A 57,671-nucleotide genomic window follows, 5' to 3' on the forward strand; every position below is an offset into this window, starting at 1 on the left:
ATCCCGTTTATGTCACCGCTAACCGCGATTCGATTGCCGAAATTTATCGTGATGGTGTGCTGATTAACAGCCAACCCGTGCAGACGGGGATGCAGCAATTGGATACCACTGTTTTGCCCGGCGGCATTTACGGCGTTGAAGTGCGGCTGGTCGAAGATGGCCGTGAAATCAGCCGTACGGAAGAGACCATCTATAAACCCACCAGCTGGCGCAATCCCGATCGTCGCTGGCAGTACAATCTTTATGGCGGTGTAGAGAAGCAACTCGGTAATAACCGCTATAACCAGGCGGATGGCGATGCGGCCTTCGGTATCAGCACCAATTATCTGTTGCATCCAAAGGTGATTGTGGGCGGCGCAGCGCAACGTAATGCGGGCAGCAATCAGTTGGGTGTTTCAACTGATATCCAATCCAGCCAGAGTACGCGTTTGTACGGTAGCGCGGGTGTCAGTGACCAATGGGGTTCACGTTTTGATAGCCAGTTCAGCTGGCAGGTCCAACCGCAGACCAGTTTGCTGCTGAACCACAGTCAGAGCTGGTATCAGGATGAGAGCAGTCGCTGCTCGGTGAGTACGTGTAAGACCAACAAACAGCACAACAGCGGAGCGACGGTTAATCATCGTCTGGGGAACGGTGATTCACTGTCACTGCGTGGAACACACAACAGCCGTGAGAATGGCGTGGGCGTTGATGCCAACTGGCGCACGCGTCTTTCCGTGAAAGATACGCCGGTCTCGCTCACGTTGAACGTATTTGATCGTCCTTATGCTCAGAATGGCGCATCACGCAACCGCGGAGCCCATCTCAATCTGTCGTTCTCACTCGGCGAGAATAAACGCAACGTGACGGCTTCCTTAGGCAGCCGTAATGACAATCGCGGCGGACGTGAAATGTTTGCTTCAGCAGGAGTGGTGCAATCTTTCGAAAATGGCCCAATCGAGCGCCTTTCCGCTGGGGTAACCGGCGATCAATATGGTCTCGGCGGCAATCTTTATAGCGACTTCAAGCACCGTTATGCCAGCGGTTCGGTGTATGCCCAGCAATCCAGCGCATCACAATCGTTGAGTGGCGGCATCAATATGAACAACACGCTGGCGATTGGCGGTGGAAAAGTGTCTGCCAGCCACAGCCCAGAGAGCTGGGCAAGTCACACCGGCATGATTATTGATGTCGAAAGTGACGATCCTAACGTCAGATTAAAAGCCTGGGATAGCAATGGCACCAGCAGCACGCTACGCGCGGGACGCAATTTTGTGCCGGTGAATGCGTGGAAGTCTGGGCAACTGCAAATTGATTTTGTCGGTAATGATGGTCCGGCGCTAAAAATCTGGCCTGCAGAGCTGCCTTATCACTTAAATAAAGGCGGCGTGGCGTCTGGCAAAGTACGCGTGATGAAAACCGTTACGGTGATTGGGCGTGTTATCGACAACAAAGGCGAGCCGATGTCTGGCGCAAAACTGGTCAATCATGCGGGACATGGCATTGCGGAGAGTGACGGATTCTTCGTCACCGATATGCATGAACATACGCCTGAATTGACGATTCATTCGCGTGAAGGCAAGCAATGCAAAGTCATGCTGGATACGGCGAACGCGAAACGTGAAAACAGCACGTTAATGGTGGGCGATCTTGCTTGCCGCCCAAATGACCAGAGTTAACAGGAAAAGAGAAATGACTTTCAGCCGCACACAACCACTGCGTATTTATCTGCTGGACGATCATGCCATTTTTTTGCGTGGACTTAATGCGGTGTTAACGCAGGAACCCGCACTAAAAGTAATGGGCATTTTTAGTCACAGTCGGGATTTGTGGGCGTCGTTTGCCACGACAGAAGCAGATATGTTGATTATGGACCATGCTCTTGCGCCACAAGATACTAACGGCCTAAACCTCATCAGAGAAGTGCATCTGCGTAATCAAAGTATGCGCATACTGGTGGCGTCAAACTTTTACAACAGTGCGACGGTGGCGCAGGCTTTGCGTTACGGTGCCAGTGGATTTATCAGTAAAACGGCTTCAGAGGGTGAGTTGCTGAATGCGGTGCAGGTTGCCGGCAGCGGTAACATCTATCTTGAGCCGCTTATGGCAATGCAGCTGGCACAAATTCATGAACGCGTAGTGAAGGCGGATAGGGCACCAGGCCAAAAATTACAATCGTTGCCTTTATCGTCTCAGCTTTCAGTTTTGTCACCAAAAGTACAGGACGTGATGCACTGCTTGCTGGAAGGAATGACTGTGACAGAAATCGCGGAGAAATTTTCCCGCAGCATTAAGACCATCAGCGGTCAGAAACAAGCGGGGATGCGCAAGCTGGGTCTGAAAACAGATAATGAACTCTCGCACCTACGAGATTCGTTGCAGCGACAGCGCCGATAAGTAATTAACCCGACAAATCGCAGCCATAAAAAAACCCGCAAGTCAGTGACCGGCGGGCTCCACAATTTGGGGATTTCAAAGAAAAGCAGTGGCACTTATTCAGACTGCGACCCCAGAAGAAAGTTCTGGACAGCGCAAAAATATTTTATAAAGGCAAAAGCGGCCAGATTATCACGATCAGGGTACCGGCCAGCGTCAGCAAAACATTCGCGATCGCATACGTTCCTGCGTAGCCAAGGGCCGGAATGCTGCTGCGTGCGGTATCGCTGATGATCTCCATCGCTGGCGCACAGGTGCGCGCGCCCATGATGGCACCAAACAGTAGCGCGCGGTTCATGCGCAGCACATAAGCGCCGAACAGATAGCAAATCACCACTGGCAGCAAACTCACCAGTAGGCCACTTACCAGCATCAACGCACCGGCGCTGCCAAAACCGTGTTGCAAACCGCTGCCCGCGCTCAGGCCAACGCCCGCCATAAACACCATCAAACCAAACTCTTTCACCATCGTCAGCGCACCCTGCGGGATATAGCCAAAGGTGGGATGGTTGGCGCGCATAAAGCCGAGCATGATGCCCGCGAACAACAAACCGGCGGCGTTACCGATGCCAAAGCTGAAGTTGCTGAACTGGAAGGTGATCATGCCGATCATCAAGCCGACGATAAAGAAGGCGCAGAAGGCGAGCAGATCGGTGATTTGGCTGTGAATGGCGATAAAGCCAATGCGATCGGCCAGGCTTTTCACGCGACGTGCTTCACCGCTTACCTGCAGCACATCACCTTTGTTGAGCATAATGCTGTCATCGATTGGCATCTCGATCTGGCTGCGAATCACGCGGTTAAGGAAGCAGCCGTGATCGGTCAGTTTGAGATGGCTCAGGCGCTTGTTCACCGCGTTATGGTTTTTCACCACGATCTCTTCGGTGACGATGCGCATATCCAGCAGATCGCGATCGAATACCTCTTTGCCGTTACGGAAGCTAGGATCCAGGCGTGCATGCGCATCGGGATAACCCACCAGCGAGATATCGTCGCCCAGTTGCAGCATCGCGTCACCGTCCGGGCTGGCGAGAATACCGTTGCGGCGCAGACGTTCAATGTAGCAGCCGGTCTGGCGATGAATGCCCAGCTCGCGAAGGTTTTTGCCGCCGCTCCACTCCACCAGTTCCGGGCCGACGCGATAGGCGCGGATAACCGGCAGAAACACTTTGCGCTGGCTGTCGGCGTCAAGGCCGCGCTCACGTGCGATTTGCTGCGCGCAGGTTGGCAGATCCTGATGTTGCAGGCGCGGCAGATAACGCGCGCCAAAAATCAGGCTGACTAAACCCACCAGATAGGTGAGTGCATAACCGAGGCTGAGATTATCCTGCATCAAGGTGAGCTGATGGCTATCGCTGATGCTTTGCCGCAGCGTATCGCCAGCGCCCACCAGCACCGGCGTCGAGGTCATCGAACCAGCTAACATGCCCGCGGTTAAACCAATATCCCAGCCGAATACCTTGCCAAGCGTCAGCGCGATTAACAGCGCACTGACCACCATGACAATCGCCAGGAAGAAGTAATTTTTACCGTCGCGGAAAAATATCGAGAAAAAGTTAGGTCCGGCTTCCACGCCGACACAAAAAATAAACAACATAAAGCCAAGACTTAATGCGTCAGTATTAATGGCGAAGTGCTGTTGACCTAAAATCAACGAAACAACCAGCACGCCAATGGAATTACCGAGTTGGACCGAACCGAGGCGTAATTTACCTAAGCAGAGTCCGAGTGCTAAAACGACAAATAATAACAGAACGTCATTTCCGCTTAACAATTCTGCGACGTTAATGTTCACGGTTTAACTTCTTCTTAACCTTTAACACGTTGATGAAAGTGACTTTTTTCGCTATCTTGTGCCGAACGTTAAGGTTCCTGCAACAAAAGCGTTCAAGCCGAAATTTAAAGCGGCGTCATTCTAATCATAATTAACACCCTCAGCTATCGGCAGTTTTCATTCCTTTCGCCTCCAGCTGTTTCTTTTTATTTCCAGTCGTGCGCATCAGGGCAGAAAAAGTTTCATAATTGTTAACGTCAAAGTTGAGGATAATTATGTTGCAGCGCAATAATCGCTGGCCAGCATCGATTCTGGGCGTGATGCTTTATACGCTGGTGTTTATTTATGCACATCATTTCTGGGCCGCCGCCAGTGAACAAGCCGTGCGCGGACAGCCAGAATTACTGCTTTTTTTACTGCCGGGATGTTTGATGGCGCTACTGCAGGCGGAAAGTCCGCTGATCAGCACCTTGTGGGTGGCGCTGGGCGGTACGCTGCTGGGCATGATGTGGTTAATGCTGGCGGTGCCAATCACGCATAGCGGCTTGTTGATTGTGGCCTGGAGTTTAAGTGCGCTGTTCTGGGCGGGATGTGGAGCGCTGCTGGTGCGCTTGCTGCGGATTATGCTGGCGATGCGTGCCGAATAGCACCAGCCAAAACGGGCCCGCAGGCCCGTTCTCTTATGCTTCGATACCCAGGTTTTCTTTGGTCCAGGCCGCGAATTCGGTGTAACCACCAATGTGCTGATCGTCGAGGAAAATCTGCGGCACGGTTGTCACCGGCTTGCCGGCACGGGCTTCCAGATCGGCTTTAGTAATGCCGGTGGCCTGAATATCAACGTATTGATAGTTGAAATCGTCGCGCTCGCTGGTGAGCCTGGCGGCCAACTCTTTCGCACGTACGCAGTAAGGGCAGCTAGAACGGCCAAAAATCACTGCAATCATTGCTTCTCTCCTTCCGCTGCTGTTTTGTGACTAGAATCACATCACAGCGTGAATAATGCGTCACATCATGCCCGCCCATCCTGCTTAATGAAAGAAGAAGTTACCTGTTATTCTGATACCTGCTGCCTATGCAGATGCTAAAACTGATTGAACGCCAAGGGAACCTTCGCATGCGTGATCTCGCTAGATTACCGAAACCCGTGTTGCTGCTCGAAGTGCTCGGCGTGCTTGCCGTGATTGGGGCATTATTGCTGACCAACGATTGGGTGAGCGCGCCTGATCTCATCGCGAAAAAGCCGCTGGCGACGCTGCTGTTTTTTCTCGGCATCGCGCTGATGCTGCCTGCCGCATGGATGATGATGTGGCGCACGGCGAAGGCGATGGCTCCACAATTGTTCAATCATTCCAACAAAAAGAAGTAACCACCGGAGAGGATTTATGACGCCGACTATCGATTTACTGTGCAGCCACCGTTCCATTCGCGCTTTTACCGAACAGGGCATTGATGAGGCGCAACGCAGCGCCATTATTGCAGCGGCACAAGCGGCTTCGACCTCCAGCTTTTTGCAGTGCTCCTCGATTATTCGTATTACCGATCCCGCAAAGCGCGAGCAGCTGGTACAGCTGACCGGCGGCCAGCCTTGGGTCAGCGCGGCAGCGGAGTTTTGGGTGTTCTGCGCGGATTTCAATCGTCATCAGCAGATCTGCCCGGATGCGCAACTCGGGCGCGCTGAACAGCTGCTGCTCGGCTGCGTTGATACCGCGCTGATGGCGCAAAATGCCATGGTGGCGGCGGAATCGCTGGGCCTTGGCGGCGTATTCATTGGCGGGATTCGTAATAGCATCGCTGAAGTAACCGAGTTGCTGGAACTGCCGAAGTTTGTGCTGCCGCTGTTCGGCTTCTGCGTCGGTCATCCGGCTGATGCGCCGGACGTCAAGCCACGCATGCCGCAAGCGATGCTGGTGCATGAAAATAGCTATCAGCCCGTCGATAAAAAGGTGCTGGCACAGTACGATGAGCAAATTACTGCCTATTATCAGCAACGTGATAGCAACCAGCGTTCCGAAACCTGGAGCCAGCTGATTCAACGCCTGATTATTAAAGAAACGCGTCCCTTCATACTGGATTACCTGCATCAGCAGGGCTGGGCGACGCGCTAAGCACAAGGAACTTTGCAATGAAAATGGCCATTCTCACCCGCGATGGATCGATCTATTCGTGTAAGCGTCTGCGCGACGCTGCGGAGGAGCGTGGTCATCAGGTGCAGATCATCGATCCGCTCTCCTGCTACATGAACATCAATTCCGATTCACCGGCGGTGCACTATCGCGGCGAGACGCTGGGGCATTTTGATGCGGTGATCCCGCGCATCGGCACCGCCACCACCTTTTACGGCACCGCCGTGCTGCGCCAGTTTGAGGTGCGTGGCAGCTATCCGCTCAATGAATCAGTCGCCATTACCCGCGCGCGCGACAAGCTGCGCTCGCTGCAGCTGCTGGCGCGTGAGGGCATTGATATGCCGATCACCGGTTTTGCCTCCTCGCCGGATGATACCGATGACTTGATTGCGATGGTGGGCGGTGCGCCGCTGGTGGTGAAGCTGGTGGAAGGCACGCAGGGCATCGGTGTGGTGCTGGCGGAAACGCGCCAGGCGGCGGAGAGCGTGATCGACGCTTTTCGTGGCCTCAATGCGCATATTCTGGTGCAGGAGTTCATCAAGGAGGCGCAAGGGCGCGATATTCGCTGCCTGGTGATTGGCAATGAAGTGGTGGCAGCGATTGAGCGCGAGGCGAAAGAGGGCGATTTTCGCTCTAATCTGCATCGCGGCGGCAAAGCCCGCGCCGTGCACATCACCGATCAGGAGCGGGATGTCGCGGTAAAAGCCGCCAGCACGCTGGGGCTCGAGGTGGCGGGCGTGGATATCCTGCGCGCAAATCGTGGACCGCTGGTTATGGAGGTGAACGCCTCGCCCGGACTGGAAGGAATTGAGGGCATTACCGGATTAGATATCGCCACCATGATGATCGAGTGGATTGAGCAGCACGCTTGCCCCGGCTATCGTCCTAAAACCGGCGGCTAACCCGCGCTTTTCAGCGGTTTTCGTGGCATCCAGATCGGTTTTTCCGTAAGCTAAGGCGCTCATTTCTTCACCCCACAGGATATTACGATGGATTCACTGGTCGTTCCGGACATTGACGTGCTGCGTCGCTGGCTGGATCAACAAAATATCACCTGGTTTGAATGCGATGCCTGTCAGGCACTGCATCTGCCGCATATGCAGAATTTTGACGGGGTGTTTGATGCAAAAATTGACCTGGTGGATAACGTTATTCTCTTCTCTGCGCTGGCAGAAGTAAAACCGACGGCGCTGATTCCGCTGGTGGGCGATTTATCGCAGATCAACGCCAGCTCGCTCACCATTAAAGCCTTTGTTGATATTCAGGACGACAATCTGCCGAAGCTGATTGTCTGCCAGTCGATCAGTACCAGCGCCGGATTAACCTTCGGTCAGTTCTCCCACTTTATGAAGCAGAGTGAAGAGGGCGTTTCTATGGTGATCATGGAAGCCTTTGCTAACCACTTGCTGGTGGTCGAAGAAGAAGAGGAGCGACAACCCAGCTCCAGCAGCCACGCGATGCTGCACTGAGTTCCCCGCCTCGCTAACTGCCGCTTTTTGCGGCAGTTTTCATTTTTGCCCCACCACTTTTTATTCTGCACTTTGCCCTTTATTGCCAGATATTAGTCGTGCTTTATGCCACTAACGCCAAACCCCATAGCAGAAACATGCATAACGTATCGCGAAAAGGCGTTTTTTAAGCTGGGATCTGGTGCAGGTGGTGCGGGGGGGCTATTCTTGCGGGGCTGCTTGAGACGTGCAACCTCAGCGCAGGTATAGGTTTTTGCTATTAAACTCCCGCTGAATATTGATTCATTGTGTGCCTGTGATTTAACAGAAAACGCAACGTCCGGATCGCCGTGTATGCAGCGTTGTGATGACCCGCTCAGGAGGAAGTAAAACATGTTCAACCAACGTAAAAAATGGTTGTCAGGTGTGGTTGCTGGTGCATTGATGGCTGCGGCCGGCGGTGCGCAGGCCGAAGGTAGTACGGTTCATGTGTATAACTGGTCCGATTATATCGCGGCGGATACCGTGCCGAACTTCGAAAAGCAGACCGGCGATAAAGTGGTTTATGACGTCTTTGACTCCAACGAAGTGTTGGAAGGGAAACTGATGGCCGGTAGCACCGGTTATGACGTGGTGGTGCCGTCGTCGAGCTTCCTCGCGCGTCAGCTGCAATCGGGCGTGTTCCAGGAGCTGGATAAGAGCAAGCTGCCGAACTATAAAAACCTTGATCCCGATCTGATGGCGAAAGTCGCCCAGCACGATCCGGGTAACAAATACGCGATTCCTTATCTGTGGGGCACCACTGGCATCGGCTACAACGTCGATAAAGTGAAAGCCGCACTGGGCAAAGATGTGCCGCTGGATAGCTGGGATCTGGTGCTGAAACCAGAAAACCTGGAAAAACTCAAAGGCTGTGGCGTCTCCTTCCTCGATGCCCCGGAAGAGATCTTCGCTACCGTGCTGAACTACCTGGGTAAAGATCCAAACAGCTCTGACGCGAAAGATTACTCTGGCGCGGCGACCGATTTGCTGCTGAAACTGCGTCCAAACATCCGTTACTTCCACTCGTCGCAGTACATCAACGACCTGGCGAACGGCAACATCTGCGTGGCGATTGGCTGGTCGGGCGATATCCTGCAGGCGAAAGATCGTGCGGATAAAGCCAACAACGGCGTGCATCTGGGCTACATCGTGCCGAAGCAGGGCGCATTGGCGTTCTTCGACATGTTTGCGATTCCTAAAGACGCGAAAAATGTGGAAGGGGCGTATCAATTCCTCAACTACATGATGGATCCCAAAGTCATCGCTGATGTTTCCAACAACATGAACTATGCCAACGGTAACAAAGCCTCGCTGCCGCTGATCAATGCGGACGTGCGCAACAATCCGGGCATCTTCCCAACGCCGGATGCCATGGCCAAACTGTTTGTGCTCAAGGTCCAGGATCCGAAACTGGATCGTGTGCGTACCCGTGCATGGACTAAAGTAAAAAGTGGTAAGTAATTCGTTCTGAACGATTATTGCCTGAAGACGACAGCAGAGGCGCAGTGATGGCCTCTGTTGTGCCATTTTTAGCGGCTGGCTGTGCCGCGCGATTTTAGCGCCGGAGAAATGTTAGTGAACGACGCGATTCCCCGCCCCCCAAATAAAACGGCTAAGGCGATGACGCCGCTGCTGGAAATTCGCAATCTGACCAAATCTTTTGACGGGCAGCACGCCGTGGATGATGTCAGTCTGACCATTTATAAAGGTGAGATTTTTGCGCTGCTGGGCGCATCCGGCTGTGGCAAATCGACCTTGCTGCGCATGCTGGCGGGATTCGAACCGCCAACCAGCGGCCAGATTGTGCTTGATGGCCAGGATCTCTCCCATGTTCCGCCGTATCAGCGCCCCATCAACATGATGTTCCAGTCCTACGCGCTGTTCCCGCACATGACGGTGGAGCAGAACATTGCCTTTGGCTTGAAGCAGGACAAACTGCCGAAGGGCGAAATCTCTAGCCGCGTCGAAGAGATGCTGTCGCTGGTGCACATGCAGGAGTTCGCAAAGCGCAAGCCGCATCAGCTCTCTGGCGGTCAGCGTCAGCGTGTGGCGCTGGCGCGTAGCCTGGCGAAACGTCCTAAGCTGCTGCTGCTCGACGAACCGATGGGCGCGCTGGATAAAAAACTGCGTGACCGCATGCAGCATGAAGTGGTCGATATTCTCGAGCGTGTCGGCGCTACCTGCGTGATGGTAACGCACGATCAGGAAGAAGCGATGACCATGGCGGGCCGTATCGCCATCATGAACCGTGGCAAATTCGTGCAGATTGGTGAGCCGGAAGAGATCTACGAGCATCCAACCAGCCGCTACAGCGCTGAGTTCATCGGTTCGGTGAATGTGTTTGAAGGCTTGCTGCGCGAACGCGGTGAGGACGCGCTGATCATTGATGCGCCGGGCTTAGTGCATCCGCTGAAAGTGCAGACCGATGTTTCCGTGGTGGATAACGTGCCGGTGCACGTGGCGCTCCGTCCGGAAAAAGTGATGTTGTGCGAAGAAGTCCCAGCCGATGGCTGCAACTTTGCCGTGGGTGAAGTGGTTCACATCGCCTATCTCGGCGACCTGTCGATTTATCACGTGCGTCTGCGCAGCGGCCAGATGATCAGCGCACAGTTGCAAAACGCCCATCGCTACCGCAAAGGCGCGCCAACGTGGGGCGATGAAGTGCGTCTCTGCTGGGACGCCGACAGCTGTGTGGTTCTGACGGTTTAAGGGGGCGATATGAGCCAGATTTCTCAACGCAGCAAGCCCGAAGTGGTGGGCACGCCGCTGCAGCGCTGGGCAACGCGCATTAAGATGCAGCATGGCCGTAAGCTGGTGATTGCCTTGCCGTATCTGTGGCTGATCCTGCTGTTCCTGCTGCCGTTCCTGATCGTACTGAAAATCAGTTTCGCCGATATTGCGCGCGCCATTCCGCCGTACACCGATTTGGTCACCTGGGCCGATGGCGAGCTCAATCTGGTGCTCAACCTCGGAAACTACTTCACACTGACCGACGATCCGCTGTATGCCGACGCGTATCTGACGTCGCTGAAAGTGGCGGGCATCTCCACCATTATCTGCCTGATGATCGGATATCCGCTGGCGTGGGCGGTGGCGCACAGCAAGCCGTCAATGCGCACTATTCTGCTGCTGCTGGTGATCCTGCCGTCGTGGACCTCGTTTCTGGTGCGCGTATACGCGTGGATGGGCCTGCTCAACAACAACGGCATTCTTAACCGCTTCCTGATGTGGCTCGGCGTGATCGATCACCCGCTGGTGATCCTCTATACCAACACGGCGGTGTATATCGGTATCGTTTACTGCTATCTGCCGTTTATGGTGCTGCCAATTTATACCGCGCTGACGCGTATTGATTATTCGCTGGTGGAAGCCTCGCTGGATCTCGGCGCTCGTCCGTTGAAAACCTTCTTCAGCGTGATTGTGCCGCTGACCAAAGGCGGAATTATTGCCGGCTCGATGCTGGTGTTTATCCCGGCGGTCGGCGAGTACGTGATCCCGGAACTGCTCGGCGGTCCGGACAGCATCATGATTGGTCGTATTTTGTGGCAGGAGTTCTTTAACAACCGTGATTGGCCGGTAGCGTCCGCGCTGGCGGTGATCATCCTGTTGATTCTGATATTGCCGATTATCTGGTTCCACAAGCACCAGAACCGTGACGTGGGAGAGAAAGAATGAGCCAGTTACCGACCATTCGCTCTCCGTGGCGCACCGTGATTCTGGTGCTGTGCTTTATGTTCCTGTACGCGCCGATGCTGCTGCTGGTGGTTTACTCCTTCAACAGTTCGCCGCTGGTCACGGTGTGGGAGAACTTCTCGTTCCACTGGTACAAGGTGCTGTTCCAGGATCAGGCGATGCTGGATGCGGTGGGTCTCAGCCTGACCATCGCCGCGCTCTCAGCCACCATGGCAGTGGTGCTTGGCACCATGGCGGCGGTGGTGATTGTGCGCTTTGGTCGCTTCCGTGGGCATAACGGTTTCGCATTTATGCTGACGGCGCCGCTGGTAATGCCCGATGTGATCACCGGTTTATCGTTGCTGCTGCTGTTCGTGGCGATGGGTAATACCTTTGGCTGGCCGAGCGATCGCGGCATGCTGACCATCTGGCTGGCGCACGTGACCTTCTGTACCGCTTACGTGGCGGTGGTGATTAACTCGCGTCTGCGTGAGTTGGATCGCTCGATTGAAGAGGCGGCGATGGATCTCGGCGCAACGCCGGTGAAAGTGTTTTTCGTGATCACCGTACCGATGATCGCGCCCGCTATCGTTACCGGCTGGCTGCTGGCGTTTACCTTGTCGCTGGATGATTTGGTGATAGCCAGCTTCGTGACCGGCCCTGGCGCGACCACCTTGCCGATGGCGATTTTCGCTACCGTGCGTCGTGGCGTGAATCCGGAGATCAACGCCTTAGCCTCGCTGATACTGTTTGTCGTCGGTTTAGTCGGTTTTATCGCCTGGCGCTTTATGGCGCACGAAGAAAAGCAGCGTTTACGCGATATTCAGAAAGCAAAACGTGGCTGAACGCCGTAACATTAAGGTCGCCATTAATGGCGACCCTAAGTCGTAGGGTGCGCATTTATGCGCACCTCAGTTACGGAGCAATACCATGTCGGAAACCCTGAAAAACGGTTCAATGATTAACGCTACGCCGGTGCCGGTGATGGTCGCAGGCTGCGCCATCATCATTACGCGCTGCCTCAGCGTGTTGCTGCTGGCCAACGAACTGGGTTACGACGAACTTGCCAATTTAGTGCATCGCAGCGCGCAAGCCTGGGATTCCACGCTGATCTTTATCGCCAGCCAGCTGATTTTCCTGTTTGAACTGCGCTGCGCCTTTATTCTGATGCGCGGCAACAATCGTGGGCGCTGGGGCTATGTCGCGACGCAAATCATTGTGCTGATCTACATGTTGATGGCATCGGTGGGCTGGATCTACCCGGAAATTTTCAGCATCCCCGGCGAAAGTAATGCGCAAATTATTCATCACACGCTGCTGCAAAAGCTGCCGGATGTGCTGGTGCTAGCGCTGCTGTTTGTGCCCGCCAGCAGCCGCGCTTTTTTCCGCCACCGGTGATACAATCGCCCCCCATTTTTTCTCCCGATTCTGAATACAGGCATTTGCATGCATTGCGCGCTTTATGATGCCGGTCGCTGTCGTTCGTGCCAGTGGCTGGAAAAATCCTATCCGCAACAGCTCAACGACAAGCAGTCGCTGCTGGAACAACTGCTGGCTGAGAGGCCGGTAGGCGAATGGTTGCCGCCGGTGGAATCCGCGCAGCAAGGGTTTCGTAATAAAGCCAAAATGGTGGTGAGCGGTAGCGTGGAGCGGCCGATTTTCGGCATGGTGGCGCGCGACGGGGAACCGGTCGATCTCTGTGCCTGTCCGCTCTATCCCGACAGCTTCAGCGCGGTGTTCACGCTACTTAAACCCTTTATCGCCCGTGCGGGTTTAACGCCGTATAACGTGGCGCGCAAACGCGGTGAGCTGAAGTTCCTGTTGCTGACGGAGAGTACCCAGGGCGGCATGATGCTGCGTTTTGTGCTGCGATCCACCAGCAAGCTGCAGCAGCTGCGCGATGCCTTGCCGTGGCTGCAACAGCAGCTGCCGCAGCTGAAGGTGATCTCCGCCAATATTCAGCCGGTGCATATGGCGATTCTTGAAGGCGATGAAGAGATTGCGCTGACGCCGGATCAGTCGCTGGCGGAGCGTTTTAATCAGGTGCCGCTCTATATCCGCCCGCAAAGCTTCTTCCAGACCAACCCACAGGTTGCCGCCGATCTCTACGCCACCGCGCGTGATTGGGTCGCGCAGTTGCCGGTTAGCAGCATGTGGGATCTGTTTTGTGGCGTTGGGGGATTTGGTTTGCACTGCGCCACGCCGGAGATGCAGCTGACCGGCATCGAAATCAATGCTGAAGCCATCGCCTGTGCGCAGCAGTCGGCGCAGCAGCTTGGATTAGAAAAAGTGAGTTTTGCCGCGCTGGATTCCACGCAGTTCGCCACGTCGCGGGAAGCGGTGCCGCAGCTGGTGCTGGTGAATCCGCCGCGTCGCGGTATCGGCGCGGAGTTGTGTGCTTATCTCAGTGAGATGGCACCCGATTACATTCTCTATTCCAGCTGCAATCCCACCAGCATGGCGCAGGATATTGCGCGTCTGGCGGAGTATGACGTGAGCCGCGTGCAGCTGTTCGACATGTTCCCGCATACCGTGCATTTTGAAGTGCTGTGTTTGTTAAGCAAGAAGGGCGGAACAGCGTAGCGTTCACCGGAACGGAGGACGTGCAGAACCTGTCTGGCGCCCGCCACGCTATCCCATAATGCTTATTCCGGGAACCACTTCTGATTGATTTGCTGCCAGGTGCCGTTGGCTTTCAACGCCACTAACGCGCTGTTCAGCTCATTCAGCAGCGGCTCATTGCCTTTGCGTACCGCAATGCCTAAACCGGTGCCAAAGAAGTCGGTATCGGTGATGTGCTCGCCGACCGCGCTGAGATCGTCATTGGCCTTCAGCCACTGATTCACCACCGCCGTATCACCAAACACGCCGTTCAGCCGACCGTTTTTCAGATCGAGAATCGCGTTCTGATAGCTGTCATACGCCACCGCAATCACCTCCGGATGTTTCTCCAGCAGGTATTTCTGATGCGTGGTGCCGTTCTCAACGCCAACACGTTTGCCTTTCAGCTGGCTGAAGTCGGTGAACTGGCCTTTATGCGCAATCACAATCGCCGAGTTAGCGTAGTAAGGCTGGGTGAAATCGACCTGCTTGCTGCGATCGGCGGTGATATCCATGCCGGAAATGACCGCGTCGTAGCGACGGAATTTCAGCGACGGAATCAGGCTATCGAAGGCGTTGTTGGTGAAAGTGCAATCCGCTTTCATCTGCTGACACAGTGCTTTTGCCAAATCGATATCGAAGCCAACGATTTGGTTATCGTGATCAAGGGATTCGAACGGAGGATAAGTTGCGGAAGAGGCGAAGCGGATTTTTTCAGCCGCATAAGCATTCATTGCCAGAGTTGCCAGCGCAGCAGCAACGATCCATTTTTTCATTATGTAACTCCTGTAAACCATGCCAGATACGGAACGGGTTACACGATGCCAGTTAATGAATTTATATGCAATATTTTTGCTTATTAATTTAAATGGAAACAGGCGCCGTTTCAGGCGCCTGTTGTGGTGACATTAGTTGCGGCGCTCAAATGCCAGCGCACGCTTCTCAACCAAGCGCATCATCAATGTTAGCAAGCCGTTAACCACCAAATAGATCAGGCCCGCGGCCGCGTACACCGAAATATCGTAAGTACGGCCATACAACAGCTGCCCGTGGCCCATCACTTCCATCAGCGTAATGGTGTAAGCCAGCGAGGTACTTTTGAATACCAGCACCACTTCATTGGAGTAGGACGATAGGGCGCGCTTGAAGGCGTACGGCAGCAGAATGCGCAGCGTATCTTTGCGGTTCATGCCGAGTGCCGCGCAGGATTGCCATTGACCAGATGGAATGGCACGCACCGCACCGTAAAACAGCTGGGTGGTGTAAGCCGCACTGTTGAGTGACAGCGCCAGCAGCGCGCACAACCACGGCTGCGACAGCAGATGCCACAACCACGGAATGTTCTGGATGCTGGGGAACTGGCCGGGACCGTAATAGATTAGGAAGATTTGCACCAGCAGCGGCGTGCCAGTGAACAAAGTGATATAGCCTTTCACCAGCCAATTCAGCACCGGCACTTTGAGCGCCAGCACGATGGTGCAGAGTACCGAGAGCACCAAAGCCGCAAACAGCGAAGCCACGGTCAGCGTCAAGCTGGTGTGTAACCCTTTCAGCAGCTCGGGTAAGTAATCCAGCATGCTTAAGCCCCTCGCTCAAAACGCGTGGTGCGCAATTCAATGCGGCGCAGTACGAACTGACTGAACAGCGTGATAATCAGATAGATTGCCGCCGCCACCAGATACCAGGTAAACGGCTCTTGCGTGCGCGTGGCAATGCTTTTGGTTTGCAGCATCAGATCGTTGACGCTGATCAGCGAGACCAGCGCGGTATCCTTCAGCAAAACCAGCCATTGATTGCCCAAACCTGGCAGCGCGTGACGCCACATCTGCGGCATGATCAGGCGCAGGAAAATCGCCGACTTCTTCATGCCCAGCGCCTGGCCCGATTCCCATTGGCCGACCGGAACCGCTTTCAGCGCGCCGCGCAGGGTTTGTGACGCATAGGCGGAATAGAGCATCGCCAGCGCAATCACACCACACAGGAAAGGACTGACGTCGAAGTTTTCAATCTGCACCTGCACCGGAATGTTGAACAGGCCGAGATTGATGTGGAAGCCATCTGAGAGCGTCAGCAGCAGCTGAGAAGCGCCGAAATAGATAAACAGCACCACCAGAATTTCCGGCAGGCCGCGAATCAGCGTGACCAGCGCGGTACCGATCCACGCCAGCGGTTTCCAGCGTACCGATTCCCAACCAGCAAAAATCATCGCCAGCACAAGGCCGGAGATCAGTGCACAAACGGCAAGGCCGACGGTCATACCGGCGGCGCTTGCGAGTGGAATCATTTCATTCATCAGAAATTACTGCTGGAACCATTTGCTATAGATGGTTTTGTAGGTGCCGTCCGCTTTGATCTTCTCCAGCGCCGCATTGAACTTGCCCTGCAGCTCGCTGTTGCCCTGACGCACGGCAATCCCTAAACCGGTACCGAAGTAATCTTTATCCGTCACTTTCTCACCCAGCGGCGCGAGGTTGGCATTCTGCTTCAGCCACTCGTTCACCACCGCGGTGTCACCGAACACGGCGTCGATACGGCCGTTTTTCAGATCCAGCACCGCATTCTGATAGCTGTCGTAAGGCACAACGGTGATGTCGCTGTGCTTGTCAGAGAGATATTTCTGATGCGTGGTGCCGTTCTGCACGCCAACACGTTTGCCTTTCAGCGCGGCCACGTCAGTCATTTTGCCTTTCTGCGCAATGAAAATGGCAGAGTTGTCGTAGTAGGGCTTGGAGAACAGCACTTGCTTCTCACGATCTGGCGTGATGTCCATACCTGCCATCACCGCGTCAAAACGGCGGAACTTCAGGCTGGGAATCAGGCTGTCGAACGCCTGATTAGTGAAGGTGCAGGTCGCATCCATCTCTTTACACAGCGCGTTAGCCAGATCGACATCAAAGCCCTGAATTTTGTTATCAGAGTCGACGAATTCAAACGGAGGATAAGAAGCCTCGGTAGCAAAACGCAGTGTCTGTGCCGCTGAAGCGCTGAGGCTCAGGCCAGCAAGGAGGGCAGCAATTACAACTTTTTTCATTAGAAGCATCCTGACTTAATGCGAAAGATAATTAGCAAACGCGTCGGTTTGCGGCTGTGTAAAGTGGCTGGCATCGCCTTGCTCAACAATGTGACCGTTTTCCATATACACCACGCGGCTGGCGGTTTTACGCGCCACTTCCACTTCGTGCGTGACGATCACTTGTGTGATGTTGGTCTGTGCCAGCTCACGAATAATGCTGACGATCTGGGCGGTGATTTCAGGATCGAGCGCGGCGGTCGGTTCATCAAACAGCAGCACCTGCGGCTCCATCATCAGTGCACGGGCAATCGCGACGCGCTGCTGCTGTCCACCGGAAAGATGCAGCGGAAAGCGATCGGCGTACGGCGTCAGGCGCAGACGATCCAGCAGCTTTTCAGCACGCGCACGTGCGGCGTCTTTGCTGAGACCGAGCACGCGGCACGGCGCTTCAATCAGGTTTTGCACCACGCTCAGGTGCGGCCACAGATTGTATTGCTGGAATACCATGCCCACGTTCTGCCGCAGCTCGCGAATCGCGCTGTCGGAAGGGGCTTTGGTGAAATCAAACTGGTTGCCGGCAATCTGCAGGCTGCCGGAACGCGGTTGCTCCAGCAAGTTGAGGACACGCAGGAGCGAACTTTTACCCGCGCCACTCGGGCCGAGCAACACCAGCGTTTCACCCTGCGGACAAGCCAGGTTGATATCGAACAGTGCCTGATGGGCACCGTAAAAACAGTTTATGGCGTTTAGTTGAATACTCATGCGCAAAAAATGAATAGTAATTAGTGTCGCGGATTTTAACGTCACCAGAATAGTTATGCAATTGTGGTGGGTTAATATTTATTTAAGAGCAGTGAAACCTTCAAAGCGTAGCACAATATTGCGCAACTCAAGGTGGATGAGGGCTGGCGCGCGCTATTTAGTTCACAAAATATCAACAAAAAGCGCCGCAAGGATGCGGCGCGCTAATCAATGGTGTTAACTGCGGGAAAAGTGAACGGTTACTTTTTCGCTTCCAGCAGTTGCGTCAGTGAACCGCCGCCAGCGTGGGGCACCTGGCCGACATAACGCACATCATCAACCACCCAGCAAGTGCCTTCATGGATCATCAGCACTTCATCTTTCCAGGTTTTGTTATCGCGGCTCAGCTCAACGCGCAGCGGGATATTGCGCGCATCGCGATTAGGAATGGTGGATGCGCTGGCAACCTCCGCCGAAGTTGGGCCTTGCGCCAGGCTGGAGAAGAGATCGCCTTGGCTCCAGGCCGCCGGTTTCGGGTTTTGGCCGTTGGCGGTAAGCAATTTTTGATAGAGACGATCGCTCAGGTAAGGGCGATATTTCGCCAGCGTGTTGCTGTCTGGCAAACCTTGTGTCGGCTGGCTGACGCGTAAATCGTAGAACTGTTGCGCCACGTTATCCGGACCGCCTTCAACACAGGCCGCGGTGCGCGGGCCATTATCCTTAATGACCGGCTCAACGGTGGTACACGCACTCAGCAGCAACGCTGCAGGAATAAGCAGCGCAAAGGCATTGTTTCTCATCTCGATTTCCTTATTGTTCACTGGCAAAGCGCCATTTTTAGCATAGAGTATAGCCTTGCTTTTAAGCGCTACGAGCTGATTCAGAAAAGGAGAACACCATGAAATTTTCTACAACGCCCACGCTGGAAGGACACAGCATCAGTGAATATTGCGGCGTGGTCGCCGGCGAAGCGATTCTCGGCGCCAATATTTTCCGCGATTTCTTCGCCGGCATCCGCGATATCGTCGGTGGCCGCTCTGGCGCCTACGAAAAAGAGTTGCGAAAAGCGCGCCAGATTGCCTTTAAAGAGCTGGAGGAGCAGGCGAAAGCGCTCGGCGCCAACGCGGTGGTGGGCATTGATATCGACTACGAAACCGTGGGTAAAGAGGGCAGCATGTTGATGGTGAGCGTCACCGGCACCGCCGTGATCATTCGCTAATGCGCATGGTGGTTCTGTTGGCGATGGCGCTGTTACTGAGCGCTTGTCAGTCATCGATTGAAGCGCGCCACGGTTATTGGGTCGATACCGCGCATCCGGCGCAGGGCGCGCGACCGCGCATTAAAGTGGTGGTGATTCACTACACCGCCGAGGATTTCTCCAGTTCGCTGGCAACGCTGACCGACAGGGACGTTAGCGCGCACTACCTGATTCCGCAGCATCCGCCGCAGAAAAACGGCAAGGGCGTGGTGTGGCAGCTGGTGCCGGAAAGCCAGCTCGCGTGGCATGCGGGCCCGAGTTTTTGGCGCGGCGCAACGCGCATCAATGACACTTCGATTGGCATTGAAATCGTCAACAGCGGTTATCGCCGCACTTTGACGGGTTTGCAGTGGCAGCCTTTTACGCCGCAGCAAATCAGCGCGCTGATGGCGCTGGTGGAGGACATCACCCAGCGCTACGGCATCGCGCCGGAAAATGTGGTCGGACACAGCGATATCGCGCCGCAGCGTAAGCAGGATCCCGGTCCGCTGTTTCCGTGGCAGCAACTGGCTGAGCAGGGTTTAGGCGCGTGGCCTGAGCAGGCAACGGTGCAGCGTTATCTTAACGGGCGCGCCGCGGATGAGGGCGTGGATCAGGCAGAATTGCTGGATGCGCTGCAGCGCTATGGCTACGACGTCGCGGCGGCAACCACGCCGCAGATGCAGCGCAAGCTGATTGCAGCGTTTCAGATGCATTTCCGCCCGCGTGATTATCGCGGCATCGCCGATGCGGAAACCCTGGCGATCGCGCGTGCGTTATTAGCGAAGTACGGTGCGGCGCAGTGATGCGCCGCATTGGTTGCCATACATGGCGCCGGTGTGTTTACTGCTGCAGGAACGCCTGCCAGTGTGCCACCAGCCGTTGCAGATCCTGACGGCTGACATCCAGATGCGTGACAATACGCGTCACGGGCCCGACGCTGATTAACACATCGCCCGACTGCATCCAGCTTTTCAGCGCTTCAACTTTCTCCGTTGGCACTTTCACAAACAGCATGTTGGTGTGCTGATTGATCACCTCAACGCCGATGGCACTGAGCTGCTCGCCTAACCACGCCGCGTTGTCATGATCGTCTTTGAGACGCGCGACATTGTGCTTTAATGCATACAGGCCCGCAGCGGCCAGAATGCCCGACTGACGCATGCCGCCGCCGGTCATTTTGCGCCAGCGCCGCGCTTGCTCAATGTACGCTTCATCGCCACACAGCAGCGAACCAATCGGCGTGCCGAGTCCTTTTGACAGGCAGATGGTTAAGGTGTCGCAGTAACGCGCAATCGCTTCCAGCTCAACATTCTGTTCCACCACGGCGTTAAAAATACGCGCCCCATCAATGTGCAGCGCCAGCTTGCGCTCGCGGGTGAATGTCCACGCTTGCTCCAGATAGCTCAGCGGCAGCACTTTACCGTGATGGGTGTTTTCCAGGCTCAAGAGACGCGTGCGGGCGAAGTGGAAATCGTCGGGTTTGATGGCGGCGGCGACATCCGCCAGCGGCAGAGAGCCATCTGCGGCATGCAGAATCGGCTGCGGCTGAATGCTGCCGAGCACTGCCGCACCACCGGCTTCATATTTGTAATTGTGCGCCTGCTGACCCACGATATATTCATCACCGCGCTGGCAGTGACACAGCAGCGCTACCAGATTAGCTTGCGTGCCTGTGGGGAAGAACAGGGCGGCGGCTTTGCCGCTCAAGCGTGCGGCTTCGACTTCCAGTGCGTATACGGTGGGGTCATCGCGGTAGACATCATCGCCGGTTTCGGCTGCCATCATGGCATCGAGCATGGCAGCACTCGGGCGGGTTACGGTATCACTGCGTAAATCGATCACGTCGCTCTCCTGAAATAAAAAAGCGGGCAGAGCGCCCGCGTTATCATCATGTTTGGCCTGAATTGTTTTACCTCAGCCAGTTGGTTTTCGCCAGCTCCACTATCTCATCACCACGTCCATTCAGAATGGCGCGCATCATATAGAGGCTAAAACCTTTGGCCTGCTCGGCTTTGATCTGCGGCGGCATCGACAACTCTTCCTTGGCGGTAATCACGTCAAGCAGCACTGGACCGTCATGCGCAAAGGCTTCCTGCAGCGCGCCGTTAAGATCGGAGGCTTTCTCGACGCGAATGCCTTTGATACCGCAGGCGGCGGCGATGGCGGCGAAATCAGGGTTTTCGAGATCGGTGCCATCGGTTAGATAGCCGCCAGCTTTCATCTCCATCGCCACAAAGCCCAGCACGCTGTTATTGAAGATCACCAGTTTCACCGGCAGCTTCAGTTGCGCCACCGAAATGAAATCGCCCATCAACATGCTAAAACCACCGTCGCCACACAGCGCCACCACCTGACGCTGCTTGTCCAGCGACTGTGCGCCCAACGCCTGCGGCATGGCGTTGGCCATCGACCCGTGATTGAACGAGCCGATTAACCGGCGTTTACCGTTCATCTTCAGATAGCGCGCCGCCCACACGGTTGGCGTGCCGACGTCGCAGGTAAAGATCGCATCGTCATCGGCATATTCACTGATTTGCTGGGCCAGATATTGCGGATGAATCGCCAGCTTGTCATTGGCGGTGGCCAATTCGTCCAGCCCTTTACGTGCATCGACATAATGTGCCAGCGCTTTGTCCAGATGCTGGCGATCGGTTTTACTGCTGAGCTGCGGCTGCAGCGCATGCAAGGTGGTTTTAATGTCACCGACCAGCGCCATATCGACATGGCTGTGCGATCCGAGGCTGCCGGGATTGATGTCGATCTGAATGATTTTGGCATCGGCCGGATAGAAGGCGCGATAGGGGAACTGCGTCCCCAGCAGCACTAAGGTATCGGCGTTCATCATGGCGTGGAAACCGGAGGAGAAGCCAATCAATCCGGTCATGCCGACATCATAAGGGTTGTCGTATTCGATGTGCTCTTTACCGCGCATCGCATGCACGATTGGTGCTTTCAGCGTTTCTGCCAGCTTCACCACTTCGTCGTGTGCGCCAGCACAACCGCTGCCGCACAGCAGGGTGATATTTTTCGCTGCATTCAACGTTTCGGCTAAGGCGGACACTTCGCGGGCGGTTGGCACCACGTGTGGCAACTGCGGTGGATACCATTCGCTGCGTGCGCTTTCCGGCGCCGGCTGCAACGCCACGTCGCCGGGGATCACAATTACCGACACGCCACGATTGAGAATCGCTTTACGCATCGCAATGCCCAGCACCTGCGGCAACTGCTCCGGATTGGAAACCAGCTCGCAATAGTGGCTACATTCGCGGAATAATTCTTGCGGGTGGGTTTCCTGAAAATAGCCGCTACCAATTTCGCTGGAAGGAATGTGGGCGGCGATGGCCAAAACCGGAACGTGATTGCGGTGGCAATCAAACAAACCGTTGATGAGATGCAGGTTGCCCGGTCCACAGGAACCGGCGCATACCGCCAATTCGCCGCTGATTTGTGCTTCAGCGCCAGCGGCGAAGGCCGCCACTTCTTCATGGCGCGTCGGCATCCATTCGATGGTGCCCATGCGATTCAGGCTGTCGCTCAGCCCGTTGAGAGAGTCACCGGTGACGCCCCAAATGCGTTTCACGCCGGCGTTTTCCAGGGTTTTTGCCAGCATTGCTGCCACAGTTTGCTTCATCGTTATGCTCCTTTCTGGTGTTGAGCCATCCATGCCGATGGCGAAAACGTGTCAGTCAGAAAGCGTAGACGATGAAGCTGGCGTGCAGCCGTGAAAAAATGCGTTATGCCGAGAACAGGGCGATAAGGATTGGCGCCAGCAAACTCATAATAAAACCGTGCACAATCGCAGCGGGCACGATCTCCATGCCGCCGGTGCGTTGCAGGATTGGCAGCGTGAAATCCATTGAGGTTGCGCCGCTCAAGCCCAGCGTCATGCTGCGTTGACGGGTGATCAGCAGCGGGATCAGCATAATGGTGATCAGCTCACGCAGCAGGTCGTTGAAGAAGGCGGCGCTGCCTATCACCGGGCCAAACGATTCGCTCATCAGAATGCCGGAGAGCGAATACCAGCCGAAACCGCTGGCTAACGCCAGGCCGGTTTTAATCGGCAGATCTAATAGCAGTGCGGCAATCACGCCGCCCACCAGCGCACTGCACAGCGATACCAGCGCCACCAGCATGCCGCGCCGATTGATGGTGATTTGACGCAGCGTCATGCCGCTGCTGCGCAGCTGTATACCGACCAGCAATAGCATCAGCATCAACGCGTATTCACTGATGGTCGAGGCGTGACGCAGCGGCGCCCACTGACTCAAACCCAGCAGAAAGCCCGCCAGCACCGAACCGCACAGCTTAAGCGATTCCAGCGCCATATGCAGCCTTGACGGCAGCGCTTGAGGTTTGTGCTGATGACGCCACGGCCAGCGCCGCTCCAGCAGCCACAGCGCCAGCAGCGAGCAGGCAAGAATACTCAGCATACTTACCAGCGCGATGTGGAAAATGGCCAGCAGATTGCTGCTCAGGTTATCGAGAAACGCCAGGCTGGTGCCCATAAAGAACAGAATGATGTAGACCAGCGCGCTCAACGTGCGGCCAACCGCGTGTAAAAGTGTGGTGTGCCGCAGCGGCAGCAGATAGCCGAGAATCAGCGGCAAAAGGATGATAATCAATCCGTACATGTGGGTTTTCTATCCATGATTGGCGGGCTGCCACGCTAGCGAAAAACGGTTGAAGTGTAAACCTTTTCCCCCGGCGCTGACTTGACCAACGCAGCGTGGCGGACCATGCTCAGGCAAAGCATCGGATGGAATGTATGATGATTCTGGAACATATCGATATTCACGGTTTTCGCGGTATTAACCGGCTGTCATTGCCGTTGACCAACACAAATTTGCTGATTGGGGAAAATGCCTGGGGTAAATCGAGCCTGCTCGATGCCTTAACGCTGTTGCTGGCACCCGCCGCCGAACCCTATCAATTCACTGAACACGACTTCCACTTTCCTCCCGGCGATATTGATGCCCGCATGCGTCAGTTGCAGCTGGTATTTCGTTTTCGCGCCCAAAGCAATGATGAAAGCGCGTTGTTTCAGCCCTTCTGGCAGCACGATGAGCACGGCCGCTATATTCGTTTTAGCACCCGCGCTAAACGTCAGGATCAGGGTGTAAAAACCACCTGGCGTTTCATCGATCAACATAACGATGTGTTGCCGCTGGCGGGCACCGACGCGGCGCTGGCACATCTGCGCGCTTTTTATCCGGTATTGCGTTTACGCGATGCGCGTTTTGGCCGTCGTAACCGCCATGCTGACAGCGATGTGGAACGCCGCGCGACGACGCTGACGGCACTGGCACAGGAAGTGGAAAATCTGACGCGTGATTTGGTGGTGCGGCCACAAATGCTAAGCGACGATCTGTTGCGTCAGGGGTTGCACACCATGCAGCAGCTGCTGGAACACTATTTTCTGGTGCAGCAGTCAGGCAGTAGCGCGCCGCGCGTGGCACCGGAAGTTCGTGATGGCAGCGAAGGTTGGCGATCGCTGGATAAACTAAACCACCTGATTGCCGGTACGGAATCGCGCAGTCGTCAGGTGATTTTGCTGCGTATGTTCTCGCTGTTGATTCAGGCGCACGGCAACGAACCGCTGCCAGCAGGCGCGCATCCGCTGCTGCTGGTGGAAGATCCGGAGACGCGGCTGCATCCCATTATGCTGTCGGTGGCGTGGAATTTACTGGAGCTGATGCCGCTGCAAAAAATCGCCACCACCAACTCGGGCGAACTGTTATCGCAGGTGCCGCTGGAGAATATCTGTCGGCTGGTGCGCGAACCCGCGCGCGTGGCGGCATGGCGTATTGGGCCCGAAGGTTTAAGTGCTGAAGAGAGCCGCCGTATCGGTTTCCATATCCGCGTGAATCGTCCTTCGGCGCTGTTTGCCCGCTGCTGGCTGCTGGTGGAAGGCGAAACCGAAGTGTGGATTATTAATGAGCTGGCGCGGCAGCGTGGCTATCACTTCGCCGCAGAAGGGGTGAAAGTGATTGAGTTTGCGCAATCGGGTTTGAAACCGCTGCTGAAGTTTGCCCAACGCATGGGCATCGCCTGGCATGTGCTGACCGATGGCGACCAGGCGGGCAGCAAATATGCGGCTACCGCCCGCAGTCAGCTGCCATCAGCGGCGCGGGAAAGCGATCATCTCACGCAATTTCCGGCACCGGATATCGAACATTTTCTCTACAAGCAGGGTTTCAGCGATGTTTATCACCAGACGGCGCACCTGCCGTTAAACGCGCCGATGAATACGCGGCGTATTATTAGTAAAGCCATTCAGCACAGCTCGAAACCTGAGCTGGCGATTGCCGTCGCGATGGTTGCGGCTGAACGCGGGCCACAGGCGATTCCGCCGTTGCTGAATCAGCTGTTTGCGCACGTGATGTGGTTGGCGCGCGGTCGGGCGGATTGAGGAAAGGGTAAGATGCGCCAAATAAAAATGCCAGCGTCTGCGGCTGGCATTTTTTTTCGGGAGTGGTCAGAATATGTGAAACAGCATGCGCGTTAAGCGACCGCGGCTTGCGTGGCTTCACAGGGCACGATCAGGCTGGCATGATTGCCTTTTGGTCCTTCATGGACATCAAACTGAACCTGCTGGCCAGCTTTCAGCGTTCTGTATCCCTCCATCTGAATCGTGGAGTAGTGTGCGAAGATATCGTCGCCGCCGCTAATCGGACAGATAAACCCGAAGCCTTTGGCGTTGTTGAACCATTTTACTGTACCCGTCTCCATGCTTTTACTTCCCTCGCAAGACATTTTGATAAGTAGGTGAGGTCATTGAAGCTGTGAGTCGAGTTTGTTTAAAACTCAATCAGCTTGTGTTAGTAGAATGTAGAGAAACGGACCTTATCGTCAAGCAAACGGCCCTGGCGGACGGGGATAAATTCATCAAAATTTGAGGCAGTTAACGCTATTGCAAATTTTGTGATACAGGTCGCGCATGTGCTTTTAGGGCCAGTTTTTATCATCTGAAAACCGGCTTGACAGGCATGTTAAACTTTAGGAATGGGCGCAGAGATGTGCACAACCGTAACGCAGAATTTCGACGGAACATTATGGCAAACACAAACGACTGGCTTAATTTTGAACATCTAGCCGAAGATAAAGTACGCGAAGGGTTAAAGCCGCCTTCAATGTATAAAGTCATTCTCAATAATGACGATTATACACCTATGGAATTTGTTATTGACGTTCTGCAAAAGTTCTTTTCTTATGATATTGAACGTGCAACGCAGCTGATGTTGAAAGTTCACTACCATGGAAAAGCAATCTGTGGTGTATTCACTGCAGAAGTGGCGGAGACCAAAGTAGCCCAGGTGAACAATTACGCACGAGATAATGAACATCCGTTGCTGTGTACGCTAGAAAAAGCCTGAAGCCATCTCCATATAGGAGATAGGTTGTCAGAGCGATAATTGGGGGAGGTGCCAAATGCTCAATCAAGAACTGGAACTCAGTTTAAACATGGCTTTCGCCAGAGCGCGCGAGCACCGTCATGAGTTTATGACCGTCGAGCATCTGTTGCTGGCATTGCTCAGTAACCCGTCGGCCAGAGAGGCACTGGAAGCCTGCTCGGTGGATATCGTGGCTCTGCGTCAGGAACTCGAAGCCTTCATCGAACAAACCACGCCGGTGCTGCCTGCCAGTGAAGAGGAGCGTGATACCCAACCTACGCTCAGCTTCCAGCGCGTGTTGCAGCGTGCGGTATTCCATGTCCAGTCTTCCGGTCGCAGCGAAGTCGCAGGTGCGAACGTGCTGGTCGCGATTTTTAGCGAGCAGGAGTCGCAAGCGGCTTATCTGCTGCGCAAACACGAAGTGAGCCGCCTCGATGTGGTGAACTTCATCTCCCATGGTACGCGTAAAGACGAACCCGGCCAGCCGCAGAACAATGCGGAGAATCCGGTTAACGAAGAGCAAGCAGGCGGGGAGGATCGTATGGAAAACTTCACCACCAATCTTAATCAGCTTGCTCGTGTCGGCGGAATCGATCCGCTGATCGGCCGCGATAAAGAGCTGGAACGTACTGTTCAGGTATTATGCCGTCGTCGTAAGAACAACCCGCTGCTGGTGGGCGAATCGGGCGTGGGTAAAACCGCGATTGCTGAAGGACTTGCCTGGCGCATTGTGCAGGGCGACGTACCGGAAGTGATGAAAGAGTGCACCATCTATTCACTCGACATCGGTTCGCTGCTGGCGGGTACCAAATACCGTGGTGATTTTGAAAAACGTTTCAAAGCGCTGCTAAAACAGCTGGAACAGGACAGTAACAGCATCCTGTTTATTGATGAAATTCATACCATTATCGGTGCCGGTGCGGCATCGGGTGGCCAGGTCGATGCGGCAAACTTGATCAAACCGTTGCTCTCCAGCGGTAAAATCCGCGTGATGGGTTCAACCACGTATCAGGAGTTCAGCAATATCTTTGAGAAGGATCGTGCGCTGGCGCGTCGTTTCCAGAAGATCGATATTACCGAGCCTTCTGTGGAAGAGACCGTGCAGATTCTCAACGGCCTGAAGCCGAAGTACGAAGCGCACCATGATGTGCGTTATACCGCGAAAGCGGTACGTGCGGCGGTGGAGCTGGCGGTGAAATACATCAACGATCGTCATCTGCCGGATAAAGCGATTGACGTGATCGACGAAGCCGGTGCGCGTGCGCGTCTGGTGCCGGTCAGTAAGCGTAAGAAAACCGTCAACGTTTCGGATATCGAAACGGTGGTGGCGCGCATTGCGCGTATTCCTGAGCAGAGCGTGTCAGCAACCGATCGCGATACGCTGAAAAATCTCGGCGATCGTCTGAAGATGCTGGTGTTTGGTCAGGATAATGCGATTGAAGCACTGACTGAAGCGATCAAGATGAGTCGTGCAGGTTTGGGTCAGGATCGTAAACCGGTTGGTTCCTTCCTGTTTGCGGGCCCAACCGGTGTTGGTAAAACAGAAGTTACTGTCCAGTTAGCGAAAGCGCTGGGTATCGAGCTGCTGCGTTTCGATATGTCTGAGTATATGGAACGTCACACCGTCAGCCGTTTGATTGGTGCGCCTCCGGGTTACGTTGGTTTTGATCAGGGCGGTTTGCTGACCGATGCGGTAATCAAACATCCGCACGCTGTGGTGCTGTTGGATGAAATCGAGAAAGCGCACCCGGATGTCTTCAACCTGCTGCTGCAGGTGATGGACAACGGTATGTTGACCGATAACAACGGCCGCAAAGCAGACTTCCGTAACGTGGTGCTGGTGATGACCACCAACGCCGGTGTGCGTGAGACTGAACGTAAGTCGATTGGCCTGATTCATCAGGACAACAGTACCGACGCGATGGAAGAGATCAAAAAGATCTTCACGCCAGAGTTCCGTAACCGCCTCGACAACATTATCTGGTTCCGTCACCTGTCTCAGGAAGTGATTCATCAGGTCGTGGATAAGTTTATCGTCGAGTTGCAGGCTCAACTGGATGCGAAGGGCGTATCGCTGGAAGTTAGCGATGACGCGCGCGATTGGCTGGCTGATAAAGGTTACGACAAAGCGATGGGTGCACGTCCGATGGCACGTGCCGTACAGGAAAATCTGAAGAAACCGTTGGCGAATGAACTGCTGTTTGGTTCACTGGTTGATGGTGGATCGGTATCAGTAGCGCTGGATAAAGATAAAAACCAGCTTACTTACCACTTCCTGAGTGCGGAGAAACGTAAAACCGAAGGTACTGTGCACTAAGCGAAATGCAGATATGAAAAAGGCCGGATGCGAATCCGGCCTTTTTTTCGCGCTATGTAAATATAACCATCGCGAGATGTGAATATTTACTTAGCGACTACGGAAGACAATGCGGCCTTTGCTCAGGTCGTACGGGGTCAACTCGACAGTCACTTTGTCGCCCGTCAGGATGCGGATGTAGTTTTTGCGCATTTTACCGGAGATATGAGCGGTAACCACGTGCCCGTTTTCAAGCTCTACGCGGAACATGGTGTTCGGTAACGTATCCAGTACGGTACCTTGCATTTCAATATTGTCTTCTTTGGCCATCGAATCCTCTGGGTGTACTACCAAACTGTTGAACCGGCAAGATAATGCCGAATTCCATGATTTATGTAAAGAACCGTTGATGATTTTGCCAACGCTTCGCCGTGCGTCGCGCCGTTGCGCGTGCAGTACGGATAAATTAGGGTGTTTTTTGACGTCTGCGGGGGATTAGCGGGCTAAGAATCTGTAGCAATCGGCATCAGTTGCACAATCAAAACAGCTTCGGGAAATGTGTGAGATTCCCAACCTGGCAATTCCGGCTCGCCACAGCGAAGCGCGGACGACATACCAAACTCGCTTATTGTATCACTTTTGTCGGGAATTGTGTGCAAAACATCGGTGACCGATGTCAAAAAAGGGTTTGTGTTTGCCAGCAACTCTCGGAAACCGGTTGCCACGCCAGTGTTTGCACGTACTGTAGATAATCGACGCGAGGAATTTCAACCGCACCAAGGGAAGCGGTATGCGGGTTCAGCACCTGACAATCAATCAGCCGGCCCTGATGCGCGAGAAAATGTTGCGCAAAAACCCAGAGCGCGGTTTTCGAGGCATTTTCCTGACGGCTAAACATCGATTCACCGCAAAAAATTTGCCCCAGCGCCAAACCATACATCCCGCCGACCAGTTGCTGATCGCACCAGACTTCGATCGAATGGGCATGACCTAATTCATACAATCGCAACCACGCCCGTTTCACTTCAAACGTAATCCACGTGCCTTCCTGTCGACCACTGGCACAGCCTTCCAGCACCTGCGGAAACGCATGATTCATGGTGACGCGATACGGTGAGCGCTTATGGAAGCGCGCCATACTGCGGCTGAGATGGAAAGATTCTGGCAGCATTACCGCGCGGGGATCCGGCGACCACCAAAGAATCGGATCGCCCGGAGAAAACCACGGGAAAATGCCACGCTGATAAGCATTCATCAGGCGAGCAGGGGAGAGATCGCCGCCCATCGCCAATAATCCATTGGGCTCGCGCAGCGCCATTTCCGGTGGTGGGAAATTTAATGAATCTCGTGAAAGCTGTATCAGTCTCATTGCGTCAATCACACTCAGGGCTGTTGGCTAAGACTATAGCGTAAAGCGCTGATGGAAACGCCAGTAGCGGCCTGCTTTTGAGATTAATTCGGCGTGCGAACCGGATTCAATAATCTGTCCCTGATCCATAACGCAAATACGGTCCATGGCATCCAAACCGCTTAAGCGATGCGTCACCATAATCAGCGTTTTACCGCGGGTGACGTGTTGCAATAGCGTCAGAATCTGCTGCTCGGTGCTGGCATCCAGACCTTCAGTGGGTTCATCCAGCAGCCACAAATCGCCATCGTGCAGCAGGGCGCGCGCTATTGCCAGACGGCGCAGTTCACCGCCGGATAATGCTCGACCGCCATCGCCCATCCATGCGTTCAATCCTTCGTTGTGTTCGGCCAGATGAACCAGACCGACCTTGTATAATGCATCAACCAGTTGCTCATCGCTGGCATCAGGTTTTGCCAGCAACAAATTGTCGCGTAGCGTTTGGCTAAACAGATGTACGCGCTGTGTTACCACGCTAATGCGGCTGCGCAGCGAAGCTTCATCCCATAAAGCGATATCGATGTCGTTGAGACTTATCGAACCTTGTTGCGCTTCCCAACCTCGGGTAATCAGCGCCAGCAGGCTGGATTTGCCGCAGCCGGTTGGACCGAGCAGCGCCAGATGTTCGCCTGCATTTAGCGATAGAGAGAAATGCTGCAACACCGGTTCAGGACGCTGCGGATAGCTGAAACTGATGTTTTCCATTTTCAGGTTAATACCTGAAGCACTACTGATTTTAGCGTGGGGAAAATGTATCGCAGCGGGCTGCTCAATGATTTCCTGTACCCGCTTAGCTGCGCTGGTCACCTGCGAAAGCGGCAGAAACGCACCGGCAACCGGGGTCAGCGCTTCAAATGCCGCCAGTCCGCAAAACACAAACAGCGCGATAAATGCGCCTGGTGTACTGTTTCCCCCCACGCCATTGGCGGAAATCCATAACAACAGCGTCACCGTCGTGCCGCTGATGACCAGTAGCAGGCTTTGCGCCAGCGCCTGCAGGCGATGTTGCCTGCGTTGCGCCTGCTGCCAGTTAAGTTCTTCTTTATCAAGCTGGGCTCGCCACAGATGTGCAGCGCCATAAATTTTCAGCTCAGACAGGCCGGTAATCCAGTGCGTCAACTGCATGCGCCAGCTGGCCTGATGCTGGGCAATCTGGTGTCCGGCTGAAGTGCCAAGCCGCCAGAACAGCGGCGGCATGAGCAACAGCGTCAGTAGCATAATGCCGCCGAGCAGCAAAGCTAAGGGTACATCCAGTAGCGCCAAACCGCAGGTGACCACCACAATCACCACGGCTGCGCCAATTAACGGCGAGATCACACGCAGGTAGAGATGATCGAGTGTATCGACGTCGCTGACAAAGCGGTTGAGTAATTCACCCTGACGAAAACGAGCCAGCTGTTCTGGCGCGAGGGTGATAAGTTTGCCAAAGGTAAACACGCGCAAATGTTGTAGCACGCGGAAGGTGGCATCGTGGCTCACCAGACGCTCAAAATAACGCGCGGCCGTGCGGGTGATCGCTGCGCCGCGCACGCCGGCAGCGGGCAGCATGTAGTTGAACGTGTAAAGTCCTGTTACGCCCGCCAGCGAAGAGGCGGCGAGAAACCAGCCGGATAAGGTCAGCAGTCCAATACTGGCAAGCAAGGTGACGATGGCAAGAACAACGCCAAGCCCTAAACGCCATGGATGACGGCTAAAAAGACGCAGGAAAGGCAATAAATTGTTCATTACACGATCTCCTTTTGACGATGCTGCGCCATTTCCCGCAGTGGTCCATCTTGTTCAATCAGCTCCTGCCAATGGCCTTGTTGCACCAGTTGCCCCGCCTGCATCACCCACACTTCATCCCAACTCGCGAGCTCGTTAAGTTGGTGCGTGATCATCAGCGTGGTTTGCTGAGTGGCTGCTTGTTGCAAGGCATTGATGACATGCTGCTCGCTCTGACTATCCAGTCCGGAACCGGGCTCATCAAGCAGCAGCAGTTGTGCGGGTTTAAGCAAGGCACGCGCTACGGCGATACGCTGCGCCTGCCCAACGGAAAGGCCCACGCCACCATCGCCTAAAACGGTTTCTAATCCTTGTGGCAGACGATCTAAAAACTCATCAACGCCCGCGCGTTGTAGAACCGACATGAGCGTAGCGTCATCAATGCGGCTATTGAGCAGCAGATTTTCACGCAGCGTTTGCGCGGGTAAATGGGGATTTTGGCCAACCCAGGCGATATGTTTTTGCCAGCTATCACGGCTAATATCGCGGAGCTCCTGTCCATTGATCTGCAGCGAACCATGATAAGGCAGGAAACCCAGTAAGACGTTCATTAGCGCGGTTTTCCCTGCGCCGCTTTGTCCTACCAACGCCACGCGTTTACCGGCGTCGAGAGTAAAATTTAGTGATTGAGACAGCGCTTCACCGCTGGCGGTCATTACCACCAAATCCTGAGCATGAAGATGAAGCGGTGCCGTGAGGGAAAGCTCGCGAGAAGCGTGTTCTATGGTTGGGTCGGGACTTTCACGTAGAAACTGTTCCAGCGCATCAGCTCCGCCAATCGCTTGCGCTTTGGCGTGATAAAAAGTGCCTAAATCGCGTAACGGCTGGAAAAATTCAGGTGCCAGAATTAATGCCAGGAAACCGGCAAACAGGGTTACGCCGGTGCTGTAATGACCAAAATTCAGTTCGCCAAGGTAAGAGAAACCGAAATAGACCGCGACGACAGCAATCGCCAGTGAGGCAAAAAACTCCAGCACGGCGGAAGAGAGAAACGCCAGGCGCAACACTTCCATGGTGCGTTGACGGAAATCGGTGGTGCTGGCGGCAATTGCCTCTTGCTCTGCCGCGCCGCGATAGAACAGGCGCAACGTTTCACGTCCACGCAGACGATCGTAAAAATCACCGCTCAGCCTTGCGAGAGCAACAAAGTTGCGGCGGTTGGCATCCGCCGCGCCCATACCAACCATCGCCATAAACAGAGGAATCAGTGGCGCGGTCACCAGCAGAATCAATCCTGCCGCCCAGTTAATCGGGAAAATGGCGATCAAAATAGCTAACGGAATGAAGACAGCTAGCGACATTTGTGGCAAATAGCGCGCGTAGTATTCCTGCATCTCTTCGATTTGTTCGAGCAGCAGCGTAGCCCAACTGCCTGCGGGTTTACCCTGAATCCAGGCGGGACCGAGCACATTGAGGCGATCCAGAACCTGCTGACGCAGCGTACGGCGAATGGCGACGCCAGCGCGATGTCCTGCCATTTCGCGGGCGTAATGCAATCCAGCACGTAAGACAAAGCACAGCAGCAGCAACAGAAAATCGGTGAGCAGTGAGGCGCGAGGTTGTTGCGCGACCAGCAGATTTTGCAGCAGTGAAGCCAGTAACCAGGCTTGGGCGATAATGACCAGTGCGCCAGCAAAACCCAACAGCGAAGCCACACGCAAGTTGCGCGCACCGTGATGACGTTGCTGACGGAGCCAGCGAAGAAGTTCTTGTTGCCGTGATTTGTTCATGCGATGCCGTTTGGTAACTCAAAAGAGATGTGAATCCCGGATGAAAACCCAGCAATGTCGGGCGCGTGAACTGTAGCACGCAGGTAACAAAAAAGGCGACCAAAACTGGCCGCCTTTAGGCGATTATGATCAGGTTATTAACAACTTACTTATCGTTTTTAACCAGTCCATCAAGGAAGCGTTCCGCATCCAGCGCAGCCATACAGCCGGTACCGGCAGAGGTAATGGCCTGGCGATAAATATGATCCATCACATCGCCGGCAGCGAACACGCCTGGGATGCTGGTTTGAGTGGCGTTACCATGCAAACCAGACTGCACTTTGATGTAGCCATTTTCTAAATCCAGCTGACCATCAAAGATTGCGGTATTTGGACTATGGCCGATAGCAACAAACAGACCAGCGACATCGATTGATTCCGCCGCTTCACCTTTGGTAGAAAGCAGTTTCAAGCCTGTCACGCCCATTTGATCGCCGACCACTTCGTCCAGCGTGCGATCGGTGTGCAGCACGATGTTGCCATTACGCACTTTTTCCATCAGACGGTCGATGAGGATTTTCTCCGCGCGGAAGCTGTCGCGACGGTGAATCAGATGCACTTCAGCGGCAATGTTAGCCAGGTAAAGTGCTTCCTCAACGGCAGTGTTGCCTCCACCAATCACGGCAACTTTCTGGTTGCGGTAGAAGAAACCATCACAGGTCGCGCAAGCAGATACGCCTTTGCCTTTGAACGCTTCTTCTGATGGCAGACCGAGATAACGCGCTGAGGCGCCAGTTGCGATGATCAAGGCATCTGCAGTGTATTCACCGCTGTCGCCGACCAGACGGAACGGACGGTTCTGCAAATCGACGGTATGAATGTGGTCAAAAATGATCTCGGTGTTGAATTTCTCAGCATGCTCTTGCATGCGTTCCATCAACGCTGGACCGGTCAGATCGTTTGCATCGCCTGGCCAGTTCTCCACCTCGGTGGTGGTGGTGAGCTGACCCCCTTTTTCCAGCCCGGTGATTAATACCGGATTCAGGTTAGCGCGCGCTGCATATACCGCAGCAGTGTAACCGGCAGGGCCGGAGCCCAGAATGAGCAGCTTACTGTGTTTGGCCGTACTCATGCGTTCCTCAATTTTTCTGACAACATAGTTTTTGATTGTAGGGAAATTAACGTCGCAAAAAAAGGCTTCAGCAATTTTGTTAACAATCACTGCGAGCGGCGTAGACGATGAGTGTAAATTTTGCACGCGCGTTGCGCCAAAAGGGGGCAATGCTCGGCAATTAGTGGTGCAGCAGCATAAAAATTCTCATTTAAAAACAGCAACCCAGAACTCTATCTGGCATCTTGTACTGAATTTGGATGTTTTACTTTGACAATCGCCTGCGCTTTTGCGAAAACATTGGGAGAAGCAGAGAATATTTAGCGATTCAAAACAGAATTTCATTTCTGTTTTGGCCTTTTTAGCCGAATAAACTCAGCCTGACATTGGTAGTGACGCATGATGTGGACAGACAACATGCGTCATACGGATGGACGCGTTACTGCACAGGCTTATGGTCTTCACTTCAGTAAGGCCCTGAACAATGAGCGTTTTCAGGGTGTGGCAGGTAAAGGGAAGGAATTAAGAGAGACAATAATAATGGTAGACAATAAGAAACGCCCCGGAAAAGATTTAGATCGTATCGACAGAAATATTCTGAATGAACTGCAGAAAGACGGTCGAATTTCCAATGTCGAGCTTTCCAAACGTGTTGGATTATCGCCAACTCCTTGTCTTGAGCGCGTACGCCGCCTCGAACGTCAAGGCTTCATTCTGGGCTACACCGCGCAGCTCAATCCCCATTATCTGGATGCTTCATTGCTGGTTTTCGTTGAGATTACTCTGAATCGTGGTGCGCCAGATGTATTTGAACAATTTAACGCCGCTGTGCAAAAACTTGAGGAAACTCAAGAATGTCACCTCGTTTCCGGTGACTTTGACTACCTGCTGAAAACCCGCGTACCGGATATGTCCGCCTATCGTAAACTGCTGGGCGAAACCTTGCTGCGTCTGCCGGGCGTAAACGACACCCGTACTTACGTGGTGATGGAAGAGGTCAAACAGAGCAATCGTCTGGTGATCAAAACCCGGTAGTGCAGGGCAGGTGCAAAGCTTGCAGGATTTCGGTACACTCCTGTGAATTCATACAGGACCAGCGTCGGGCATGCCCGACGTTGTTGCCTTCTTAATTTACAGGCACCTGGAGAGTTCTCTTGAGCCAGGAATATACAGAAGATAAAGATGTTTCGTTACAACCGCTGAGCAGTGGACGTCGTCTGCTGGAAGCGTTGCTCATTCTTGTGGCCTTGTTCGCCATCTATTTGATGGTGTCGCTGGTTAGTTTTAACCCTTCGGATCCAAGCTGGTCACAAACCGCATGGCACGAACCTATCCATAATTTGGGTGGTAGCGTCGGCGCATGGCTGGCCGATACGCTATTGTTCATTTTTGGCGTGATGGCTTACGCCATTCCTCCCGTCATTATTGGTCTGTGTTGGATCACTTTCCGCCAACGCGATCGCCAGGATTACATTGACTACTTTGCTGTTGGTCTTCGCCTGATTGGCGTGCTGGCTCTTGTCGTGACGACTTGTGGTCTTGCGGCGCTGAACGTTGATGACATCTGGTATTTTGCTTCCGGCGGCGTCATTGGCAGCCTGGTCAGCAATGCAATGGCACCTTGGTTCAGTTCGGCTGGTGGCACCTTAACGCTGCTGTGCGTCTGGGCTGCCGGGATCACCCTTTACACCGGTTGGTCATGGCTGACGATTGCCGAGAAGATCGGTGGCGTGGTGATGGGTGTTCTGACCTTTGCCAGCAACCGTTCACGCCATGATGAACCCTGGCAGGAAGAAGAATACGACGACGAAGAGCAGGCTGATGAGGCGTCGCCTTCAATGCCTGCTTTACAGCCTGCAAATGAAGAAGACGATGTCTTGTTAGCCAAACCGCGCAAGATCAGCGAACCCGTTGCTGCAGAGTTGGGCGACGATCCGCTGCTGGCGAAGGCCAGTGCGGCAACTGCTGCTGCGATTGCGGTTACCACGCAAGCCGCACAGCAAAGCCCAGCCGTCGCGCAGCCTTCTTCAGGCGCGCCTGCAGAACCCGTCGCGATGCCGCGCGTTGCTGAATCCGGTGCCCAGCCAACGTCGGTTCCACAGCCTGTCGCTGCGGCGCCCGATCCGATCGCGCAACCTTCTACGCCGCTCTATCGTTTCGAGATGCCAAATGAACCGGCACCTTCGCCGTTTTCGCCGGCTGATGACGATGAAGGCCCAAGTATGGGCAACTGGCAGGATGCCGCTTCATCTTCAGCGCCTTTAAACAGTGTCGCCGCCGCTTCACTGGCTGCGGGAGCAGTAAAAGCAGCATCTTCAACAGCTGCTTATTCGCCTGCTTTCGATATCGTGCCTGAGCGTGATTACAACCCGCAGGTGAAGCAGGGCATTGGCCCAGAATTGCCGCGTCCGAATAAGGTTAAGTTGCCAACTCGACGCGAGTTAGCGTCGTACGGTATCAAGTTGCCTTCGCAGCGTATGGCGGAAGAGCAGGCTAAAGATGCTGAGCAGCAACAGCCGGAAGTCACCGCGTCTTACAGCGTTCCTCCTCAGGAGGATGATGTTGAGCTGCAAGAGGCGCAGTTGCGTGAAGCCTTCGCATCACAGCAGCAGAATCGCTACGGTGAAAGCTGGCAGGGCGCGTCTGAGCCTGAAGATGAGGATGCATTGCAGCAGGCTCAACTGGCACGTCAGTTCGCCGATCAGCAGCAGCAACGCTATAACGAATCTGATGTGAAAGAAGCGCCGGTCTTTAATCTGGATACCTCGTCTGCGTTTGATTTTTCGCCAATGAAAGATCTGGTCGACGACAGCCCAAGCGAGCCGCTATTTACGATCTCTGCAACGCCAGAGCCGGAAGAACCCGCGCAGTGGCAGCAACCTGCTGCGCCGGAGCCTGCGTCATTACCTTCATTAAGTGCTGAATCTAGCCCGTGGTCGTCACCGGAACAGGAAGCCTATTCTGCGCCGCCTGCACCAGTGAAACCTGCAGCGCCAGCACAGGATAGCTTGTTCCATCCGTTCCTGGTTCGCCATGAACAGCCACTGGAAAAACCTTCTACGCCGCTGCCAACGCTGGATCTGCTCACGTCACCACCGGCAGAAGAAGAGCCGGTGGATATGTTTGCGCTGGAGCAAACGGCGCGACTGGTTGAGGCTCGACTGGCTGATTATCGTGTGAAGGCGGAAGTGGTAGGTATTTCGCCTGGGCCGGTCATCACCCGTTTTGAACTCGACTTAGCGCCAGGCGTTAAAGCTTCACGTATCTCTAACTTATCGCGTGACCTGGCGCGTTCACTGTCAGCGGTTGCCGTGCGCGTGGTGGAAGTGATTCCAGGTAAGCCTTATGTCGGGCTTGAACTGCCAAATAAACATCGTCAAACCGTTTATCTGCGCGAAGTGCTGGATTGTCCTAAATTCCGTGAAAATCCGTCACCGCTTGCAGTGGTATTAGGGAAAGACATTGCTGGCCAGCCGGTTGTGGCTGATTTGGCGAAAATGCCTCACTTACTGGTTGCCGGTACCACTGGTTCCGGTAAATCGGTGGGCGTTAACACCATGATCATTAGCATGTTGTATAAAGCCACGCCGGAAGAAGTGCGCTTTATCATGATCGACCCGAAAATGCTTGAGCTGTCAGTCTACGAAGGCATTCCGCATCTGCTGACCGAAGTGGTTACTGATATGAAAGATGCGGCCAATGCGCTGCGCTGGAGTGTCGGTGAAATGGAGCGTCGCTATAAGCTGATGTCTGCGCTGGGCGTGCGTAATCTTGCCGGATATAACGAGAAGATTGAGCAGGCTGCGGCGATGGGCCGACCAATTCCCGATCCGTTCTGGAAGCCGGGCGATAGCATGGATACCACGCCGCCGGTGCTTGAAAAACTGCCTTATATCGTGGTACTGGTCGACGAATTTGCCGATCTGATGATGGCGGTCGGTAAGAAGGTTGAAGAGTTGATTGCTCGTCTGGCACAGAAAGCACGTGCGGCGGGTATTCACCTGGTGCTGGCGACACAGCGTCCGTCGGTCGATGTGATTACCGGTCTGATCAAAGCCAACATCCCGACGCGTATCGCCTTTACCGTTTCCAGTAAGATTGACTCACGCACCATCCTTGATCAAGGCGGTGCGGAATCGCTGCTGGGCATGGGTGACATGCTGTACATGCCGCCAAACTCCTCAATGCCAGTGCGCGTGCACGGTGCATTCGTGCGCGACCAGGAAGTCCATGCGGTCGTTCAGGACTGGAAAGCACGCGGTCGCCCGCAATACATCGAAAGCATCACCGCTGGTGAAGAGAGTGATAGCGCGGCTGGCGGTATGATGGGTGATGAAGAGCTGGATCCGCTGTTCGATCAGGCGGTCTCTTTCGTGGTGGAAAAACGCCGGGCGTCCATTTCTGGGGTTCAGCGCCAGTTCCGTATTGGTTATAACCGTGCTGCACGCATCATCGAGCAGATGGAAGCGCAGGGCATCGTTTCTGAACCGGGACACAATGGCAACCGTGAAGTGCTTTCACCGCCGCCACACGAAATGTAAATTATCGCGTGCGATTGTCTGCTTATGGGCCAGTTAACACTGGCCCATTGTTTATCTGTTGGTCGATCCCCATATCTTCGGGAGCTTTCGGCTTTTTCTCCTGTCGAAGAGACAGGACGACAACTACGTTTAATGCAGTAAGTGTCGGGAAACAATGAATAAGGAATCGAATCAGATGAAATTACGCGTTATTGCCTGTGGCCTGTTGGCCAGTTTTGTTTCCGCATCAGTATTGGCGGATGCGTCCAGCGATCTGCAACAGCGTCTCAATAAGGTGAACAGCTTCCATGCCAGCTTCAGTCAGAAAGTGACCGATGGCAGCGGCGCCAACGTGCAGGATGGTGAAGGTGAGCTGTGGGTTAAGCGCCCAAGTTTGTTTAACTGGCACATGACCGCGCCGGACGAAAGTGTAATTATCTCTGATGGCAAAAATCTATGGTTCTACAATCCCTTCGTTGAACAAGCGAGTGTTAGCCTGCTGCAAAAAGCGGCCAGCAATACGCCGTTTATGCTGATTGCGCGTAACCAACCAAGTGACTGGAAACAGTACAATATTAAGCAGCAGGGCGATAATTTCGAGCTAACGCCGAAAAGCAGTGATGGCAACCTCAAGCAGTTCACCATCAATGTGACATCGTCTGGCACCATCAATAAGTTCAGCGCGATTGAGCAAGATGGTCAGCACAGCGATTATCAGCTGAAGAGCCAAAACAACGGTGCCATTAGCCCAGACAAATTCACCTTTACGCCGCCAAAAGGGGTAACGGTGGACGATCAACGTCAGTGAGGTCTCGGTGAGTAACCTGTCTCTGGATTTTGCACCTTCGAATGAGTTTCAGCCGCTGGCCGCGCGTATGCGGCCAGCTACGCTGCAACATTACATTGGGCAGCAGCATTTGCTGGCGCCTGGTAAACCGCTGCCGCGCGCTATTGAGGCTGGGCATCTGCATTCGATGATTTTGTGGGGACCGCCGGGGACAGGGAAAACAACATTAGCCGAGATCATCGCCCATTACGGTAAAGCTGATGTTGAGCGGATTTCTGCGGTGACTTCTGGCGTCAAAGAGATTCGTGAAGCGATAGAGCGCGCCCGGCAAAATCGTCAGGTGGGCCGACGCACCATTCTGTTTGTCGACGAAGTTCATCGCTTTAACAAAAGTCAGCAGGATGCATTCCTGCCACATATTGAAGATGGCACCATCACGTTTATCGGTGCCACCACCGAAAATCCCTCGTTTGAGCTCAACTCGGCGCTGCTATCGCGTGCTCGTGTCTATTTACTCAAATCTCTCACCACTGCTGATATCGAACAGGTTTTGCTGCAGGCGATGCAGGATGACGATCGCGGTTATGGCAAAAGCGATATTGTGCTGCCGGATAATACACGCCACATGATTGCAGAGTTGGTGAACGGGGATGCGCGTCGGGCACTGAATACGCTGGAAATGATGGCGGATATGGCTGAGAGCAACGCCAAAGGCCAGCGTGAATTAACGCCACAATTGCTTAACGAAGTTTCCGGTGAAAGAGCGGCGCGTTTCGATAACAAAGGCGATCGTTTCTACGATCTGATCTCCGCTCTGCATAAATCGGTACGTGGTTCAGCACCCGATGCGGCACTTTACTGGTATGCAAGAATCATCACCGCCGGCGGCGATCCGCTGTATGTCGCGCGCCGTTTGCTGGCTATCGCTTCGGAAGATGTCGGGAACGCCGATCCGCGCGGCATGCAGGTTGCGTTAGCGGCCTGGGATTGCTTCACTCGCGTCGGTCCAGCTGAAGGCGAAAGGGCAATTGCGCAGGCGATTGTCTACCTTGCCAGCGCACCCAAAAGTAATGCCGTTTACACCGCGTTCAAAGCCGCGATGCGCGATGCGCGCGAGTTTCCTGACTACGATGTGCCGGAACATTTACGCAATGCGCCGACCAAATTGATGAAGGAGATGGGGCTGGGTAAAGAGTATCGCTATGCGCACGACGAGACTAACGCCTATGCCGCTGGCGAAGTCTATTTCCCGCCAGAAATGGCGCAGACACGCTACTATCAACCGACGAATCGCGGGCTTGAAGGGAAAATTGGCGAAAAACTCGCCTGGCTGGCTGAGCAGGATCAAAATAGCCCGATAAAACGCTACCGCTGATAAACACCTTACGGTAAGGTGAGCAAGGATTTCATTGCATTCCATAGGGATGCAAGTCCCGCCATTCGTTCAATCAACCTTTTATTACACAGGATTAGCATGCTCGATCCCAACCTGCTGCGTAACGAGCCAGACGCAGTCGCAGAAAAACTGGCACGCCGAGGATTTAAACTGGATGTGGAAACCTTACGTTCGCTCGAAGAGCGTCGTAAAGTCTTGCAGGTAGAAACTGAAAATCTGCAAGCTGAGCGTAATTCCCGATCCAAATCCATCGGTCAGGCCAAAGCACGTGGGGAAGACATCGAGCCGCTGCGTCAGGAAGTGAACGCACTGGGCGAACGCCTGGATGCGGCTAAAGCAGAACTGGATGCCCTGCAAAACGAAATTCGTGACTTTGCCCTCGCATTGCCAAATCTCCCGGTTGACGAAGTCCCGTTGGGTAAAGATGACAGCGAGAACCAGGAAGTCAGCCGCTGGGGCCAGCCGCGCCAGTTCGATTTCCCGGTAAAAGACCATGTTGAGTTGGGTGAAGCCGCAAAAGGTCTGGATTTTGCCGCAGCGGTGAAACTGACGGGTTCACGTTTCATTGTCATGCAGGGCCAGATTGCGCGTCTGCACCGTGCGCTTAGCCAGTTTATGCTTGACCTGCACACGCAGCAGCACGGTTATCTTGAAACCTATGTTCCGTATCTGGTTAATCAGGAAACACTTTATGGAACCGGTCAACTGCCAAAGTTTGGTGAAGATCTGTTCCATACCAAGCCGCTGGGCGAAGAAGCAGGTAGCAGCAACTATGCGTTGATCCCAACCGCTGAAGTGCCGCTGACCAATCTGGTGCGCGATGAAATCGTTGAAGAAGAATCTTTGCCGCTCAAACTCACCGCACACACGCCATGCTTCCGTTCTGAAGCCGGTTCTTACGGACGGGATACGCGCGGTTTAATCCGTATGCACCAGTTCGACAAAGTGGAAATGGTGCAGATTGTAGCGCCTGAAACTTCTATGGACGCACTCGAAGAGTTGGTCGGCCATGCAGAGAAAGTGCTGCAGCTGCTCAATCTGCCATACCGTAAAGTGCTGCTTTGCACCGGCGATATGGGCTTCGGCTCTGCCAAAACTTACGACCTGGAAGTTTGGCTGCCAGCTCAGGACACTTATCGTGAGATCTCCTCTTGCTCCAACATGGGGGATTTCCAGGCTCGTCGTATGCAGGCACGCTGCCGCAGCAAAACCGACAAGAAACCACGTTTGGTGCATACGCTGAATGGTTCTGGTCTGGCGGTTGGTCGTACTTTGGTCGCTGTGCTGGAAAACTACCAGCAAGCAGATGGCCGCATTGAAGTGCCAGAAGTGTTACGTCCTTATATGGGCGGACTGGAATTCGTTGGCTAATTAACGCGCAATGATATAAGCCCGGCAATGCCGGGTTTTTTGTTTCTTAAGCTTAAAGATAATTATTTTTTAGTCGGAATTAATCAGAAATAAACGTTATCGACAATAAATGGCCATTAACCATTAAAAATCATAAATTCAAATAGATAGATGTCTGCCTGTTATCTTTCATCTTGCCGCTAACCCGCTGAAGATAAATAAAATAAATTGTGCTGCAGCAAATCGTGCGGCGACGATTTTTTGCACATTGACTTTAAAATAGCAAATGGCAAACTGCGCGCAATTATCGTCATCTCTTTTGGTTTTATTCCCTATGTCAACCTGGTCGCGCCCCGTCGTTTTGCTGCTTTGCGGCTTAATGCTCATGACGGTGTCTATTGCTGTGCTTAATACGCTGGTACCGTTATGGCTTACCCATGATCAATTGCCAACCTGGCAAGTGGGTATGGCTAGCTCATCGTATTACACCGGTAATTTGCTGGGCACTTTGCTCGCGGGCTGGTTGATCACTCGTTACGGTTTTAATCGCTGTTTCTACCTGGCCAGTGTGCTTTTCGCCGTTGCGACCATGGGCATGGTGATGCTGGACGGTTTTTATAGCTGGACCATGCTGCGCTTCACCGCAGGTGTGGGTTGTGCACTGATTTGGGTGGTGGTTGAGAGCGCCTTATTATGCAGCGGTACCGTACGTAATCGTGGTCAGCTGCTCGCGGCATATATGATCATCTACTACCTCGGCACGGTTGCCGGCCAGTTGTTGGTGAGTCGTGTGTCGACAGAACTGCTCCACGTGATTCCGTGGGTGACTGCGCTGATTATCTGTGCGGTGTTGCCGGTCGTATTTGTGCATGTCAACGCCAGCGCTGCGACGGAGGAGGCTTCAACGAGTCACCTTTGGGTGATGTTGCGTCGTCGTAGCTCTCGTCTCGGCATCAATGGCTGCATCATTTCCGGTATCGTTCTCGGCTCGCTTTATGGCTTGATGCCTTTATATCTGTCGCATCAGGGCATGAGTGATGCAACCGTCGGTTACTGGATGGCGTTACTGGTCAGCTCGGGCATTGTCGGCCAGTGGCCAGTAGGACGTTTAGCCGATCGCTTTGGTCGCCTGTTGGTGCTACGTGTGCAAGTATTCGTGGTTATTCTCGGTGCGATTGCCATGTTGGGTGATGCTGCGATGGCACCAGCACTGTTTGTGCTGGGGCTGGCGGGTTTTACTCTCTACCCAGTGGCGATGTCCTGGGCGTGCGAAACCGTGGCGCATCATGAGTTAGTGGCGATGAATCAGGCATTACTGTTCAGCTATACCGTGGGTAGTTTGGTGGGGCCGGGAATGACGTCAATGCTGATGCAGAACTACTCTGACCGCCTGCTGTTTGTGATGATTGCTGCAGTTGCACTGGTTTATCTGGTGATGTTACTGCGCAAAGCCGATCATCAGGCAACGCCGGTTGCACATGCTTAACGCATTAATATGAAATAGTAATAAGGGGAGCCAGCGGCTCCCCTTTTGTTTGCGGTTAATACATCACTTCATGACCGTAGCTGGCGAGGATATTCTTCACTCGCTCCATGGTTTCTTTGCTCGGCGGCTTGACACCATCCAGCTTGTACTCTTCACCCATGGCAATCCATTTGTGTTTGCCTAACTCGTGATAAGGCAGCAGTTCAATCTTCTCAATGTTATCCATATCCTTAGTGAACTCACCTAAGCGATGTACGGAATCATCATCATCAGAGTAACCAGGCACAACAACGTAACGAATCCAGGTACGTTTGCCTCTCTTCTGCAGATAGCGCGCAAAATCCAGCGTGCGGTGATTGGAAACGCCAACCAGAACTTCATGCACCTCATCATTAATTTGTTTCAGATCGAGCATGACCAAGTCAGTGGCATCTAGCAATTCATCGATCACCGGGTCGTAGCGACGAACAAAGCCGTTGGTGTCGAGACAGGTGTGAATGCCTTCGGCCTGGCAGGCGCGGAACCAGTCACGCACAAACTCGGCTTGTAAGATCGCTTCGCCACCCGACGCCGTCACGCCCCCGCCAGATGCATTCATGAAGTGACGATATGAGAGCGCATCCTTCATCAACTCTTCGACGGTAACTTCTTTACCGCCATGCGTGTCCCATGTATCGCGGTTATGGCAATACAGGCAGCGCATTAGACAGCCCTGAAAAAAGGTGATGAAACGGATGCCTGGGCCGTCAACGGTGCCGCAGGATTCAAAGGAGTGGATACGACCGATGGTTGACATTGCGATGGATTCTCCAGGTGAGCCTGAACATCAGGCAGCACAATCTATGTCGTGCTCTAACAGTGAAAGTCGATTTTGCCAGGTAGCCAGAACCAGCAAGCTGGCAAAACGGACTTGTGGAGAAAAGGCTCCCGCAGGAGCCTTTTAATCTCAGCAAAGTGCTCTTACAACGACTGAGTGAAGGTACGGGTAATTACATCTTTCTGCTGCTCTTTAGTGAGCGAGTTGAAGCGAACAGCATAACCGGATACGCGAATGGTCAACTGTGGATACTTCTCAGGATGTTCCATCGCATCCAGCAGCATCTCACGGTTCATCACGTTAACGTTCAGATGCTGACCGCCCTCAATGTTAGCTTCATGGTGGAAATATCCATCCATCAAGCCAGCAAGGTTAGTTTTACGCACGTTATCATCTTTACCCAGCGCATTTGGCACGATGGAGAAGGTATAAGAGATACCGTCTTTAGCGTAAGCGAAGGGCAGTTTCGCGACAGAGGTCAGTGAAGCCACCGCACCTTTCTGGTCACGGCCGTGCATTGGGTTAGCACCCGGCCCGAATGGCGCACCCGCACGACGTCCGTCAGGCGTATTACCGGTTTTCTTACCATAAACCACGTTAGAGGTAATGGTCAGCACTGACTGTGTCGGCACCGCATTGCGGTAGGTTTGCAGTTTCTGAATTTTCTTCATGAAACGTTCAACCAGATCGCACGCCATGTCATCAACGCGAGAGTCATTGTTACCAAACTGCGGATAATCACCTTCAATTTCGAAGTCTACCGCTAAACCATCTTCATCACGGATGGTTTTCACTTTGGCGTATTTGATGGCAGAAAGTGAGTCAGCCGCAACTGACAGACCCGCGATACCACATGCCATAGTGCGATAAACGTCACGGTCGTGCAGCGCCATCAGTGAAGCTTCGTAGCTGTACTTATCGTGCATGTAGTGAATGATGTTCAGGGAGGTGACGTACTGCTTCGCCAGCCAATCCATGAAGTGATCCAGACGCTCCATCACGATGTCAAAATTAAGAATCTCGTCAGTGATTGGCGCTTCTTTCGGGCCTACCTGCATTTTCAGTTTTTCATCAACGCCACCGTTGATTGCATACAGCAGGGTTTTTGCCAGGTTGGCACGCGCACCGAAGAACTGCATCTGCTTACCGACAATCATTGGGCTAACGCAGCAGGCGATAGCATAGTCATCGTTGTCGAAGTCAGGACGCATCAGGTCGTCATTCTCATACTGCAATGAGGACGTATCGATAGAAACTTTTGCGGCGTATTTCTTGAAGTTAACCGGCAGTTTTTCTGACCACAGGATGGTCATATTTGGCTCCGGAGATGGTCCCATGGTGTAAAGTGTATTCAGGAAACGGAAGGTGCTTTTGGTCACCAGAGTACGGCCATCGACGCCCATACCCGCTAATGATTCTGTTGCCCAGATTGGATCACCGGAGAACAGTTCATCGTATTCAGGCGTACGCAGGAAGCGCACCATACGCAATTTCATTACCAGATGGTCAATCAGTTCCTGTGCGTCTTCTTCAGTCAGTTTCCCGGCCTGAATATCGCGTTCGATATACACATCAAGGAAGGTGGATACGCGACCGAAGGACATCGCCGCACCATTCTGTGATTTTACCGCCGCGAGATAGCCATAGTAAGTCCACTGAACGGCTTCTTGTGCATTGGTCGCGGGCAGTGAGATATCTGAACCATACTTCGCAGCCATCTCTTTGATCTGACCTAGCGCACGGTGCTGTTCAGAGATCTCTTCACGCAGGCGAATGGTGGCTTCGAGGTCAACGCCATTCTCCATATCGCTCTGCAGAGAATTAAACTGTGCAACCTTGTCTTTCATCAGGTAATCGATGCCGTACAGCGCGACGCGGCGATAGTCACCAATGATACGACCGCGGCCATAGGCATCAGGCAAACCTGTCAGTACGCCTGATTTACGGCAGCGCATGATGTCTGGGGTATAAACATCGAATACGCCCTGGTTATGAGTTTTACGGTAATCAGTGAAGACCTTTTTCAGCGCGGGATCGAGTTCGCGGCCATAAACCTTGCAAGAGCCCTCAACCATTTTGATACCGCCAAACGGAATGATGGCACGTTTCAGAGGCGCTTCAGTTTGCAGACCGACAATTTTTTCCAGAGATTTGCTGATGTAGCCGGCGTCGTGAGAGGTGATGGTTGAAGCCAAATCGGTGTCAAAATCCACCGGCGCGTGAGTGCGGTTCTCGATTTTAATACCTTCAAGCACGCTGTCCCACAACTTAGTTGTGGCTGGCGTCGCGCCTGCGAGGAAGGATTCGTCGCCTTCATACGGTGTATAGTTTTTCTGGATAAAGTCACGGACGTTGACGCTGTTCTGCCATTCGCCGGCGCTAAATCCTTCCCAGGCTAACGCCATTTTTTCATTCAGTTCGGACATGATATACCTGCCTTATTTAGGGAGACTTTGACGTATGGCGCGCTGCTTCAGCACGCCCGTACCAATTCATTAATGCACCGGCTCATCGCCACGCAGATAGATTACCCAGTAGGTCAAACCGACTAATAATCCGCCGCCAATAATGTTGCCGATGGTTACGGGAATAAGGTTGTTAAGAATAAAATCGCTAACGCTGAGTGATGGAAACTGTGCTGCGCTTGCCCCCGCCATTTGCCAGAATTCCGGGCTGGCAAAGTCACGGATAACAATGGCCATCGGAATCAGGAACATGTTTGCGATGCTATGTTCAAAGCCGCAGGCAACAAACATCGCTACCGGTAAAATCATCGCAAACATTTTATCCATCAGGCTGCGGCCGGAGTAACTCATCCATACCGCCAGGCAAACCATTAAATTGGCGAGCGTGCCGAGACTGACGGCTTCGATAAAGGTGTGATGCATCTTGTGGTCAGCGGTTTGCAGAAGGTTTAAGCCCCAGGCACCATTCGCCACCATGTGTTCACCGGCTAACCAGATAAGTGCTACAAAGAACAGCGCGCCAAACAGATTACCAATGTAGACGGTCAACCAATGTCGACCGAGTTGCAGCCAGGTGATACGGCCGCTGGCTTTTGCCACCACGATCAGAACAGTTGAGGTGAACAGGTCCGCTCCGCACACGACCACTAACATTAAACCGAGTGAGAAACAGATACCGCCGATCAGTTTTGCTATGCCGTAGGGCATGGCTCCACTTCCGGTGGTCGCAGTGATATAGAAGACAAATGCGATAGAAATAAATACGCCAGCAGTAATGGCAAGGAAGAATGTGGTTAAAGGACGTTTAGTAGCTTTATATATGCCGGCCTCTTCTGCAACTTTCGCCATTGCCGCCGGTAATAATGAATTAAAAGGGTTGTCAGCTTTCACACTAACGCTCTCCAAAAATTGCCTGTAAAGATACTAACAAAGGAGTATAGGTCAGAAATTGATGTGGATCATATTTGACCGGAAGGTACCTGATAAGCGAAGCGAGTTGGCATGCATTTTTCAATTAAATAATTGAATTTATTGAAATAAATAATTTTTAATTTATGCAAAATAAGTTGAAGGCGACTGCAGCTGAGGGTCGATTTTGTTAAATATCATTAACGAATGAAGCATAATTGTTATTCAATAATACGCTTTAATCTCTTTGCATGTTCAATATAAAAAAATGGCACTGATTTTTTTCAGTGCCATTTAGCAATACGCTAATGTCTATAAATAAGAATTAAAGCGTTAAGGCTATTTTTGTGCCCAGTAACGACGTTTAGCTGTCTGCAATTTTTCATAGGCAGCGAGTAATGATTGATGCGTAGGGAATGCTTTCAGGTCCAGATCGACCGCTTGCAATCCATAGAAAGGCGCTTCACCACTGATAGCCGCTGAAGCAGCCTCAACTGCCGCCTGGCCATACATACGGATAAAGGCACGATGATATTGAAGCGGATCGCGTTCCTCTTCCATTGCCAGCAGCAGCAATGTTTGCAGGCAGCGGTAGTAGTTAGCGCGTTCTTCGCTGAAGATGGACTGGTTGAATTCCATCGTCCATTCAGTCCAGATCAGAGCCTGATCCAGGTCGCCACCTGCCAGCGCTAGCATCGCTTTCAGCTCGCCGATACGCAGTGTGTACCAGCCATTGTCTTTACCCGATGCCAGACCCAGCAGTTCGCGCACGCGAGTAAAGTCATCATGACCTTCCTCGTCCAGTTGCACGATCAGCTCGAGATAAGCTTCAGGTTCCCATTGGCTTTTCGGCAGCGCCAGCACCGTTTCGCGCAGTGGTGCACCCATGCTGTTATTCGCCAGCAGTAGGTCTTCCGCTGGATAAATATCAGACATACCAGGCACGATAATGCGGCAAGCGTAAACGCTCAGATGTTCATAGTCAGCGATATAGACTTCTTTATCTTCCGCACGGAAGATCGCCATCAGCGTATCAAACTCTTCGTGCGTGGAACCCGCAAAGCTCCAGTCGACGAAAGGATAGTCAGCATCGTCTTTGAACATATCCCATGAAATCAGACCGCTTGAATCGATGAAATGCGTTTCCAGGTTAGCGTGTTCCGCCACTTCTTCATCATCAAACGTTGGCGGAGTGAACACGTCGAGATCTTTCAGACCGCGGCCCTGCAGCAGTTCAGTAACGGTACGCTCAAGTGCGACGCCAAAGTCCGGATGTGCACCAAACGAAGCGAAACAGGTACCATTTGCTGGATTGAACAGCACAACGCAGATAACCGGGTATTTGCCGCCGAGTGAAGCATCGTAGGAGAAGATTGGGAAACCTTCAGCTTCCAGACGTTCAATCGCTTCAATTACGCCAGGATAACGCTGCATCACCTCTGCTGGAATTTCTGGCAGGCTGATGGATTCGGCGATGATGCGATTCTTGATATGGCGCTCAAAAACCTCAGACAGGCCCTGTACGCGCGCTTCATTCGCGGTGTTACCGGCTGACATACCATTCGATACGTACAGATTTCCGATGATGTTCATCGGGATATAAACCGTTTGCTGGTCAGATTGGCGGGTAAATGGCAGGCCACAAATACCGCGCTCATCATTGCCGGATTGCAGATCAATCAGCTCTGAAGCACCCAGGCTCTCTTCAGGATCATAAAATTTGCGGAGGCGCGCATCCAGAATGCCTTCTGGCAGGCTGTCGTCCTCGGTGAGCGGGAACCACTTTTCATTCGGATAGTGAACAAAATCACCATTAGCGATGGATTTACCTAACCAGAAATCGGCGAAGAAGTAGTTAGTAGAGAGGCGCTCAAAATATTCGCCCAGTGCTGAAGCCAGAGCGGCTTTTTTGCTAGCACCTTTGCCATTTGTAAAGCACAGCGGGCAGTCGCGATCGCGAATGTGCACTGACCAGACGTGTGGTACCGGATTCAGCCAGGAAGCTTCTTCAATATTGAAACCAAGGTCTTGCAGTTTCTGTTGAAAGCGTGCAATGGAATCTTCCAGTGCGGCGTCTTTTCCGGGGATAAACGTTTGCGTCATGGTGGCGCTCTCTTAAGTCAATGGGGTGGGCGTAAAGCGCGCAATAATACGGGTTTTATGCATGCTTCGCTATTCAGTCAGCCAAATTTATCTCAGTCTGGTTAAGGTTTTTATGCCATTCGGCTGCCCGCTTTTCTTTCTGGAACTACATCACAAAATTCCATGGCTTAATGCATTTATGACATAAGCTGCGGTGGAGCTGGCTCTGGAAATGTGATCGCTGCCGGATTAATGATTGCAGCCATCTGGAGGCAATGATAAAACCGGTGAGGTATTCATAACCGTTCGATATGACAGTGGTGAGGGGAAATGACTCAGGTTTATAATTTTAGCTCTGGCCCGGCTATGCTGCCGGTAGAAGTGCTCCGTCGCGCAGAACAAGAACTGACAAACTGGCACGGGTTAGGCACCTCGGTGATGGAGATCAGTCATCGCAGTAAAGAGTTTATTGCTGTTGCTGAAGCAGCAGAACAAGATTTTCGCGATCTGCTGAAGATCCCAGCCAATTACAAAGTTTTATTCTGCCACGGCGGTGCGCGTGCACAATTCGCGGCCATCCCCGGCAACTTATTGGGTGACGCAAAAACCGCAGATTATATTGACGGCGGTTACTGGGCTCACAGCGCAATTAAAGAAGCCGAAAAATTCTGCTCGCCAAATACCATTGATATAAAAGCCACGCGTGATGGTAAACGTGCTTTATTACCAATGCGTGAATGGCAGCTGAATGATGATGCGGCTTACGTCCATTTCTGCCCGAACGAAACGATTGATGGCATTGCCATCGATGAAGAGCCGGATTTTGGCGATAAGATTGTGGTTGCCGATCTCTCTTCTACTATTCTGTCTCGTCCAATCGATGTGAGTCGTTATGGCGTGATCTACGCTGGCGCGCAAAAAAATATTGGCCCGGCGGGCTTAACCTTAGTGGTTGTGCGCGAAGACCTGCTGGGTAAAGCACAGCGTTATGTGCCTTCTATCCTTGATTACAAGGTGCTGGCCGAAAACGAATCGATGTTCAACACCCCGCCAACTTTCGCATGGTATCTCTCTGGCCTCGTATTCAAATGGCTGAAAGAGAAGGGCGGCGTGGCCGAGATGGATAAGCTGAATCAGGCAAAAGCCGACTTACTGTATGGCGTGATTGATAACAGCGCGTTTTATCGTAACGATGTCGCAAGCGAAAACCGTTCACGTATGAACGTGCCATTCCAGTTAGCCGATTCATCTCTGGATAAAGTGTTCCTGGAAGAGTCCCTCAAGGCTGGTCTGCATGCATTGAAAGGCCATCGCGTGGTTGGCGGTATGCGTGCATCGATCTACAATGCGATGCCGCTGGAAGGCGTTAAAACGCTGACTGAGTTTATGGTCGACTTCGAACGTCGCCACGGTTAATTGCTTTTTTCATGCCAGCTTGTCTGGTATCAGACCCCGTCACACGATGGGGGCTCGTATTTTCTGGAGATTTGGTTTCACATGCAGGACTCCCTGACTCTACAACCGATTGCTCGCGTTGACGGCACGGTAAATTTACCGGGTTCAAAAAGCGTCTCAAACCGCGCGCTCTTGCTGGCTGCGCTGGCAAAAGGCACCACTCGCCTGACTAACTTGCTCGATAGCGATGATGTTAAGCACATGCTGAACGCCCTGAAAGCGCTGGGTGTCAGCTACACGCTCTCTGACGATCGTACCGTATGCGAAGTCGTGGGTAACGCGGGACCTTTAAGCGCTGAAAAGCCGCTCGAGCTGTTTCTGGGTAACGCAGGCACCGCGATGCGTCCATTGGCCGCCACGCTGTGTTTGGGCCAGCAGTCAATTGTCCTGACTGGCGAGCCGCGCATGAAAGAGCGTCCGATTGGCCACTTGGTTGATGCACTGCGTCAGGGCGGAGCAAAGATCGACTATCTTGAGCAGACCGATTATCCACCAGTGCGTCTTAATGGCGGTTTTATTGGGGGCGAAGTCAGCGTTGATGGCAGCGTATCAAGCCAGTTCCTGACGGCGTTACTGATGACCGCGCCGCTGGCGCAGCAAGACACGATCATCACCATTAAGGGTGATCTGGTTTCTAAGCCTTATATTGACATTACCTTGCACCTGATGCGCTGCTTTGGTGTGGACGTTGATAACCAGGATTACCAGCGTTTTGTGGTCAAAGGGCAGCAACAGTATCAGTCTCCGGGAGATTACCTGGTGGAAGGTGATGCGTCTTCTGCTTCTTATTTTCTCGCTGCGGCTGCGATTAAAGGTGGTACCGTGCGTGTAACCGGTATTGGCCGTAACAGCGTGCAGGGCGATATTCGTTTTGCTGATGTGCTGGAAAAAATGGGCGCAGTGATTGAGTGGGGCGATGATTACATCTCCTGCTCACGTGGATCGTTGACGGCAATCGATATGGATATGAACCATATTCCCGATGCAGCAATGACCATTGCAACCACAGCACTGTTCGCAGAAGGCATCACGCTGATGCGCAACATCTATAACTGGCGCGTAAAAGAGACCGATCGTCTGGCGGCGATGGCGACTGAGTTGCGCAAAGTCGGTGCTGAAGTGGAAGAAGGGCACGACTTTATTCGTGTGACACCGCCGGCTCATTTGCAACATGCGGATATCGGTACCTATAACGATCACCGCATGGCGATGTGCTTCGCGCTGGTGGCTCTGTCTGATACGCCGGTAACTATTCTCGATCCGGGCTGTACCGCGAAAACCTTCCCAAGCTATTTCCAGCAATTGGCGAAAATCAGTCATACTTCCTGATCGTCTAACCCGGCGCACTATGCCGGGTTACTTTGCTCTCCTTTGGCCTTATCAGGCGGAAATTGTTCTGAATCTGTCTATATTTCTAGCGCTGTCTACGCTAAAGGGTAACTAACCTGATGCAGGCAGCGTATAATGCCGCGCAATCCAGGCGGCCTGGAAGGGCTGACAATAAGCACGCAGCAACAGGAGAGAACAATGACGGCAATCGCCCCGGTTATTACCATCGATGGGCCAAGTGGCGCGGGTAAAGGGACTTTATGTAAAGCGATGGCGGAGTCGTTGCAGTGGCACTTACTGGATTCTGGCGCTATTTATCGCGTTTTAGCATTGGCTGCACTTCACCATCAGGTGGATATTGAGTCAGAAGAAGCATTAGTTCCGATTGCCGCGCATCTTGATGTGCGTTTTCTGTCGGTTAACGGTGAAATGCAGGTGGTGCTTGAAGGTGAAGATGTCACCGGTGAAATCCGCACGCAAGAAGTGAGCAACACCGCATCGCGCGTAGCCGCTTTTCCGCGGGTGCGTGAAGCGCTGCTTCGTCGCCAACGCGCCTTCCGCGAGGAGCCCGGTTTAATCGCTGATGGACGCGATATGGGAACCGTGGTTTTCCCAGATGCGCCGGTGAAAATTTTCCTCGACGCCAGCTCGGAAGAGCGTGCGCATCGCCGTATGCTACAGTTGCAGGAGAAGGGCTTTAATGTTAACTTTGATCGCCTTTTATCCGAGATAAAGGAACGCGACGACCGCGATCGTAATCGTGCCATCGCACCTTTAGTGCCTGCCACAGATGCTCTGGTACTGGATTCAACCAGTATGTCGATTGAGCAAGTGATTGAAAAGGCGCTTGATTATGCCAAGCAGAAGCTGGGCATTTAATCTTTCGGCAACCGAATTGCTGTAACCCTGTACCAAGGACCCGGTGCAGGGCATGTGAAACAACCCCATCCGACAATGAAGTCAGGTGGACGTTAAATTGAAGAATCCTAAGATTATCAATATGACTGAATCTTTTGCTCAACTCTTTGAAGAGTCCCTGAAAGAAATCGAAACCCGTCCGGGTTCCATCGTTCGTGGCGTTGTTGTCTCTATCGACAAAGACGTAGTTCTGGTTGATGCGGGTCTGAAATCTGAATCTGCAATTCCTGCAGAGCAGTTCAAGAACGCAGCCGGCGAACTGGAAATCCAGGTAGGCGACGAAGTTGACGTTGCGCTGGACGCAGTAGAAGACGGCTTCGGTGAAACCCTGCTGTCCCGTGAGAAAGCTAAACGTCACGAAGCTTGGATCACGCTGGAAAAAGCTTACGAAGACGCTGAAACTGTTACCGGTGTTATCAACGGCAAAGTTAAAGGTGGCTTCACAGTTGAGCTGAACGGTATTCGTGCGTTCCTGCCAGGTTCACTGGTAGACGTTCGTCCGGTTCGCGATACTCTGCACCTGGAAGGCAAAGAGCTTGAATTCAAAGTAATCAAGCTTGATCAGAAACGTAACAACGTCGTGGTTTCACGTCGTGCAGTTATCGAATCTGAGAACAGTGCTGAGCGCGATCAGCTGCTGGAAAACCTGCAGGAAGGCATGGAAGTTAAAGGTATCGTTAAGAACCTCACTGACTACGGTGCATTCGTGGATCTGGGCGGCGTTGACGGCCTGCTGCACATTACCGATATGGCTTGGAAACGCGTTAAGCATCCGAGCGAAATCGTCAACGTGGGCGACGAAATCACTGTTAAAGTGCTGAAGTTCGACCGCGAGCGTACCCGTGTATCTCTGGGCCTGAAACAGCTGGGCGAAGATCCTTGGGTGGCTATCGCTAAGCGCTATCCAGAAGGCACACGCCTGACTGGTCGTGTAACCAACCTGACTGATTACGGCTGCTTCGTAGAAATCGAAGAAGGCGTTGAAGGTCTGGTACACGTTTCTGAAATGGACTGGACCAACAAAAACATCCATCCGTCTAAAGTTGTAAACGTAGGCGATGTGGTTGAAGTAATGGTTCTGGACATCGATGAAGAGCGTCGTCGTATCTCCCTGGGTCTGAAGCAGTGCAAATCTAACCCATGGCAGCTGTTCGCTGAGACCCACAACAAAGGCGATCGCGTTGAAGGTAAAATCAAGTCGATCACTGACTTCGGTATCTTCATCGGCCTGGACGGTGGCATCGACGGTCTGGTTCACCTGTCTGACATCTCCTGGAACGCGACTGGCGAAGAAGCCGTTCGTGAGTACAAAAAAGGCGACGAAATCGCTGCCGTTGTACTGCAGGTTGATGCAGAGCGCGAGCGCATCTCTCTGGGCGTGAAGCAGTTGGCTGAAGATCCATTCAACAACTACATCACCCTGAACAAGAAAGGCGCTATCGTGACTGGTAAAGTCACTGCAGTTGACGCTAAAGGTGCTACAGTAGAATTAGCTGACGGCGTAGAGGGTTACCTGCGCGCTTCTGAAGCTTCTCTGGACCGCATCGAAGATGCAACTCTGGTTCTGAGTGTTGGCGACGACGTTGAAGCTAAATTCACCGGCGTTGACCGTAAGAACCGCGTTGTGAGCCTGTCTGTTCGTGCTAAAGACCAGGCTGATGAGAAAGAAGCTATCAACACTGTTAACACCAAACAGGATGAAGGCAGCAACTTCTCTAGCGCGATGGCTGAAGCGTTCAAAGCGGCTAAAGGCGAGTAATCGACCTAAGGCACCGGACGATGAAAATCGTCCGGTTTCGGTAAAAGCTGTCATACCTTTCCCAATAAGGATTAACCGGAGGTTACATGACCAAGTCAGAACTTATTGAAAGACTTGCTGGCCAGCATACTCATATTCCAGCGAAAGTCGTTGAGGATGCGGTCAAAGAGATGCTTGAGCACATGGCCACTACGTTGGCCCAGGGCGAGCGCATTGAAATCCGGGGATTCGGCAGCTTTTCTTTGCATTACCGTGCACCGCGTACGGGTCGTAACCCGAAAACGGGTGACAAAGTGGATCTGGAAGGTAAATACGTTCCCCACTTTAAGCCGGGCAAAGAATTGCGTGACCGTGCGAACATCTACGGCTAAGCCGTTACCGAACGATAAAAACGACACTTTAGGGTGTCGTTTTTTTTTGCTTAAAGCATGCTGAACTGGGAGCTAGTCTCCAAAATAAAGTCTCACCAATGTAATCTCTGCAAAAGTCTCTGAACCCATCGCGACACACACTCTTTTCACTGAAGCAAATCCCCCGTCTTCACTGCACACTCTTACACCAATGAGGGAGAGCACAAATGCATATGAACTGGATTGTTCTGGCAAGATTAATGATTGCTTCGGCGTTACCGTTAGGCCTGTTGCCGCACATACCCACAGCGAGCGTAATACTCACCATGGTTGGATTCGCGGTGTTACTCGGGTTGATGCCAATCACATTGCTGCGTTTATCAGGGATTACTCTGTTAATGTTGGCCTGGACATTGAATGAAGCTCGGCTGATGATCAATGCAATTGAGGATCTGACTGCCACATCGATTGAAGCCACAGTACGAATTACCGAAGTGCGTGAACAAAAGCAGCAGCTAACCGTGCAAATCTTGCGAGTCGGCCAGCGTTATCAATTTCCACCTCTCTTTGTGACGCTCAATAGTGCTTCTACTGAGCAACCATTTTGTGCCGGTCAGCGCTGGAAGATGAAACTGCGACTACGTGCCGTGCACGGCAGACTGAATGAAGGGGAGTTCGATCTGCAACGCTTTGCTTTGTCGAATCACACTCCGCTGCAAGGTCGCATCATCAGTCAGCAGGCGGAATCGCTAGCCTGCAACTGGCGCACGCGTATCATTGAGTACCATTTACCAAAATTTGATACGCTCCAGCAACCCGCAATTATGCAGGCTTTAGCGTTTGGTATACGTACCAACATGACCGAAGAGCAGCGACAGTTGCTGCGGGAAACAGGCACCGCCCACTTGATGGCCATCTCAGGAATGCACATTGCGTTAGCTGCCAGCGTTGGATGGCTATTGGCGCGTGCAATTCAGGTGATTTTCCCCGCTCATTTGATAGGCCATTTGTTTCCACTGCTGATTAGCATCATAACCGCAGCCATCTACACGTGGGTTTCTGGTAGCCATGCACCTGCTCAGCGCGCGATTATCGCGCTCATGCTTTGGACAGGTATTCGTAGCGTTGGTTGGCAACTCAGTGGCTGGCAAGTCTGGACGTTGTGTATTGGCGCATTGCTGGCCCTTGATCCTTTAACCGTTCTGTCAGAAAGCTTTTGGTTGTCAGCACTGGCGGTCGCGATGCTGATTGTCTGGTATCAATGGTTTCCATTGCCGCATCGCTTGCGTGCAAAACGTCG

At 53.2% G+C, this 57,671-nt stretch carries 52 protein-coding genes (2 of these 52 cut by a window edge); 30 read left to right on the plus strand and 22 right to left on the minus strand.

All coding sequences use genetic code 11. The features are described from left to right. Together AC6I8A_RS06925 and AC6I8A_RS06930 are read left to right on the plus strand one after the other, a co-directional pair. Positions 1–1,658, plus strand: partial view of a CS1-pili formation C-terminal domain-containing protein gene (locus AC6I8A_RS06925; RefSeq protein WP_497818240.1) — the 3' portion only. Its footprint begins 808 nt before the window's first position; 1,658 of the gene's 2,466 nt are visible here — the last part of the coding sequence; its start codon lies off the left edge, out of view; its stop codon occupies positions 1,656–1,658. A gap of 13 nt (positions 1,659–1,671) precedes the next feature. Further along, positions 1,672–2,376 carry a response regulator gene (locus tag AC6I8A_RS06930; protein WP_497818241.1) on the plus strand — a complete coding sequence of 235 codons (705 nt, stop codon included), beginning with the start codon at positions 1,672–1,674 and terminating at the stop codon, positions 2,374–2,376. A gap of 145 nt (positions 2,377–2,521) precedes the next feature. Here the strand turns inward: AC6I8A_RS06930 and AC6I8A_RS06935 are convergent, their stop codons facing one another. After that, positions 2,522–4,210 carry an aspartate:alanine antiporter gene (locus tag AC6I8A_RS06935; protein ID WP_061717183.1) on the minus strand — a complete coding sequence of 563 codons (1,689 nt, stop codon included), beginning with the start codon at positions 4,208–4,210 and terminating at the stop codon, positions 2,522–2,524. A gap of 254 nt (positions 4,211–4,464) precedes the next feature. Here AC6I8A_RS06935 and ybjM point away from each other — a divergent pair, with 254 nt between their 5' ends. Beyond that, positions 4,465–4,836: an inner membrane protein YbjM gene (gene ybjM / locus AC6I8A_RS06940; RefSeq protein WP_256696059.1), complete on the plus strand. Its 372-nt coding sequence runs from the start codon at positions 4,465–4,467 to the stop codon at positions 4,834–4,836. Between the two features lie 33 nt (positions 4,837–4,869). Here the strand turns inward: ybjM and AC6I8A_RS06945 are convergent, their stop codons facing one another. After that, positions 4,870–5,133 carry a GrxA family glutaredoxin gene (locus tag AC6I8A_RS06945; protein ID WP_256696060.1) on the minus strand — a complete coding sequence of 88 codons (264 nt, stop codon included), beginning with the start codon at positions 5,131–5,133 and terminating at the stop codon, positions 4,870–4,872. A gap of 170 nt (positions 5,134–5,303) precedes the next feature. Here AC6I8A_RS06945 and AC6I8A_RS06950 point away from each other — a divergent pair, with 170 nt between their 5' ends. From AC6I8A_RS06950 to rlmC, 10 genes are all read left to right on the plus strand, one after another. Further along, on the plus strand, positions 5,304–5,555 hold the full coding sequence (locus tag AC6I8A_RS06950) for a DUF1418 family protein (RefSeq protein WP_265297186.1): 252 nt from the start codon (positions 5,304–5,306) through the stop codon (positions 5,553–5,555). Positions 5,556–5,571: 16 nt separating this feature from the next. Then, on the plus strand, positions 5,572–6,294 hold the full coding sequence (gene nfsA / locus AC6I8A_RS06955; RefSeq protein WP_258144846.1) for an oxygen-insensitive NADPH nitroreductase: 723 nt from the start codon (positions 5,572–5,574) through the stop codon (positions 6,292–6,294). A 17-nt stretch (positions 6,295–6,311) separates the two neighbouring features. After that, entirely contained in the window at positions 6,312–7,214 is a 903-nt protein-coding gene (gene rimK / locus AC6I8A_RS06960; RefSeq protein WP_293795902.1) for a 30S ribosomal protein S6--L-glutamate ligase, read from the plus strand. Positions 7,215–7,301: 87 nt separating this feature from the next. Continuing rightward, on the plus strand, positions 7,302–7,781 hold the full coding sequence (locus AC6I8A_RS06965) for a type III secretion system chaperone family protein (protein WP_008102469.1): 480 nt from the start codon (positions 7,302–7,304) through the stop codon (positions 7,779–7,781). A 372-nt stretch (positions 7,782–8,153) separates the two neighbouring features. Beyond that, positions 8,154–9,263 carry a spermidine/putrescine ABC transporter substrate-binding protein PotF gene (gene potF, locus AC6I8A_RS06970; RefSeq protein ID WP_008102467.1) on the plus strand — a complete coding sequence of 370 codons (1,110 nt, stop codon included), beginning with the start codon at positions 8,154–8,156 and terminating at the stop codon, positions 9,261–9,263. A gap of 114 nt (positions 9,264–9,377) precedes the next feature. After that, on the plus strand, positions 9,378–10,511 hold the full coding sequence (gene potG / locus AC6I8A_RS06975) for a putrescine ABC transporter ATP-binding subunit PotG (protein WP_158238594.1): 1,134 nt from the start codon (positions 9,378–9,380) through the stop codon (positions 10,509–10,511). Between the two features lie 9 nt (positions 10,512–10,520). Then, a complete protein-coding gene (gene potH / locus AC6I8A_RS06980) occupies positions 10,521–11,477 on the plus strand; it encodes a putrescine ABC transporter permease PotH (protein WP_256696066.1) in 957 nt (318 codons plus the stop codon). Next, the gene (gene potI, locus AC6I8A_RS06985) at positions 11,474–12,319 is read left to right on the plus strand and encodes a putrescine ABC transporter permease PotI (protein ID WP_008102460.1); all 846 of its coding nucleotides are present in this window, start codon (positions 11,474–11,476) and stop codon (positions 12,317–12,319) included. The genes potH and potI overlap by 4 nt, the downstream gene beginning before the upstream one ends. An 85-nt stretch (positions 12,320–12,404) precedes the next feature. Beyond that, positions 12,405–12,872 carry a YbjO family protein gene (locus tag AC6I8A_RS06990; RefSeq protein WP_497818242.1) on the plus strand — a complete coding sequence of 156 codons (468 nt, stop codon included), beginning with the start codon at positions 12,405–12,407 and terminating at the stop codon, positions 12,870–12,872. 48 nt (positions 12,873–12,920) lie between these two features. Then, the gene (gene rlmC, locus AC6I8A_RS06995; RefSeq protein WP_497818243.1) at positions 12,921–14,057 is read left to right on the plus strand and encodes a 23S rRNA (uracil(747)-C(5))-methyltransferase RlmC; all 1,137 of its coding nucleotides are present in this window, start codon (positions 12,921–12,923) and stop codon (positions 14,055–14,057) included. A gap of 62 nt (positions 14,058–14,119) precedes the next feature. Here rlmC and artJ (AC6I8A_RS07000) read toward each other — a convergent pair whose 3' ends face one another. From artJ (AC6I8A_RS07000) to AC6I8A_RS07025, 6 genes are all read right to left on the minus strand, one after another. Continuing rightward, positions 14,120–14,851, minus strand: coding sequence for an arginine ABC transporter substrate-binding protein (gene artJ / locus AC6I8A_RS07000; protein ID WP_097094391.1), 732 nt, complete (start codon positions 14,849–14,851; stop codon positions 14,120–14,122). Between the two features lie 132 nt (positions 14,852–14,983). Next, complete coding sequence (gene artM, locus AC6I8A_RS07005; protein ID WP_256696070.1) at positions 14,984–15,652, minus strand: arginine ABC transporter permease ArtM; 669 nt, start codon at positions 15,650–15,652, stop codon at positions 14,984–14,986. Between the two features lie 2 nt (positions 15,653–15,654). After that, complete coding sequence (gene artQ, locus AC6I8A_RS07010) at positions 15,655–16,368, minus strand: arginine ABC transporter permease ArtQ (protein ID WP_256696071.1); 714 nt, start codon at positions 16,366–16,368, stop codon at positions 15,655–15,657. A 6-nt stretch (positions 16,369–16,374) separates the two neighbouring features. Beyond that, positions 16,375–17,106 (minus strand): arginine ABC transporter substrate-binding protein, encoded by a 732-nt coding sequence (artJ, locus tag AC6I8A_RS07015; protein WP_265297180.1) that lies wholly within the window; start codon positions 17,104–17,106, stop codon positions 16,375–16,377. 15 nt (positions 17,107–17,121) lie between these two features. Continuing rightward, a complete protein-coding gene (gene artP / locus AC6I8A_RS07020) occupies positions 17,122–17,850 on the minus strand; it encodes an arginine ABC transporter ATP-binding protein ArtP (RefSeq protein WP_008102444.1) in 729 nt (242 codons plus the stop codon). 239 nt (positions 17,851–18,089) lie between these two features. Beyond that, positions 18,090–18,629 carry a lipoprotein gene (locus AC6I8A_RS07025; protein WP_479489966.1) on the minus strand — a complete coding sequence of 180 codons (540 nt, stop codon included), beginning with the start codon at positions 18,627–18,629 and terminating at the stop codon, positions 18,090–18,092. Between the two features lie 98 nt (positions 18,630–18,727). Between AC6I8A_RS07025 and AC6I8A_RS07030 the strand changes: the two genes are divergently transcribed. Continuing rightward, a complete protein-coding gene (locus AC6I8A_RS07030) occupies positions 18,728–19,048 on the plus strand; it encodes a heavy metal-binding domain-containing protein (RefSeq protein ID WP_007887640.1) in 321 nt (106 codons plus the stop codon). After that, entirely contained in the window at positions 19,048–19,872 is an 825-nt protein-coding gene (locus tag AC6I8A_RS07035; protein WP_497818244.1) for an N-acetylmuramoyl-L-alanine amidase, read from the plus strand. The genes AC6I8A_RS07030 and AC6I8A_RS07035 overlap by 1 nt, the downstream gene beginning before the upstream one ends. 37 nt (positions 19,873–19,909) lie before the next feature. Here the strand turns inward: AC6I8A_RS07035 and ltaE are convergent, their stop codons facing one another. The 3 genes from ltaE to AC6I8A_RS07050 form a co-directional block, all read right to left on the minus strand. Continuing rightward, the gene (gene ltaE / locus AC6I8A_RS07040; protein ID WP_256696075.1) at positions 19,910–20,911 is read right to left on the minus strand and encodes a low-specificity L-threonine aldolase; all 1,002 of its coding nucleotides are present in this window, start codon (positions 20,909–20,911) and stop codon (positions 19,910–19,912) included. A gap of 67 nt (positions 20,912–20,978) precedes the next feature. After that, positions 20,979–22,700, minus strand: coding sequence for a ubiquinone-dependent pyruvate dehydrogenase (gene poxB / locus AC6I8A_RS07045; protein WP_497818245.1), 1,722 nt, complete (start codon positions 22,698–22,700; stop codon positions 20,979–20,981). A gap of 103 nt (positions 22,701–22,803) precedes the next feature. Further along, positions 22,804–23,700, minus strand: a complete 897-nt coding sequence (locus AC6I8A_RS07050; protein WP_497818246.1) for a LysO family transporter — start codon at positions 23,698–23,700, stop codon at positions 22,804–22,806. A gap of 137 nt (positions 23,701–23,837) precedes the next feature. Here AC6I8A_RS07050 and AC6I8A_RS07055 point away from each other — a divergent pair, with 137 nt between their 5' ends. After that, on the plus strand, positions 23,838–25,478 hold the full coding sequence (locus AC6I8A_RS07055) for a DUF2813 domain-containing protein (protein WP_497818937.1): 1,641 nt from the start codon (positions 23,838–23,840) through the stop codon (positions 25,476–25,478). Between the two features lie 92 nt (positions 25,479–25,570). On the opposite strand, the gene cspD is transcribed toward AC6I8A_RS07055, so the two are convergent. Further along, on the minus strand, positions 25,571–25,798 hold the full coding sequence (gene cspD / locus AC6I8A_RS07060; RefSeq protein WP_007887624.1) for a cold shock-like protein CspD: 228 nt from the start codon (positions 25,796–25,798) through the stop codon (positions 25,571–25,573). A 323-nt stretch (positions 25,799–26,121) separates the two neighbouring features. Here cspD and clpS point away from each other — a divergent pair, with 323 nt between their 5' ends. Beyond that, positions 26,122–26,442, plus strand: coding sequence for an ATP-dependent Clp protease adapter ClpS (clpS, locus tag AC6I8A_RS07065; protein WP_007887621.1), 321 nt, complete (start codon positions 26,122–26,124; stop codon positions 26,440–26,442). 55 nt (positions 26,443–26,497) lie between these two features. Continuing rightward, the gene (gene clpA, locus AC6I8A_RS07070; protein ID WP_008102430.1) at positions 26,498–28,777 is read left to right on the plus strand and encodes an ATP-dependent Clp protease ATP-binding subunit ClpA; all 2,280 of its coding nucleotides are present in this window, start codon (positions 26,498–26,500) and stop codon (positions 28,775–28,777) included. A 90-nt stretch (positions 28,778–28,867) separates the two neighbouring features. Here the strand turns inward: clpA and infA are convergent, their stop codons facing one another. From infA to trxB, 5 genes are all read right to left on the minus strand, one after another. After that, positions 28,868–29,086 (minus strand): translation initiation factor IF-1, encoded by a 219-nt coding sequence (infA, locus tag AC6I8A_RS07075; RefSeq protein WP_002211347.1) that lies wholly within the window; start codon positions 29,084–29,086, stop codon positions 28,868–28,870. 346 nt (positions 29,087–29,432) lie between these two features. Continuing rightward, positions 29,433–30,125, minus strand: coding sequence for a leucyl/phenylalanyl-tRNA--protein transferase (aat, locus tag AC6I8A_RS07080; protein WP_036647907.1), 693 nt, complete (start codon positions 30,123–30,125; stop codon positions 29,433–29,435). 33 nt (positions 30,126–30,158) lie between these two features. After that, a complete protein-coding gene (gene cydC / locus AC6I8A_RS07085) occupies positions 30,159–31,889 on the minus strand; it encodes a heme ABC transporter ATP-binding protein/permease CydC (protein WP_497818247.1) in 1,731 nt (576 codons plus the stop codon). After that, positions 31,889–33,658, minus strand: coding sequence for a heme ABC transporter permease/ATP-binding protein CydD (gene cydD, locus AC6I8A_RS07090; RefSeq protein ID WP_497818248.1), 1,770 nt, complete (start codon positions 33,656–33,658; stop codon positions 31,889–31,891). Before cydD ends, cydC begins: the two co-directional genes overlap by 1 nt. Before the next feature lie 145 nt (positions 33,659–33,803). Continuing rightward, entirely contained in the window at positions 33,804–34,769 is a 966-nt protein-coding gene (gene trxB, locus AC6I8A_RS07095) for a thioredoxin-disulfide reductase (RefSeq protein WP_293795934.1), read from the minus strand. Between the two features lie 519 nt (positions 34,770–35,288). Between trxB and lrp the strand changes: the two genes are divergently transcribed. From lrp to serS, 5 genes are all read left to right on the plus strand, one after another. Next, complete coding sequence (gene lrp, locus AC6I8A_RS07100) at positions 35,289–35,783, plus strand: leucine-responsive transcriptional regulator Lrp (RefSeq protein ID WP_006118610.1); 495 nt, start codon at positions 35,289–35,291, stop codon at positions 35,781–35,783. 119 nt (positions 35,784–35,902) lie between these two features. Further along, on the plus strand, positions 35,903–39,289 hold the full coding sequence (locus tag AC6I8A_RS07105) for a DNA translocase FtsK 4TM domain-containing protein (RefSeq protein WP_479489958.1): 3,387 nt from the start codon (positions 35,903–35,905) through the stop codon (positions 39,287–39,289). Positions 39,290–39,464: 175 nt separating this feature from the next. Further along, entirely contained in the window at positions 39,465–40,076 is a 612-nt protein-coding gene (gene lolA, locus AC6I8A_RS07110) for an outer membrane lipoprotein periplasmic chaperone LolA (RefSeq protein WP_256696084.1), read from the plus strand. A 7-nt stretch (positions 40,077–40,083) separates the two neighbouring features. Beyond that, positions 40,084–41,430, plus strand: coding sequence for a replication-associated recombination protein A (locus tag AC6I8A_RS07115; protein ID WP_256696086.1), 1,347 nt, complete (start codon positions 40,084–40,086; stop codon positions 41,428–41,430). A gap of 99 nt (positions 41,431–41,529) precedes the next feature. Beyond that, positions 41,530–42,822, plus strand: a complete 1,293-nt coding sequence (gene serS, locus AC6I8A_RS07120; RefSeq protein ID WP_008102413.1) for a serine--tRNA ligase — start codon at positions 41,530–41,532, stop codon at positions 42,820–42,822. A 168-nt stretch (positions 42,823–42,990) separates the two neighbouring features. On the opposite strand, the gene AC6I8A_RS07125 is transcribed toward serS, so the two are convergent. After that, the gene (locus AC6I8A_RS07125) at positions 42,991–43,188 is read right to left on the minus strand and encodes a hypothetical protein (protein WP_256698477.1); all 198 of its coding nucleotides are present in this window, start codon (positions 43,186–43,188) and stop codon (positions 42,991–42,993) included. On the opposite strand from AC6I8A_RS07125, the gene AC6I8A_RS07130 reads away from it, so the two are divergent. After that, the gene (locus AC6I8A_RS07130; protein ID WP_256696087.1) at positions 43,136–44,287 is read left to right on the plus strand and encodes an MFS transporter; all 1,152 of its coding nucleotides are present in this window, start codon (positions 43,136–43,138) and stop codon (positions 44,285–44,287) included. The genes AC6I8A_RS07125 and AC6I8A_RS07130 overlap by 53 nt on opposite strands. A gap of 55 nt (positions 44,288–44,342) precedes the next feature. Here the strand turns inward: AC6I8A_RS07130 and pflA are convergent, their stop codons facing one another. The 4 genes from pflA to ycaO form a co-directional block, all read right to left on the minus strand. Next, positions 44,343–45,083, minus strand: a complete 741-nt coding sequence (gene pflA / locus AC6I8A_RS07135; protein WP_008102409.1) for a pyruvate formate lyase 1-activating protein — start codon at positions 45,081–45,083, stop codon at positions 44,343–44,345. A gap of 164 nt (positions 45,084–45,247) precedes the next feature. Further along, positions 45,248–47,530, minus strand: coding sequence for a formate C-acetyltransferase (pflB, locus tag AC6I8A_RS07140; RefSeq protein ID WP_312183403.1), 2,283 nt, complete (start codon positions 47,528–47,530; stop codon positions 45,248–45,250). 69 nt (positions 47,531–47,599) lie between these two features. Continuing rightward, positions 47,600–48,460, minus strand: a complete 861-nt coding sequence (gene focA / locus AC6I8A_RS07145) for a formate transporter FocA (protein ID WP_008102405.1) — start codon at positions 48,458–48,460, stop codon at positions 47,600–47,602. A 357-nt stretch (positions 48,461–48,817) separates the two neighbouring features. Continuing rightward, positions 48,818–50,581 (minus strand): 30S ribosomal protein S12 methylthiotransferase accessory factor YcaO, encoded by a 1,764-nt coding sequence (ycaO, locus tag AC6I8A_RS07150; RefSeq protein WP_265297168.1) that lies wholly within the window; start codon positions 50,579–50,581, stop codon positions 48,818–48,820. 309 nt (positions 50,582–50,890) lie between these two features. Here ycaO and serC point away from each other — a divergent pair, with 309 nt between their 5' ends. The 6 genes from serC to AC6I8A_RS07180 all read left to right on the plus strand — a co-directional run. Beyond that, on the plus strand, positions 50,891–51,976 hold the full coding sequence (gene serC, locus AC6I8A_RS07155; RefSeq protein WP_256696091.1) for a 3-phosphoserine/phosphohydroxythreonine transaminase: 1,086 nt from the start codon (positions 50,891–50,893) through the stop codon (positions 51,974–51,976). 81 nt (positions 51,977–52,057) lie between these two features. Continuing rightward, complete coding sequence (gene aroA, locus AC6I8A_RS07160; RefSeq protein WP_479489953.1) at positions 52,058–53,344, plus strand: 3-phosphoshikimate 1-carboxyvinyltransferase; 1,287 nt, start codon at positions 52,058–52,060, stop codon at positions 53,342–53,344. Positions 53,345–53,542: 198 nt separating this feature from the next. Further along, positions 53,543–54,223, plus strand: a complete 681-nt coding sequence (cmk, locus tag AC6I8A_RS07165) for a (d)CMP kinase (protein WP_256696093.1) — start codon at positions 53,543–53,545, stop codon at positions 54,221–54,223. A gap of 121 nt (positions 54,224–54,344) precedes the next feature. Then, positions 54,345–56,021: a 30S ribosomal protein S1 gene (rpsA, locus tag AC6I8A_RS07170; protein WP_052025984.1), complete on the plus strand. Its 1,677-nt coding sequence runs from the start codon at positions 54,345–54,347 to the stop codon at positions 56,019–56,021. Positions 56,022–56,107: 86 nt separating this feature from the next. Next, positions 56,108–56,392 carry an integration host factor subunit beta gene (gene ihfB, locus AC6I8A_RS07175; RefSeq protein WP_003849360.1) on the plus strand — a complete coding sequence of 95 codons (285 nt, stop codon included), beginning with the start codon at positions 56,108–56,110 and terminating at the stop codon, positions 56,390–56,392. Positions 56,393–56,598: 206 nt separating this feature from the next. After that, positions 56,599–57,671: the beginning of a DNA internalization-related competence protein ComEC/Rec2 gene (locus AC6I8A_RS07180; protein WP_497818249.1), read on the plus strand. 1,186 nt of this gene lie beyond the right edge of the window; only the first 1,073 of its 2,259 coding nucleotides appear in the window; the start codon lies at positions 56,599–56,601; its stop codon lies beyond the right edge, outside the window.

It is taken from the genome of Pantoea sp. X-Soil-ISGK-275, assembly GCF_059730795.1.

Bases quoted from the DNA above. Each gene is read 5' to 3' on its own strand.
- AC6I8A_RS06930 (WP_497818241.1), top strand. From the start codon at position 1,672: ATGACTTTCAGCCGCACACAACCACTGCGTATTTATCTGCTGGACGAT.
- ybjM (WP_256696059.1), top strand. From the start codon at position 4,465: ATGTTGCAGCGCAATAATCGCTGGCCAGCATCGATTCTGGGCGTGATG.
- AC6I8A_RS06945 (WP_256696060.1), bottom strand. From the start codon at position 5,133: ATGATTGCAGTGATTTTTGGCCGTTCTAGCTGCCCTTACTGCGTACGT.
- AC6I8A_RS06950 (WP_265297186.1), top strand. From the start codon at position 5,304: ATGCGTGATCTCGCTAGATTACCGAAACCCGTGTTGCTGCTCGAAGTG.
- nfsA (WP_258144846.1), top strand. From the start codon at position 5,572: ATGACGCCGACTATCGATTTACTGTGCAGCCACCGTTCCATTCGCGCT.
- rimK (WP_293795902.1), top strand. From the start codon at position 6,312: ATGAAAATGGCCATTCTCACCCGCGATGGATCGATCTATTCGTGTAAG.
- AC6I8A_RS06965 (WP_008102469.1), top strand. From the start codon at position 7,302: ATGGATTCACTGGTCGTTCCGGACATTGACGTGCTGCGTCGCTGGCTG.
- potF (WP_008102467.1), top strand. From the start codon at position 8,154: ATGTTCAACCAACGTAAAAAATGGTTGTCAGGTGTGGTTGCTGGTGCA.
- potH (WP_256696066.1), top strand. From the start codon at position 10,521: ATGAGCCAGATTTCTCAACGCAGCAAGCCCGAAGTGGTGGGCACGCCG.
- potI (WP_008102460.1), top strand. From the start codon at position 11,474: ATGAGCCAGTTACCGACCATTCGCTCTCCGTGGCGCACCGTGATTCTG.
- AC6I8A_RS06990 (WP_497818242.1), top strand. From the start codon at position 12,405: ATGTCGGAAACCCTGAAAAACGGTTCAATGATTAACGCTACGCCGGTG.
- rlmC (WP_497818243.1), top strand. From the start codon at position 12,921: ATGCATTGCGCGCTTTATGATGCCGGTCGCTGTCGTTCGTGCCAGTGG.
- artJ (WP_097094391.1), bottom strand. From the start codon at position 14,851: ATGAAAAAATGGATCGTTGCTGCTGCGCTGGCAACTCTGGCAATGAAT.
- artM (WP_256696070.1), bottom strand. From the start codon at position 15,652: ATGCTGGATTACTTACCCGAGCTGCTGAAAGGGTTACACACCAGCTTG.
- artQ (WP_256696071.1), bottom strand. From the start codon at position 16,368: ATGAATGAAATGATTCCACTCGCAAGCGCCGCCGGTATGACCGTCGGC.
- artJ (WP_265297180.1), bottom strand. From the start codon at position 17,106: ATGAAAAAAGTTGTAATTGCTGCCCTCCTTGCTGGCCTGAGCCTCAGC.
- artP (WP_008102444.1), bottom strand. From the start codon at position 17,850: ATGAGTATTCAACTAAACGCCATAAACTGTTTTTACGGTGCCCATCAG.
- AC6I8A_RS07025 (WP_479489966.1), bottom strand. From the start codon at position 18,629: ATGAGAAACAATGCCTTTGCGCTGCTTATTCCTGCAGCGTTGCTGCTG.
- AC6I8A_RS07030 (WP_007887640.1), top strand. From the start codon at position 18,728: ATGAAATTTTCTACAACGCCCACGCTGGAAGGACACAGCATCAGTGAA.
- AC6I8A_RS07035 (WP_497818244.1), top strand. From the start codon at position 19,048: ATGCGCATGGTGGTTCTGTTGGCGATGGCGCTGTTACTGAGCGCTTGT.
- poxB (WP_497818245.1), bottom strand. From the start codon at position 22,700: ATGAAGCAAACTGTGGCAGCAATGCTGGCAAAAACCCTGGAAAACGCC.
- AC6I8A_RS07050 (WP_497818246.1), bottom strand. From the start codon at position 23,700: ATGTACGGATTGATTATCATCCTTTTGCCGCTGATTCTCGGCTATCTG.
- AC6I8A_RS07055 (WP_497818937.1), top strand. From the start codon at position 23,838: ATGATTCTGGAACATATCGATATTCACGGTTTTCGCGGTATTAACCGG.
- cspD (WP_007887624.1), bottom strand. From the start codon at position 25,798: ATGGAGACGGGTACAGTAAAATGGTTCAACAACGCCAAAGGCTTCGGG.
- clpS (WP_007887621.1), top strand. From the start codon at position 26,122: ATGGCAAACACAAACGACTGGCTTAATTTTGAACATCTAGCCGAAGAT.
- clpA (WP_008102430.1), top strand. From the start codon at position 26,498: ATGCTCAATCAAGAACTGGAACTCAGTTTAAACATGGCTTTCGCCAGA.
- infA (WP_002211347.1), bottom strand. From the start codon at position 29,086: ATGGCCAAAGAAGACAATATTGAAATGCAAGGTACCGTACTGGATACG.
- aat (WP_036647907.1), bottom strand. From the start codon at position 30,125: ATGAGACTGATACAGCTTTCACGAGATTCATTAAATTTCCCACCACCG.
- cydC (WP_497818247.1), bottom strand. From the start codon at position 31,889: ATGAACAATTTATTGCCTTTCCTGCGTCTTTTTAGCCGTCATCCATGG.
- cydD (WP_497818248.1), bottom strand. From the start codon at position 33,658: ATGAACAAATCACGGCAACAAGAACTTCTTCGCTGGCTCCGTCAGCAA.
- trxB (WP_293795934.1), bottom strand. From the start codon at position 34,769: ATGAGTACGGCCAAACACAGTAAGCTGCTCATTCTGGGCTCCGGCCCT.
- lrp (WP_006118610.1), top strand. From the start codon at position 35,289: ATGGTAGACAATAAGAAACGCCCCGGAAAAGATTTAGATCGTATCGAC.
- lolA (WP_256696084.1), top strand. From the start codon at position 39,465: ATGAAATTACGCGTTATTGCCTGTGGCCTGTTGGCCAGTTTTGTTTCC.
- serS (WP_008102413.1), top strand. From the start codon at position 41,530: ATGCTCGATCCCAACCTGCTGCGTAACGAGCCAGACGCAGTCGCAGAA.
- AC6I8A_RS07130 (WP_256696087.1), top strand. From the start codon at position 43,136: ATGTCAACCTGGTCGCGCCCCGTCGTTTTGCTGCTTTGCGGCTTAATG.
- AC6I8A_RS07125 (WP_256698477.1), bottom strand. From the start codon at position 43,188: ATGAGCATTAAGCCGCAAAGCAGCAAAACGACGGGGCGCGACCAGGTT.
- pflA (WP_008102409.1), bottom strand. From the start codon at position 45,083: ATGTCAACCATCGGTCGTATCCACTCCTTTGAATCCTGCGGCACCGTT.
- pflB (WP_312183403.1), bottom strand. From the start codon at position 47,530: ATGTCCGAACTGAATGAAAAAATGGCGTTAGCCTGGGAAGGATTTAGC.
- ycaO (WP_265297168.1), bottom strand. From the start codon at position 50,581: ATGACGCAAACGTTTATCCCCGGAAAAGACGCCGCACTGGAAGATTCC.
- serC (WP_256696091.1), top strand. From the start codon at position 50,891: ATGACTCAGGTTTATAATTTTAGCTCTGGCCCGGCTATGCTGCCGGTA.
- aroA (WP_479489953.1), top strand. From the start codon at position 52,058: ATGCAGGACTCCCTGACTCTACAACCGATTGCTCGCGTTGACGGCACG.
- cmk (WP_256696093.1), top strand. From the start codon at position 53,543: ATGACGGCAATCGCCCCGGTTATTACCATCGATGGGCCAAGTGGCGCG.
- rpsA (WP_052025984.1), top strand. From the start codon at position 54,345: ATGACTGAATCTTTTGCTCAACTCTTTGAAGAGTCCCTGAAAGAAATC.
- ihfB (WP_003849360.1), top strand. From the start codon at position 56,108: ATGACCAAGTCAGAACTTATTGAAAGACTTGCTGGCCAGCATACTCAT.